This window comes from Segatella hominis, from assembly GCF_004535825.1.
Taxonomy (GTDB): domain Bacteria; phylum Bacteroidota; class Bacteroidia; order Bacteroidales; family Bacteroidaceae; genus Prevotella; species Prevotella hominis.
Window position 1 is genome coordinate 1 of the sequence record NZ_SGVY01000003.1, and the last position, 57,671, is coordinate 57,671.

Annotated in this window: 33 protein-coding genes, 1 tRNA gene and 1 pseudogene (1 of these 35 running past the window's edge); 17 read left to right on the plus strand and 18 right to left on the minus strand. The window is 43.7% G+C overall.

All coding sequences use genetic code 11. The features are described from left to right. Positions 1–248 precede the first annotated feature (248 nt). Positions 249–1,748: a glycoside hydrolase family 30 protein gene (locus EXN75_RS01385; protein ID WP_134842506.1), complete on the minus strand. Its 1,500-nt coding sequence runs from the start codon at positions 1,746–1,748 to the stop codon at positions 249–251. Positions 1,749–2,433: 685 nt separating this feature from the next. Here EXN75_RS01385 and EXN75_RS01390 point away from each other — a divergent pair. Next, complete coding sequence (locus EXN75_RS01390; RefSeq protein ID WP_167639425.1) at positions 2,434–4,929, plus strand: two-component regulator propeller domain-containing protein; 2,496 nt, start codon at positions 2,434–2,436, stop codon at positions 4,927–4,929. Positions 4,930–4,953: 24 nt separating this feature from the next. After that, entirely contained in the window at positions 4,954–8,109 is a 3,156-nt protein-coding gene (locus EXN75_RS01395; RefSeq protein WP_134842508.1) for a glycoside hydrolase family 30 protein, read from the plus strand. Between the two features lie 103 nt (positions 8,110–8,212). On the opposite strand, the gene EXN75_RS01400 is transcribed toward EXN75_RS01395, so the two are convergent. The 4 genes from EXN75_RS01400 to EXN75_RS01415 form a co-directional block, all read right to left on the minus strand. After that, on the minus strand, positions 8,213–8,413 hold the full coding sequence (locus tag EXN75_RS01400; RefSeq protein ID WP_134842509.1) for a hypothetical protein: 201 nt from the start codon (positions 8,411–8,413) through the stop codon (positions 8,213–8,215). Between the two features lie 125 nt (positions 8,414–8,538). Then, a complete protein-coding gene (locus tag EXN75_RS01405) occupies positions 8,539–11,874 on the minus strand; it encodes a family 78 glycoside hydrolase catalytic domain (protein ID WP_134842510.1) in 3,336 nt (1,111 codons plus the stop codon). A 57-nt stretch (positions 11,875–11,931) separates the two neighbouring features. Then, positions 11,932–12,444 carry an RNA polymerase sigma factor gene (locus tag EXN75_RS01410; RefSeq protein ID WP_134842511.1) on the minus strand — a complete coding sequence of 171 codons (513 nt, stop codon included), beginning with the start codon at positions 12,442–12,444 and terminating at the stop codon, positions 11,932–11,934. A gap of 103 nt (positions 12,445–12,547) precedes the next feature. Beyond that, positions 12,548–16,393 (minus strand): hybrid sensor histidine kinase/response regulator transcription factor, encoded by a 3,846-nt coding sequence (locus tag EXN75_RS01415; RefSeq protein WP_134842512.1) that lies wholly within the window; start codon positions 16,391–16,393, stop codon positions 12,548–12,550. Between the two features lie 308 nt (positions 16,394–16,701). Between EXN75_RS01415 and EXN75_RS01420 the strand changes: the two genes are divergently transcribed. The 3 genes and pseudogenes from EXN75_RS01420 (at position 16,702) to EXN75_RS01430 (ending at position 23,270) form a co-directional block, all read left to right on the plus strand. Then, positions 16,702–20,424 carry a LamG domain-containing protein gene (locus tag EXN75_RS01420; RefSeq protein ID WP_134842513.1) on the plus strand — a complete coding sequence of 1,241 codons (3,723 nt, stop codon included), beginning with the start codon at positions 16,702–16,704 and terminating at the stop codon, positions 20,422–20,424. Between the two features lie 269 nt (positions 20,425–20,693). Continuing rightward, positions 20,694–21,710 (plus strand): annotated as a pseudogene (locus EXN75_RS01425) (glycoside hydrolase family 43 protein); the annotation flags it as partial. 141 nt (positions 21,711–21,851) lie between these two features. Beyond that, the gene (locus tag EXN75_RS01430) at positions 21,852–23,270 is read left to right on the plus strand and encodes a glycosyl hydrolase family 28 protein (protein ID WP_134842514.1); all 1,419 of its coding nucleotides are present in this window, start codon (positions 21,852–21,854) and stop codon (positions 23,268–23,270) included. 120 nt (positions 23,271–23,390) lie between these two features. Here the strand turns inward: EXN75_RS01430 and EXN75_RS01435 are convergent, their stop codons facing one another. Genes EXN75_RS01435 through EXN75_RS01445 form a run of 3 tightly spaced genes read right to left on the minus strand, consistent with a single transcriptional unit; the run spans position 23,391 to position 27,834 of the window. Further along, complete coding sequence (locus EXN75_RS01435; protein ID WP_134842515.1) at positions 23,391–24,239, minus strand: CPBP family intramembrane glutamic endopeptidase; 849 nt, start codon at positions 24,237–24,239, stop codon at positions 23,391–23,393. After that, positions 24,226–25,176: a bifunctional riboflavin kinase/FAD synthetase gene (locus EXN75_RS01440; RefSeq protein WP_134842516.1), complete on the minus strand. Its 951-nt coding sequence runs from the start codon at positions 25,174–25,176 to the stop codon at positions 24,226–24,228. Before EXN75_RS01440 ends, EXN75_RS01435 begins: the two co-directional genes overlap by 14 nt. An 18-nt stretch (positions 25,177–25,194) precedes the next feature. Continuing rightward, positions 25,195–27,834 carry a calcium-translocating P-type ATPase, PMCA-type gene (locus EXN75_RS01445; protein ID WP_134842517.1) on the minus strand — a complete coding sequence of 880 codons (2,640 nt, stop codon included), beginning with the start codon at positions 27,832–27,834 and terminating at the stop codon, positions 25,195–25,197. A gap of 172 nt (positions 27,835–28,006) precedes the next feature. On the opposite strand from EXN75_RS01445, the gene EXN75_RS01450 reads away from it, so the two are divergent. From EXN75_RS01450 to pafA, 3 genes are all read left to right on the plus strand, one after another. After that, positions 28,007–28,080 (plus strand) — tRNA-Ile (locus EXN75_RS01450). 192 nt (positions 28,081–28,272) lie between these two features. Continuing rightward, positions 28,273–29,856 (plus strand): ATP-binding protein, encoded by a 1,584-nt coding sequence (locus EXN75_RS01455; RefSeq protein WP_134842518.1) that lies wholly within the window; start codon positions 28,273–28,275, stop codon positions 29,854–29,856. A 653-nt stretch (positions 29,857–30,509) separates the two neighbouring features. Beyond that, positions 30,510–32,117, plus strand: a complete 1,608-nt coding sequence (gene pafA, locus EXN75_RS01460; protein WP_134842519.1) for an alkaline phosphatase PafA — start codon at positions 30,510–30,512, stop codon at positions 32,115–32,117. Positions 32,118–32,253: 136 nt separating this feature from the next. Here pafA and aat read toward each other — a convergent pair whose 3' ends face one another. The 5 genes from aat to EXN75_RS01485 form a co-directional block, all read right to left on the minus strand. Next, positions 32,254–32,919: a leucyl/phenylalanyl-tRNA--protein transferase gene (aat, locus tag EXN75_RS01465; protein ID WP_134842520.1), complete on the minus strand. Its 666-nt coding sequence runs from the start codon at positions 32,917–32,919 to the stop codon at positions 32,254–32,256. A gap of 24 nt (positions 32,920–32,943) precedes the next feature. Beyond that, on the minus strand, positions 32,944–35,202 hold the full coding sequence (locus tag EXN75_RS01470) for an AAA family ATPase (RefSeq protein WP_408005911.1): 2,259 nt from the start codon (positions 35,200–35,202) through the stop codon (positions 32,944–32,946). A 78-nt stretch (positions 35,203–35,280) separates the two neighbouring features. Continuing rightward, complete coding sequence (locus EXN75_RS01475) at positions 35,281–35,583, minus strand: ATP-dependent Clp protease adaptor ClpS (RefSeq protein WP_118119195.1); 303 nt, start codon at positions 35,581–35,583, stop codon at positions 35,281–35,283. Between the two features lie 14 nt (positions 35,584–35,597). Beyond that, positions 35,598–36,104: a flavin reductase family protein gene (locus tag EXN75_RS01480; protein WP_134842522.1), complete on the minus strand. Its 507-nt coding sequence runs from the start codon at positions 36,102–36,104 to the stop codon at positions 35,598–35,600. A 150-nt stretch (positions 36,105–36,254) separates the two neighbouring features. Further along, positions 36,255–37,595, minus strand: a complete 1,341-nt coding sequence (locus tag EXN75_RS01485; RefSeq protein WP_118119204.1) for an ATP-binding protein — start codon at positions 37,593–37,595, stop codon at positions 36,255–36,257. A 643-nt stretch (positions 37,596–38,238) separates the two neighbouring features. Here EXN75_RS01485 and EXN75_RS01490 point away from each other — a divergent pair. Both EXN75_RS01490 and EXN75_RS01495 read left to right on the plus strand, forming a co-directional pair. After that, entirely contained in the window at positions 38,239–41,274 is a 3,036-nt protein-coding gene (locus EXN75_RS01490) for a leucine-rich repeat domain-containing protein (RefSeq protein WP_118119188.1), read from the plus strand. A 517-nt stretch (positions 41,275–41,791) separates the two neighbouring features. After that, positions 41,792–43,840: a TonB-dependent receptor plug domain-containing protein gene (locus EXN75_RS01495; RefSeq protein ID WP_134842523.1), complete on the plus strand. Its 2,049-nt coding sequence runs from the start codon at positions 41,792–41,794 to the stop codon at positions 43,838–43,840. A gap of 91 nt (positions 43,841–43,931) precedes the next feature. Here EXN75_RS01495 and EXN75_RS01500 read toward each other — a convergent pair whose 3' ends face one another. Beyond that, positions 43,932–44,915 (minus strand): cation diffusion facilitator family transporter, encoded by a 984-nt coding sequence (locus EXN75_RS01500; RefSeq protein ID WP_408005910.1) that lies wholly within the window; start codon positions 44,913–44,915, stop codon positions 43,932–43,934. A 403-nt stretch (positions 44,916–45,318) separates the two neighbouring features. On the opposite strand from EXN75_RS01500, the gene EXN75_RS17555 reads away from it, so the two are divergent. Beyond that, a complete protein-coding gene (locus tag EXN75_RS17555) occupies positions 45,319–45,477 on the plus strand; it encodes a hypothetical protein (protein ID WP_167639426.1) in 159 nt (52 codons plus the stop codon). Between the two features lie 64 nt (positions 45,478–45,541). Here the strand turns inward: EXN75_RS17555 and EXN75_RS01505 are convergent, their stop codons facing one another. From EXN75_RS01505 to EXN75_RS01520, 4 genes are read right to left on the minus strand one after another with little or no spacing between them, the layout of a single operon-like run. After that, on the minus strand, positions 45,542–45,763 hold the full coding sequence (locus EXN75_RS01505) for a hypothetical protein (protein ID WP_134842524.1): 222 nt from the start codon (positions 45,761–45,763) through the stop codon (positions 45,542–45,544). A gap of 26 nt (positions 45,764–45,789) precedes the next feature. Beyond that, complete coding sequence (locus EXN75_RS01510) at positions 45,790–47,139, minus strand: hypothetical protein (RefSeq protein ID WP_134842525.1); 1,350 nt, start codon at positions 47,137–47,139, stop codon at positions 45,790–45,792. Between the two features lie 12 nt (positions 47,140–47,151). Continuing rightward, positions 47,152–48,162: a hypothetical protein gene (locus tag EXN75_RS18725; protein WP_134842526.1), complete on the minus strand. Its 1,011-nt coding sequence runs from the start codon at positions 48,160–48,162 to the stop codon at positions 47,152–47,154. 11 nt (positions 48,163–48,173) lie between these two features. After that, positions 48,174–48,779 (minus strand): hypothetical protein, encoded by a 606-nt coding sequence (locus EXN75_RS01520; protein ID WP_134842527.1) that lies wholly within the window; start codon positions 48,777–48,779, stop codon positions 48,174–48,176. Positions 48,780–49,531: 752 nt separating this feature from the next. On the opposite strand from EXN75_RS01520, the gene EXN75_RS01525 reads away from it, so the two are divergent. The 6 genes from EXN75_RS01525 to EXN75_RS01550 all read left to right on the plus strand — a co-directional run. After that, positions 49,532–50,761, plus strand: a complete 1,230-nt coding sequence (locus tag EXN75_RS01525; protein ID WP_089545119.1) for a nucleoside recognition domain-containing protein — start codon at positions 49,532–49,534, stop codon at positions 50,759–50,761. Positions 50,762–50,862: 101 nt separating this feature from the next. Continuing rightward, positions 50,863–52,326: an oligosaccharide flippase family protein gene (locus tag EXN75_RS01530; RefSeq protein WP_134842528.1), complete on the plus strand. Its 1,464-nt coding sequence runs from the start codon at positions 50,863–50,865 to the stop codon at positions 52,324–52,326. Positions 52,327–52,559: 233 nt separating this feature from the next. After that, the gene (gene rhuM / locus EXN75_RS01535; RefSeq protein ID WP_134842529.1) at positions 52,560–53,933 is read left to right on the plus strand and encodes a RhuM family protein; all 1,374 of its coding nucleotides are present in this window, start codon (positions 52,560–52,562) and stop codon (positions 53,931–53,933) included. A gap of 46 nt (positions 53,934–53,979) precedes the next feature. Further along, positions 53,980–54,519 (plus strand): hypothetical protein, encoded by a 540-nt coding sequence (locus EXN75_RS01540; RefSeq protein ID WP_134842530.1) that lies wholly within the window; start codon positions 53,980–53,982, stop codon positions 54,517–54,519. Positions 54,520–54,557: 38 nt separating this feature from the next. Further along, positions 54,558–55,721, plus strand: a complete 1,164-nt coding sequence (locus EXN75_RS01545; protein ID WP_134842531.1) for a Fic family protein — start codon at positions 54,558–54,560, stop codon at positions 55,719–55,721. 37 nt (positions 55,722–55,758) lie between these two features. Beyond that, positions 55,759–57,671, plus strand: the 5' portion of a protein-coding gene (locus EXN75_RS01550) for a S46 family peptidase (RefSeq protein WP_134842532.1). Its footprint extends 229 nt past the window's final position; only the first 1,913 of its 2,142 coding nucleotides appear in the window; its start codon is at positions 55,759–55,761; its stop codon lies off the right edge, out of view.

A 57,671-nucleotide genomic window follows, 5' to 3' on the forward strand; every position in this document is an offset into this window, starting at 1 on the left:
TGACTGATAATAGTCGCAAAGTAAAGACAATTTGTCTTCCTTACTGTAACTTTTGTACTTTTTACTCATTACTAAACACATTTTATTAATTAACCATAAATGTGTCTATCTATATCAGTATAAGTCAGTCTCTATTCCTAATTCCACTTGTCAATCTTCCACCTTATTTATTATTAGTATTGACATACTTTATTCTATTTCCTAATAGAAGTAGAATTTTGTTGGTATGTGGGTAATATATTCCCCAGCTACTTCCAAATATATGTATTGAAAGAATGAGGCTTAGCCTGTACATTCAAGTATTTCTTGCCAATTTTCACCGACAATGATGCCAGTTCATCAGTAAAATTACCTACAGTAACTATATACTGGCCCTTCTTATCCTTGAATACAACTACCGGAGTCTTGCTGTATTCACGACCAGCATACGCCAACATCTCAGTACCTTTCTGCACAAAATGACTGAAGTGCTTATAGGCATAATACTCTGCCGTGTAACGCATCTTGCGGGTCTTTCCATCCACCTGAATCAGCGCATTCTGGGTCCATCCCCATGGCGAGATGCCATTATCCTTCAAGATGAAGTTCCAGTTGTAATACTCATCACATCCATTTCCTAAGTTATCCGAGAGGAGGAAGAAGGTATGTTCTCCTGCCTTCCAGTCCATAGCACCATTTCCACATTCGCTCTCACTTACCATGAAACGATGGTTTGGATAGCGTTTTCGCATTTCAGGCAAATTGTTTCTGCATTCCCATTGGGTTCCGATACCCTTGATATTAGCCTGCAGAGTCTTGTTGTCTAATATCTTCTCCACATAGTCGAGTCGGTTGGTATTGAATGTACCTATCCACAAATCCACTTCCGGATGCTTCTTGGCAAGCGTTGGAACCAGATATTCGTTGTTGAATCTCAAGGTTCCCTCGGCCGTCCAGGCACATCCCGGATATGGAGTATAAGAGTAAGCCTCGTTCTGATACATCACCTTGGTGATAGGCAGGCCTTCCTCTTTGTATAAGTCGATGAACTTACAGAACATATCAGCATAACACTGCAGATAACGGGGATCCTGGATGAAAAAGTCCTGGGTGGCCAGGCGTCGTGGGAACACTCCATTACGGTCGCCCAGAAGTTTCATCTCGTCAGCATCCACCTGCTTGCCATCATCCATATAGAGCAGATAGCTCTGTCGAGGGTCCATCTTATTGGTCTTGCTCGGAGACACAGGATAATCGTGATTAATTTTCATCCATACTGGAGGACTCCAAGGTGACATAAAAAGCTGCAGATTTGGCTGATACTTCTGTGCCGCACGAGCCAAAGGGATGATATTACGCTTGTCGTGCTCAATATTAAAGTATCTGAGTGCGAAATCGCCATCCACATCATCACAGCTATACCAGGCACGCGCATAGTCGTTGGCATTCATGGAAACTCTTCCGTGCGTAAACTTCAGGTCTCCTTCTGGCGAAAACAGATTATACATCACTTCCTCCTGTTCATTACGGTTTAGCATATTGAAAGCATCCCAATCCAGTTCATTAAAAGTTGTACCAAAAGCAGAGAACTCTATTCCTTTCATCTGTGCATCAATTTCGGCCACCACCTTACCCTCTTTCTTAGAAGACAGTGAGCCCTTACTTTTCGCCCATTGTACCTGCTCTGTCGTGGTAAAGGATATCACAGTCTGGCTCCATGAACTTGCCATAGTCAATAAGCCATAGATTATTACAAATAATTTCTTCATGTTTATAATATTACTTTAAATGTTTATAATGCATTTTTCTGTCTGCGCCACAAAGGTACAACTATCCAATCACTGCACAAAGGATATTTGTCACTAATTCCACACAAAAACATAGAAGACACGTTTTGTTACGTTTGCAACCCTCGGAAGTTACAAAAAACGACCTTTACCATAGAGTTCACATATCAGTTTTTCATTGTTACATTTCTTTCCACGAAATCACTGATTCTTCCTTTAAATAAGCCATATATACATTTTATCAGCGGGAGAACACATGTAACAAACAATCTGTTTTTACATTCAATCATATAGATAGTGACAGATATTTTTGTCTTTATTGAAGAAATGTGATAATTTTGCTTCGGAAATTTGGAAAACAAGGAAAAATATCATAATTTTGTCCATCAATCATAATGAACAAGTAATCATGAAGAAAAAGACTTTATTTTTCCATTTACCAGTGCATCCTTGGATATGGATCCTGCTGTTGGCAGCGTTACTACCTAAAAGTGCTTATAGCATTTTTACGTCACGCACACTACCCACCCAAAGTCAATTGCCAGTAGCTACCATTCATTGCATTTTCCAAGACTCTGAAGGATTCATGTGGTATGGCATGACTGGCGGAGGGCTTTGCCGGGACAATGGATACCAAGTAGATATATTCCGCCCAAAGGGGCGAGCTATGTTTTTTTTAGCAAACAACAATGTGAATTGCATCACCGAAGATAACTTGGGAAGAATCTGGTTTGGTACCGAGAAAGGACTCTATCGGATAAACAAGAATACCTTCTCGCTGACAGAGATTCTGACAAGTAGAAACATGGGCATCACCGCCTTGTATCAAGACTCCAAGCATCACATCTGGGTGGCATCATCGAAAGGTGTCTATTGCATAGACCCTACCCATGACAGGATTTTGATTCATGACAAGAATCAAGCCATCTGTTCTGCATCTCAGATTACAGAGGACCACCTGAATCGCATTTGGATAGCAACTAGGGATGGGGGACCTTACATTTATCTTAAGGAAAAGAAAAAAATCAAAAAAGCACCCTGGTCAATCACATCTGGGGCTATCCGGATGATAGAAGACAAACAACAAAGTGGTTTTTGGATTGCCACTTGGGGAGACGGAATCGTGTTTTATGACACCAACTCTGGGGAAATAACCCGGAATCCACAAACAGCCGTCACTCAAGACATATCGTGCTGTATCGACATGCTGATAGACAAAACGCAGGGATTAGTTTGGGTTACTACCATGAACAATCTCTACCTATATCAACGCGAAGGGAAAAAACTCATTCCACTCAACACCGATGAGTTTCTATCTCCTGGATACAAGATATTAGATGGGTTATGTGAAGACCGGTTCGGGAACATCTGGGTAGCAGGTTTTACACCACATACTTTTATTGTTTCCTACTCGGCTCAGTCTATCATCAGAGAAACCGTACCCGCCATGAACCAACTTACTGGTTTTCCTTTGTTACCAGACAGAATGGTTGCCGATGGACATGGCTTCTGGATATGGCAAGGTCGCATGGGGTTAATGTACTACGACCCACGTATCTCGCACCTCTATGAAGCAGGAGGAATGCAGTTTTACCGATGTATATGCAAGACCAAAGGAAAGGAGGGAATCTGGGCTGCTGCAGGTAGAGTTCTGAAACATTTACAGGCTGAGGACAATAAAATAACGGAAAAACTTATCACAACCTTCACCACCCCTATCCAAACGATAGCTGACAATGGAAACGGAACCCTATTCATAGGAACACAGGACGCTCTTTACAGCTATTCGCTGATGGGCAACACGTTGAACAGATTGAGCAAAAGTTCGTCCAGAATAGAAAACATCGCAGCAGATTCTGAAGGAAATGTTTATTTCACAAATCAGTTGAGCCAACTCTTCCTCTGTGAAGTCAATGGACAAAAGAGACTGATCAGCCAACTCTCCAAGGAGAATATAACGGCATTGGCATTGGCCAGCGATGGTACTTTATGGTATACTACGCAACAAGGTTCCGTGTACCAGTGGAATGCGGTAAAAAAGCAGTTGCATTACGAACAGCAAATGAGCAATGCTAATGGAGATGCCATCATCGACATCAAGACCGACAGATCGGGGCATGTATGGTTGTTGTCCAATCAATATCTTCGGGAATACAACCCGCGAAATCACTCCTTTCGCACATTAAGAAATACGGACTCAGACATCAATGTCAGTTATTTCTATCATCTGGAAGAGGTCGATGACAATCAGATAGGAGTAGATGGTGCTGGAGCTTATTTGCAGATCAAGTCTTCCAAGATGTTAGACCAGCAAAATGCAGAAGGTTCACAACCATACATCACGGCCATACAGATGGGAGATTCCACCCATTTATTGGGGAAATCAAATGGCGAGGTGCAGATTCCTGCCCAAATTTCAAGTGTCATTCTACGATGCTCGACCTTTGACCCCATCCACGCGCAAAAAGTGACATTCGCCTACAAGATAGAAGGATGGAACAAGGAATGGATTTATCTACCTCAGGGAGTCAACTCGATCTACTTGACCCATCTGCCAACAGGCAAGTATAAACTGGCCATCAAGGCAACCGACAGATACGGATGCTGGTCGGAACATGAGACTATGTATATAGTTCACCGGCTACCTGCCTGGTGGCAAACCTGGTGGGCCTACTCCATCTATGGCTTGGGAATCATCCTACTGGGATATGGTATTTGGAATTTGAATAGACGTATAAGAATCTTACGCATTTTGCAACAAAGGCGTAATATACTGAAACTGACCGAGGTACAGTTAAGCGATGAGGAATCCAACAAAGACACAGCTCGTTCGGACGAATTTCTCAAACTTGTCATCAGTAAAATAGAAGAGCACCTTGCAGATACAAGTTACAATGTAGAACAACTTAGTTGCGATATGTGCATGAGCCGGATGAGTCTATACAGAAAGATGCAGACGGCCAGTGGTCTTTCACCCAACGAATTCATCAAAGATGTTCGTCTCAAAAAAGCTGCGGCACTTCTGAAACGTTATCCCAACATTACCATAGGGCAGTTGGCTGCGAAAGTAGGATTTGCTACGCCGAAATACTTATCGAAATGCTTTAAAACAAAATTTGGTGTTCTTCCATCGCAATATACACAGAACAGAGCACCAGATTAGGTCTAACCAATAATTTAAAATAAAATGAACAAGTTAACATTCTTAAGCATGGTCTTGCTGTCTGCATCAGAGATACAGGCACAAACCACCGCCTATCAGTTTAAGACAACTGATGGCAACTTCTGGAAGATGTCATCGCTGACACTTTCAGACAAAGTACCTGGCAAAGCGCAGGTGGTTATTCGTTCTTCCCAACCCCAACAAACATTCTTGGGATGGGGAACTTGTTTTAACGAATTACCTTGGGACGCCTACAACTTACTGAGCGATAATGACAAGCAACTGCTCGTCAAACGTATGTTCAACCCATACGGTGACCTGCGCTTGCAGAAAGGACGTCTGTCGGCAGGAGCCAACGACTATGCACGAGAATGGTATAGCTGTGATGAGATTGATGTCAACGAAACAGACTTTGAGATGGAACATTTCAATATTGACAGAGATCTGACTACTATTATTCCATCCATCAAACTGGCACTTGCAGAAAACCCGGAAATTGACTTCTTCTGTTCTCCCTGGAGTCCTCCTACCTGGATGAAAACCAACAAGCACTATGCACAGCGCAAGACCAATACCAATGGCTGTCCTTTCAACGTACCACCATATTTCAATGACCAATTCATTGATGATCCACGATACTACAAGGCATACTGTTTGTATTTCGACAAATTTATCAATGCATACAAGGAGCAAGGCATCAACATTACATCTTTAGCTTATCAGAATGAGGCATATAGCAATACTCCTTATCCTGGGTGTTCTTGGACTGCCAAGACTACAGGTAAGTTCTTGGCAGAATATCTCGGTCCTTATATGAGAGAGCACCAGCCAAACCTCAAACTAATTATAGGAACCATGAATACAGGATCATTGGATGTATATGAGCAAATTCTGAGCACCCCGAACATAGATAAATATATGGATGCCATCGGCTTCCAATGGGAAGGTGCCAATGCCATGAAAGAGATTCTCCGCCGCCATCCTCAGTATGAAGCAATTCAGACAGAGAATGAATGTGGAAGTGGAACCTTTGACTGGAATGCAGGAGCACATACCTTCCAATTAGCGAACCATTACCTTGCCAATAAAGTTACTACCTATTATTATTGGAATGCCATCTTGAAAGACAATGGTATCAGTCCATGGGGATGGATACAGAACGCAATGGTACAAGTCAACTCTGGCACTAAGACCCCACGCTACACGCCGGAATATTACGCTTACTGCCATTATACACACTTCATCCCTGCTGGTTCTAAGATTTTAACAACTGACGAAAGTCAGCTTGTGACAACGGCATTAACACCTGAAGGCAACATCGTGATTGTAGCAGGAAATGACGGAAGCAGCGAAAAGACTTTAACACTGGATATAGATGGCAAATATATGGTAGCTACACTGCCTGCTAAATCATTCAACACCTACGTAGTAGGGCAGAATGAGAAAGCACAATTAGAGTTCTTGCGCAAGGAAGCACAAGGATTGGTAGAAATCGAGACCGCCTCACTCTCAGAAACACAACTCACAAATCTGAAAGAAGCTCTCAGTAAAGCAAAACAGACAATTGCAGAGAGTGACAGTGCCCAGATTATACAATCTTTAGCCAATGCCGTCATAGATGTTCGCAAAGACACGAAGACGCAAGAACTGAGCAATGAGATTCAGAACCCTTCCTTTACAGATGGATCTACTCATTGGACAATAGCCAACAAAGCTGCTGGAGGAGATTTCAAAACTGCAACTATAGCAAGAAAGACTTGTTGGAACAACTGGTCTAACAATTTCACGTCAATGGATATCCATCAAGACTTAGGTAATCTAAAGCCTGGTGCCTATACTTTGTCTGCCATTTCCATGTGCGGTCCTGGTGAAATCACCGATCAGCATGCTTATGCCGAAGCTCAATCTGACAAGACGATTTCTCCAATAAAAGAAGTCGCTATATGGAATCAAACTACAGGTTGGGAAAAACAAACCACCGAGCCGATTGTTGTGGGAACAGATGGAACCCTGCGTATTGGCTATTCGTCAACCTCTGGAGGTGGCACGAAAGGCTGGTTCTGTGTCTCTGACTTCACATTAAATCAAATAGAAGATGATGCGGAACTGATACAAAATGCTATTGACGCTGCTATCAAAAAAGCAGAAGCACAGGAAGACAACTCATTAAGTGAACTGATTACTACAGCCAAGAATGCTGTAGGACGTGAGGCACAACTGGAAGCATTGACTCTATTACGTGAATCCTTAAAATCAGGCACTGACTTGACCGAGATTCTTGAGCAATATAAGGCACTGTCAGAAGAAGCTCATAACATCGCTAAAGATGAGAAATATGCAGACCAAGCACGTCAAGAGTTAGAAACACAGACCGAGCTGTATGATCAATGGATAGAAGCAGGAAAACAAGTCTCAGAACCATCCATCAAGGATGTCATCCGTGCTTTGAAGGAAATGATCAACAAAACTCGCTTATCACAAGTTCCGAGTCCATCTACAGACTTTACCTATTACATCAAGAATGCGGATGCTGAAGACTCAGAAGGATGGGATATCAATGTAACCAATGGTGACGGAAGCAGAAAGAGCGGGCAACACTATAGCGGCAATACTACCAATATGTATTTTGACTCTTTCAATAAAACAGCAGGCAGCCTTTGGTTTACTGGTCACCAGACTTTGACAGACCTACCAAATGGAGTTTACACGCTTAAAGCCTGCGCCCGCACTGATGGTGAAGCCGTATTCCTGACAGCTCAGACAGAATCAGACTGGTATCAGCAAGAAATTGAAAACTCTGGCAATACTCAAGGTAAATTAGGCAAAGGATGGAATCCTTGCGAAATACAGAACATCATCGTAAGAAATCATACCTTGACCATAGGATATACCAACGATTTCTATTTGACGGGCAAGAAGTTTACTGGAACATGGATGTCATTCGATGATTTCCAACTCTATTATGTTTCAGATAATGTTTCTACAAGCATTGGCTTGCCTTCCTCATCTACCCCAATCCCAAATATCAAGGGAGGAAAAGGGTGTATTATCGTTACTTCTGATGTTCCTGTCAAAGTATATAATCTGAACGGTATGTTAATGGGAAGAACTCAGAATCTACCTGCTGGCATATATGCCGTAATCATGGGTAATATCTGCACTAAAGTAATCGTCCAATAGGAAGTTCTTTCAGAAAGCAAATATCATAGAAAATATGAAAGGTCCTCAAAACAAGTTTCATGTTTTGAGGACCTTTTTATATCATCAGACCTGACGCTACGCATCAATCATCCCAGGATGTATATTCTGTCCATCCATCCCAAGTAGAAGAACTCGGATTCTTTTTGGCATCAACCTCAATTGTGGGATCATTATTTACGCCACCATATTCAGGGTCGTCCGATGGGAGTCCTTTCGTGATAGATCCTGCCCCCATCAAGAACATTGCAGCAGTCAACAATAATGTAAGCTTTTTAGTTTTCATAAAAAATTATTTTTGTTTCTGTCGTTTTATACTTATACAAAACAGACTTACAATATACTTTAAAAAAACAGGTTTGTATTGCTTTTTTGTACAATACAAACCTGTTCTTTCTACAAAGCAATTCTTTAGAGAACAACTTTTTTCCGATTCCAAATAAAAATTCCTTTCTGAGAAGGTCTCACTTTGCCATGATTTCGCCCTTCCAAGTCATAATAGACATCATTTAGCCGTGCCCTTGAGATGTTTACCTCTTGGATTCCTGTGGCTTCTTTTTTTTTAATCTGCAAAGTATAGTTTCCAGATCCCATTTTCAAATAAGCCTTTCCATCTTTGTATTCTACAGATACGACACCATTCTCGCCACTTTTCACATCTTTTCCATTTTCAAATACACTTTGGTGATTCAAGCAAGGCAGAACGATATTTGCCTGACTATTTGCAGGAATCGCAAAAGTATAATTCATCTCGTCATCAGCCCCACGTTCATAATGGCAACGAATATTTCCATAGATGCTGCGTGTCGTTACATCCAAATGATTCATATCTTCAGGAATCCATGGTTCGATACGAACTATATCAAAACCATTACCATCATTCCGAATGCCACCCAACTGAGAGAAGAACCATTCCTCGATATGATCCATCATACAGTGATTCTGGGAGAAAGCTCCAACATCCCAATATTCAGGAGTGGTAGTGTAACCCTGTTTTACCCAATATCCATAGCTTGGACAATCGGTCTGATTTGCCATCTGATAAACAATATCATTATATCCATACTTCGCTAAAGACATAAACAAAGGTTTCAAACCGATTTCACCAGTCTTGATCTTATAGTTGTCTTTCTTCACACGCTCAGCCAACTTAGCAGCTACCAACTCTTCATTTTCCTGATCTACGAGTCCGTAATAGAGAGGCATGGCAAATTCAGATTGCTGTCCGTATTCATAAACTCCATCCTTATAAAAGCGTTCATTGAAAGCTTTCTTCGTATTCTGAGCCTGAGTGAGGAATCCCTTTGCATCTACATCCTTACCAAGGAAAGAAGCAATCTCCGCCATCGCATTCAACATATAATAATAGGTGGTGGTAATGGTAAACTCACCAGGAACCATTGGATTGACTCCTGCCGTTTCCTGTCCCCAGTCACTTAACACACTATAATTGCTTCCAGGCATGATATGATTCACCGTCTTGGAAGTATAATAATCCATCAGTTTTTTCATCTGAGGATAGAACTTGGTCATAGTTGTCATATCACCATAGGTTTTCCAATTGCGATAAGGTACCAAGATGGCAGCTCCACCCCAGTTTGGATCATCATCATATACCGACATAAAGTGGGGAACGGTACTTGGAACCCTTCCGTTACTGTACTGTGCATCAAAACAATCCTGTACTACTTTCTTGAAGAAATTTTCCATGTCATAATTATAGACCAAGGAATTGTACATCTCATTAGGAACATCCAGCCATCCCAATTTTTCTCGATGAGGACAATCGGTGATACTATTATACAACTGACTCTGGATGGCATCACGGCAGATAACATGAATATCATTGAGCAAGGAGTTGTTAGTTTCGAAAGTACCTGCCAAGTCCATATCACTACGCAAACGCAAAGCCGTAAAATCTTCCGGCTTGGGAGCCTCATCCAGACCTATAATCTGAAGATAACGGAAGCCATGGTACATAAACTCAGGTCCCCATTCCTCGCCATTTTCCTTGCCTGCAAAAGTATAAGTTTCATACGTATCTGCAGGACCTGTATAGTAATTCTCCATGAAGATAGATCCATCAGCATTCAGACTTTCTCCCTCACGAAGAGTGATAACCTGTCCGCTCTTACCTTTCAGTTTAAAACGGTACTGCCCAGCAAAGTTTCTTCCGAAATCAACGACATAGAGATGGTAGCCGCCACTATATACACTCTTCACACCTACCGCTTTCCATTCTTCCACTACTCGAACCGGTTCATGCTGGCGAGCTTTCAGGACGCCCAATCCACTGGCCTGACTACTTCTGAAAGAAGGAGAGGCTACCACTTCTACAGGATTCCAAGTACTTACATCATAGAAAGCCTGGCCAATACCAGCTATTTCTTTACGGGCATCATAGTCTTCACCGCCCCACCAGTTACTTCCCAATGTAGGCGAAGGTGTACTTGTCCACTGCTCATCAGTCAGAATCACATCAGATGTTCCATCCTCATAATCAATATGCAATTCAGCCTTCAAAGCCTTGTCACCAGTATTCACCACTTCTCCTTTGGAGAATCTTCCATTCAGCTTATCAACATGAAAGATGCCACCCGCAACGCGAGCTATCAGCGTATTGGCACCTTGCAAAACCATAGAAGTAACATCGTATGTAGAATAAAGTATCGTCTTTTCATACTCGCTCTCTCCTGGTTCCAGTTTGTTTTCGGTAACTGGTTTCCCATTTAAAGTCATATCAAATACTCCCAATGCCGAAGCATAGATTCTTGCCCGCTTGACATTCTTTCCACTCGCAACAGTAAAGTTTCTGCCAAGATAAGGAATTACCTGAGATGTATTGATGAAACTTGGAGCAACTCCATCAACCACTTTATGCTTTACAGAATATTTCTTGTTATCATCTGATGTCTGGATGGTATAAGAACTTGGGAAGTTAGCTGCTTCTGTACCGCTCGCAGCCTTATCATCCTGTCGTGGATAAAGCACAATACGATTGATGTCCATTACCTTACCTAAGTCGGCAATGACATACACATGCTGGCTATTATTACCTTTTTGTGTTGTAGTATATCCTAAAGTTGTCCCCAGAACAACTCCATCATTAAGATAGTTTAAGTTCCAGTTACCAATCGTCCAGGTATCGCTCGCACTGAAGGTAGCCTTACGGGCCACATTTTCTTCTCCGCTATAGATTTCCATTTCTGCCAACTGTAAGAAATAGAACTTGGAATCTGTGGAAGCTGGAAGTCCCAACTTGGTGACATCAAGTTTGACATACCTGCATGAAGTCTGGAGCGGAATTTCCACCTTTGCATTGCAGGTTTTGGCAGGTTGTATCCATTGCGCTTTCCACTCATTGGCATTGAGGAAAGCAGTTTCGAAAGTGCCCTTTGAGGCTACTGATGCTTTACCATTCTTATCATAGACTGTAACCGTCCAAGAATAAGGGGAACATGACACAAGGGGACTTCCTGCGTATGTAATCTGATTTTGCAAAGCAGACTCAACCTTTCCTGATTTCCAAACTTCTGCTCCAGAAGCAGACCTTACAACTAATTCGTATGCAGACTGCAGGAAACCTCTCTCGTCACTTTCCGTCTGCCAACTGAAAGTTGGATTTGAAGTATCTATCCCTACAGGATTAGACAATCCATTTACTTTCAGGTTAACAGGCAAGAAGTTGGCCTGACACACTTGGCAAACAGCCAAAAAACACAATATAAACAGTTTTGATTTCATCATATAAACTAAAAGTTAAACAGGGTTCGTTATATATAAAGTTATAGGTTTAATTACACATTATATCGCCTGAAGCATCATTCTGACTTTCTTGCGGGAAGTGAGCAACTGGGATTCGACGGTACGCTTAGAAACATTCAATTCCTTTGCAATCTCTCCTGCGCATTTGCCATCAAAGAGAGTCAAACGATAAACCTTGGCACAGGAAGGAGTCAGTTGATCCACACAATAATTGACCATACGCAGCGTATCATGATACTCTACGACACGCTCTACGGCACAATGCTGCAATTCCTGCTCATACGCCACATTCTCTTCCACCTTGTGACGACATGCTCTACGGCGCAGGATATTCATGACTTCATGATTGGTTATGGTGAAGACAAATGACCGGATGGTTGTCTTATTGATGATGCCGTCATAGGTCATCAACTTGACAAACACATCCTGCACCAAGTCTTCAGCTTCCTGCCAATTGCCCAAGCGAGCTACAGCAAAGTTGACAAGCTTTACTTGATATTCCTTATAAAAGTCAGCAATCATCTGTTGCTGGGTTACAGTTGTTGGTTTCATGTTGTACGTTGGTTTAGTTTACGGCTGCAAAATTAGAGAATAATCCCATATGCCTATGTGTGAACCGTAACAAAAACACATATCAAACGTAACAACACCCTTTTTACCCCCTATATTGGGAAGGAACAACGCCAAACATGTCCTTAAAATGCTTGGTAAAGTTCTGCGGAGTGGCAAAACCTGTAAGATAGCAGACTTCAGAAACATTGCGCTGTCCGCTCTTCAAAAGTTCAGCCGCAGCCTTCAAACGTACCGTTCTGATAAAGTCGGAAGGAGTTTGTCCTGTCAAAGCTTTCATCTTACGATATAGGCTCATTCTCGACATCGCCATATCAGCGGCAAGCGAATCTGTAGTATAATCAGAATCCGTGATATTCTTTTCTATCAAAGAGATGATTTCTTTCAGGAACTTCTCATCAGGAGCCGAGTCGGCAATGTTTTTGACATCCAGCGAAGCACTATGTGAGAAATCATGTATTCTCTTTTCCTGCTTCTCCAGGAGATTACTGATGCGAGCAAGGAGTACATCCATATCAAACGGCTTGGCGATATAGGCATCAGCTCCCACCTTGTAGCCTTCCGCCCGCCCCTCATCCGTACTCCATGCCGTAAGAAGAATGACCGGAATATGGGAAGTCTGCAGATTTTCCTTGATGCGACGACACATTTCGGTGCCACTCATCCGCGGCATCATCACATCGGTAATGATGAGGTCTGGATTGTGTTCTTCTGCCATCATGGCACCCTGCAAACCATCTTCCGCCATCAATACCTTATTATATATATGAGACAGTTCCTTGACCAGATACTGACGGAAACCATCATTATCCTCTACCACCAATATCCTCTTATCGATAAACTGATGATTTCCCAATTGATGCCCCAAAGGAGCAACCGCCTGACGATTAGCAGCAGACTGCTGTTTAGAAGAATCATCCGTCTGGCGATTCAAAGAAGCCTCATGAGTTTCTGCTTTTAGATCGGCAGGTAATTCTACAATAAATCGGGAGCCTTCGCCTTCTTTACTTTCCAAAGAGATTTTGCCCTGGTGCAACTTCACATACTCTGCCACCATGTTCAAGCCGATGCCAGATCCCACATTCGTAGTTTTCTGGTCGGCAGAACGGAAGAATCGGTCGAACACACGTTTCTGGTCTTCAGGAGAGATGCCGCAACCCGTATCCACCACCTCCATGCGCACAAAACGGCGGTCATCACAGGCAGTCTGACTTAACTCAACCCTAACCTTTCCTCCCGAAGGAGTATATTTGAAGGCATTAGACAAGAGATTATTCAGGATTTTAGCCACTTTGTCACGATCAAAGCACATAAAGATACCGTCTGAATGGTCATTTACATCCAGACTCACCTGCTTTTGCTCAGCCAAAGATTGAAACTTCATGGTAGTATATTCCACGAATTCACCGAAGATTCCGCTCCGTAAGTTAAGGCTTTCTCCATTCGTTTCCATCTTACGAAAATCGAGCAACTGGTTGACCAACTGCAACAGTTCGCCTGCATTCTTGCTCACACCCTTCAACTGTTGGCGAGTTTCCTCATCAGCAGTACGCTTCAGCACACTACCCACAGGAGTGATAATGAGCGTAAGGAGCGTACGGAATTCATGGGTGATATTGGTGAAGAAACGGTATTTCATTTCCTCCAGTTCCTTGTTTTTTTCCACCTCCATTCGCTGGCGATCCCGCTTCATCTTCCTGCTGATGATCCAGAAGATAGCACCGCCGATAAGCAGCAAGTAACACAACTTAGCCCACCAGGTGGCCCAGAAAGGAGGTTGTATGACAATCAGAAGTCTGATGGACTGTTGACTCCATTGCTTATCAAAGCCAGCAGAAAATACCTCGAGTTCATACTCGCCAGGAGCCAGATTGGTATAGCTCACCTTGCCAATACCATCCTGCGGACTACTTTCCACCCAATCAGCATTGACTCCTTTCAACCTATATTTATAATAGGTATGGCGAGGCATGTCAAAATTCAGGCCAGAGAAATAAACCGTGATAAAGTTCTCATCATATCGCAACACGACCCTTCTTGTAGAAGACAGGGCTTTCTCCAACAAGACTCTTCCGTTCAGTTCTTTACCCGGCAATACCTCCTGTTCATTCACAAAGAGGGAAGTGAAAACTGGGTGGCCTGAATATTTCAAATTCTGAATATTAGAAGGATCCACTACATAAAAACCATTCTGGCTGCCAAAAAGGAGTTTACCTCCAGCAAGATGGGTCGTTGTCATCCAGTTGAAGCTACAATCGCCCAACTTATTCTGTTCATCAAAGACTGCTAATCTGAAGTTCTGCTCATCCAAACGAGAAAAGCGGCACAAGCCATTGGCAGTAGTCACCCATACATTTCCAAACTGATCCTCGATGATTCCATTGATCATCTCATTGGGCATTCCATTTTTCAAACCGTAATGGAATACCTTTCTGCTATTCGGGTTCAAGACAAACACACCGTTCAGAGAACCTATCCATATCCAACCCTGACTGTCAACCAGCAAGGCCTTGCAGGGTCCACTGAGCAGATTCTGCATCTCCACATCATCCACGAGATTCTGAGGAGACAGAAACTTCTTATCTTTCAGAAAATAAGCAAAGAATCCCTGCGAAGTGGCTGCCCAGATAACGTCATTCTTATCTATCCGGAACTCATTGACCACCTTATATTTTTCCAGATGCTTATCTTTCAGAGGATGGATGCGGCAATTCTCATCCAAGACACCTATGCCACCATGAAAGCTTACCCAAATGCGATGATGCGCATCTTCCTGAAACTCTCTTACGATATTGTAGTTAATATCTTTCTGCGGAATACTACCCTGCATGAAATGGTGAGTTGTCAGACCATCCCACATATAAAATCCCTGCTTAAAGGTTCCTACCCAAACACGATTACGGCTATCCACCATACTGCGGATGAAATCAGTGCCACTCACAGGCAATGGCTTCAATTGCATCTGAGGCATCAGGAGCTGATACACATGATGAGAAGTCACGGCCAAAGGTTTTCCTCCCTTTCCGTCATTGAGGCGAACACTGCCATCAGACAAGCCAAGTTGCTGATAGATGACGTAAGGGAAACGCTGCATATTGGAATTATAAAAGAATATACCATGGTTTGCCATTCCGATCATCAGATTACCATCCCGGTAAGCAATCGTCTGCACACCATCTCTTATAACATCTCCATTCATCATCTCATATTCTGACTGGAGCATCGTATTTCCATCTGCCGACAGAGCCAACAAGCCCGCATTGCGAAGTCCTACATAACAGATTTTCGGTGAAGCAGCACACAACGTGACCGCAACATCCTTATCATTCACATATCTGTATTGCCATTGATGGGTCAAAGAATGCCATGAAGCAACACCATGATTCCACATCACCCATAGTTGTTCTGAGTTTTGTGAAAACTGCACGAAATCACGCGCCAGCATTTCACCTTTCCACAGAAGTTGACTATGAAGAACCTTTGTCATCGCCGCATTCCAGCACATAATCTTTCCATCACAATAGACAAACCAATGATTACCTGCCCAATTAACCACATCCCGTAATCCCTTGGCACGCACACGCACGGCAACAGCCTTTCCTTTTGAATTTCCCTCCCGATGAAAGACTTTCCCTGAAACGGTCACAAACCAGAAATCTTTAGCTGAATCAATAAATAAATTACGGATACGTTCTTTGATGCCCATAGAAGCAAGCAATCCCCTGATATCGCCAACATATCTTTCTGTGGTCAAATCGAAAACCAACATCTGTCCTGATTCCTTAATCCAAACCCGCTGCTGACCATCCACATAAGCCGTTGGCAAGGCTGCCACATAATCCATAGGATACATCTCGCTTACCACAGGAGGAAAAGAGCGGAAGGTGCAACCATCAAAGAATGACAGACTGGATGAAGTACGGACACACAACCTTCCATCCGGAAGCCAAAGTTGCTACTTGATTTCATTGTCAGGCAAGCCGATAGAGGTGTTCAATAAGCGATAGATATAGTGGGCACTTATCGGCAGACAGCAAGTGCATATAAAAAGTATTATCAGGATTAGGTTCTTCATTTCTATGAGATATGATTTATATTTAAGTGCAAAAATAACAATAATAATCGAATTTTCACCATAAAACATCAAAAAAATCGTTTATAATAAGTAATCAGCATGTACTTATTTGTATAAGGAAACAAAGAATAAGAAAACAAAAATAAATTAAAAACATAAACTATATGAAAAAAAATCGATTACTCGTCGTTTTTGCAGCTTTGCTCAATGTCTTAGGAATGTGGGCAGATGGTGCAAATCTCAAGTTGCATTTCAACTTTGAAAATGCAACTGGCGGAAATGTCAAAGAAGTCATTTCCGGGGGAAACATTGTTGGCACTTTGATGAATAACGCCAAAGTGGAAACAATGGGAAAATATCATGTACTGAACCTGGGGTCGGAAAATGGATATTTTGACATGGGCGAAGGTACAGGAAAAGTATTGGCTGGATGCAGCGACTTCTCCATCAGTATGTATTATTACGTAAATGCGAACCAAGACATTACTGGCTTGGGTAACTTCCTATTTACTTTCAGTAATAATCCTGCATGTACCCAAACTGAAGGTTGCTACTATTTCTATACGCTCAATACCCAGCGAGTGGGTTCTTCAGCAGCAGGATATGGCAGCGAGAAAAGTGTCAATGCCACACAGGTTTCCCAAAAAGGAAATTGGGTAAACGTAGTCTATGTGCAAAAGGGCACAGAAGGAACACTCTATGTAAATGGTCAGAAGAAGGCGAGCGCAACAAGCAATAAGATATCAGAAATATTTGGTACAGAAGCGCCTAAATACAACTGGATAGGCCGCTCTCCTTTTGATAATGATGTATATTTAAAAAACACCAAGGTGGCAGATATCCGTATTTATGACGGAGCACTGACAGGAAGCGAAGTGACCCAATTGGCTTTAGCTGCTGATGACTACGATAACGAATTCCGTCACGGCACACAAGGCAATCTGACTACGCTGAACACAACTTTAAAAGAAGCTTCTACACTCATCAATGGTGATATCAGTATCTATACTGCTGATGCAGTAGCCATGCTTTCAGACACCTACGAACTCATTAAGGCTAAGAGCGAGAAAGAAACTCTGTCACAATTCGTGATAGACGAATATGTGGCAGACCTGAAGGCAGCTATCCAAAACGTGAAAGCTACACAAGGAATGATTTTCACAGATACTGAACTGATGCCAGCCTATGATTCAAGCCGTGGCTTCCGTCATCCAGGAGGACTACATACCAATGCTGACTTCGAACGCATCAAGGCACAACTGGCTGCCGGTAATGAGAAGGTGACCAAGGCTTATAACATCTTGAAGAATGCAGAATTTGCACAACCCACCTGTGCAACATGGCCAGTAGAAACCATCATCCGTGGCGGTAGCTCTGGTCAGAATTATATCAATGCTGCCCGTGGTGCAACCATCGCTTATCAGAATGCACTCCGTTGGAAGATAGAAGGAAATGAAGCGTGCGCCAAACATGCCGTTGATGTATTGATGGCTTGGGCCAACACCTGCAAAGGTATCGGTGGCGACAGTAACTTCGCTCTTGCAGGAGGTCTTTATGGATATGAATTTGCACAAGCTGCAGAATTGATGCGTGACTACGAAGGATGGAAAGCCAAGGATTTCGAGACATTCAAAAGATGGATGCTGGATCTCTGGTATCCCACTATCATGAGATTCCAGCGTTCCCGCAATGATACCTGGCGCAACTGGCGCTATGATGCAACTCATGGAGGTCAACGACCTGGCCATTACTGGAGCAACTGGGGACTTTGCAACACACTCGCCCTGATGTCTGTAGGTATTCTATGCGACGATGTCTTTATCTATAACCAGGCAATGTCTTACTACAAGTACGATCAGGCAGAGCTGGCTAAAGCCAACTATCCTTGGCCATGGGCACCTGAGAATACAGAGACAGACAAGTACAACGGAGGACTGAATGAATATATAGATAATCTCGTGCCTCATGTTGCAGAATATGCAGGAGAAACAGGTGCATACGGAAAGGTAGGTCAGATGCAGGAAACCGGTCGTGACCAAGGACATGCCCAAATGGCAGCAGGTCTTGCCGTTGATATCTGCCAGACGGCATGGAATCAAGGTGATGACCTCTACTCCTATCACGACAACCGAATCGCTGCTGGTATTGAATTCCAAGCGGCATACAACTTTGACGGAAGAGACGATCTGCCATGGGTCAACTACCATTATACAGACTGTCACTCTGCATGGCATCAAGCATGGGTACAAGGTGGACCTAATGGAGGTAGTCGCGGAGAGATGCGCCCATACTGGGCACGTGTCATCGGACATTACGAAGGAGTAAAGGGCGTAAAGATGCCTTTCTCGGAAATCGCATTAGAGAAGATGGGAATAGATGGTGGGCCGACAGGAGCAGTAAGCGGTCCTTACGACCACATGGGATACTCCGTTTTGACTTGTACTTACGATGGTATTGCCGACGAGCAGCACAGACCTACCTTATTGACTCCAAAGATGGAATATGATGGAAAGATTATCGATCATAATGAATTAGGTGGACTGGAAAACAATTACATCATCAATGTAAATACCGCCCTTCCAAAAGGCAAAACAGTCAAATTGATGCCTCAACTTCCTGAAGGTGTTGTGGATACTGGTAACTGGAGTTGGAATACAGGTGAGACAACCAAAGACATCACAGTCACTACAGACAAGAGTTTCATTTATCGTGCCACATATACCAATGAAAACGGCATTAAAAGCGAGCAGATGTTCTCTATTGCAGTAAATGCAGATTGTACTCCTACCACAATAAGCAGTTCTATCTACTGCAATGACACATGGGTCGGTGCTACAGAAGCTGTTGTACCTTGTGGAAGCAATGTTACTCTCAATGTCGCCGGCGCCAGCGGTTGGGGAGACGGCAAATGGAGCACAGGACAAACAGGTACTTCCATAACCCTTTCATCCTTAATCTCGGATAAAGAAATCAAGGGTCAGTTTATCAACCAGGGCGGATTGGCTCAGACGATTACTTTCCGCATCCATGTCAAAGGATTGCAGCCTTGTGCGCTGCTGAACAACCGTCTGGTTTCAGATTCTCTGGACCTGATTGTCAATCAGGGAGACGCTCTCGTACTCTATGCTAATGCACCAGAAAATATTGTCAATGTCAAATATACATGGAGCAATGGTACCGAAGGTAAATATCTGGATCTGACAGAAGGACTGACCAGCGGAGACTACACGCTGTACATCACAGGTGAGAACTTCGACCAGAAGCTGACCTATCATGTGATGGTCATGAACGAGAAGTATGTAGTTCTGGAAGCTGGTAAATATGCCATCTACGATGTGGAAAACGATGCCTATCTTACCTATAAGAATCAAGGTGAAACCATGCCATCATTTACTCCACTGGTAAAAGAAGACGGACGTTACGATGCTTCTCAGGTATGGATTGCTGAAGTAAAGGGAGCAACCACCAAGACTCCTAAGTATAATTTCTCTTGTCTGATAGGTGGTAACACTCCATATCTGAATGCGACCAAAATGGCTAAAAAAGCCTATTTCCCATACTACATCCGTGGTCTGATTGGTTCTGATCATGTTGCAGTCAGAACCCTTACCAAAGAAGAATACTGGAAAGCAAATGAGAATGGTGTTCTGGAAACAAAGGGAACAGCCGGTCTGACTCAATTCCCATTTGTATTCATACCGGTCAAGGATGAAGAACTCCCTACAGGTATTACAAACATAGGAGTATCAGAAAAGGGTGAAAACATTAATACACAATACTACACCGTATCTGGCGTACAGACCCATGGCAAAACTAAGGGTGTGTATATCCAGAAGTCAACTGACAATACAGGTAAGGTAATCATCAAAAAGGTGATAAAAAGATAGAATTTTAGATACTCAATACATGAAGTAAGCTTCGATCAGCTATGAAGCCTATTTCATCCAATGGCGAAGCCGGTTTCATTGACAGATGAAGCTGGCTTCATTTTTATGTAATTCACGGTCTTTTTACATAAAATCATAAAAAGAACACCCATGTTCGCGTGAAAAGTATTATCTTTGCAAAATAATTAAACCAACAAAATCAATAAACAACTATAATAATGAGAAATTACTTCAAACTTCCCCTGCTTGCCCTTGCATTAGCTATGCCAAGCACAGGCTTTGCCAAATCGTTTCCTAAAGAGAAAGACCTAACTGCCTACCTCATGGTTTTCCACCGTGATGATACCCATGGTTTGTACATGGCGATGAGTAGAGACGGTTACCACTTTACAGCTCTCAACGATGCCCACCCCGTCATTGCCGGCGATACCATCGCAACCCAGAAGGGTATCCGTGATCCTCACATCTACCGTGGGCCAGATAGAGCCTTCTATCTCGCCATGACCGACCTCCACATCTTCGCACAGAGAGAAGGAAAACGAGCTACGGAATGGGAACGAGACGGAAAGACCTACGGATGGGGAAACAATAAGGGACTCGTACTGATGAAGTCATGGGATCTGATACACTGGACCCACAAGATTGTCAACATCACCGACCTCTCTCCTAAGTTTGCAGAAATAGGTTGTGCCTGGGCACCGGAAACCATCTACGACCCTATAGCCAAGAAACTCATGATCTATCTCACCATGCGCTACAAGAACGAACGAAACCGTCTCTACTATATGTATGTGAACGATGATTTCGACAAGATAGAGACGGAGCCTCAACTCCTATTCGAATATCCTATCGAAAACAAGACAGCCATTGACGGCGACATCTGTTATGCGCAGGGCAAATACCATCTCTTCTACGTAGCCCACGACGGGACTCCAGGCATCAAGCAGGCAACCTCTGACAAGATTAACGCTGGCTGGCAATACAACCCTGCCTGGATAGACGAAGAACCTACAGCCTGCGAAGCTCCTACCGTATGGAAGCGAATCGGCGAAGATAAGTGGGTTCTGATGTACGACAACTATGGCAGAAAGGTACACAATTTCGGTTTCGAGGAGACCTCTGACTTCGAGCACTTCAAGCAGTTGGGACGTTTCAACGAGGGCGGCGTGATGTTCTCCACCAACTTCACCCAACCGAAGCATGGAGCCGTGGTTCACCTGACCAAGAAAGAAGCCAAGAAGCTTGCCAAGCAATGGGGACTAGACTACAACAAACTGGCAAAGTAAATCAAATAAACTTTGCCCTAAAAATGAGCAAGACATTTACTTGAAACAACTGATAAATCGCAATCTCTTTGCATTTTCCATCAGTATATTAAGTCTTATATTCGTATAATAATAAAGAATCATCAAAAACAAGATCATTTTATGAATAAGACATTAATAACATTAGCTCTCTGCATCATGACTCTCTCTGCCATCGCCAAGGACCGTCTGGTAGTGAGCAAGGCACCAGCAGGCATTGAACTAAAGAAAGACTTTCAAGTGCAAGCACGTGTCAATGGAGGAGATTGGAAAGACATCGATACCTACGCCTTCAAGGTGGATAGGGTGGCTGATGCCAAGCACAATGTAGAGGTCACATCCGTAGCTAAGTTTGAATTCGAAGGTAAAGTTGAAATTCAAGTAAAGAGTATTGTTCAGGATATCAAGAGTTTCAAGATCCGTCCGAATTCCTACGGAATAGAGGCTAAGCAGGAGGGCAACACGTTGACATTCTCTCTCAACCGTCCTCGCTACCTCTCCGTAGAAATCAACGGCAACATCTACCAGAATCTCCAAATCTTCGCAGACAACGTATTAGAAAAGCCTAAGGTAAAAAAGAAAAAAGATCTGATGTATTTCGGCCCGGGCGTTCACGATTTCAAGGGCGATTCTATTCACATTGCATCAGGCAAGACTGTCTTTATTGACAACGGAGCCGTCATCAAGGGGTGGTTATCCACCTATGGTTCAAAAGACGTCAAGATTCTCGGTCACGGCATCGTCATGCCAGGAAGACATGAGGGTATCATGGTGAGATATTCCAAGAATGTGTATATCGACGGACCTCTCACCACCCAGTTGCCTATCGGCGGCAGCGATTCCGTAACCGTGAAGAATGCCAAGGTGCTGAGCTGGTATGGTTGGGGCGACGGATTCAACATCTTTGCCAGCAACAACGTGTATCAGGAGCATCTCTTTGCACGTACAAGCGACGACTGTTCCACCATCTACTGCACCCGCAAGAACTATCATGGCGGTTGCAGGAACATTATCATCAAGGACTTTGTGATGTGGGCAGACGTGGCTCATCCTATCATGATAGGCTTGCACAGCGAGACTCCAGAAAACGAAGACATCACCAACGTGCTCTATGATAACATTGACATCCTGGAGCATGCCGAGAACCAGATAGACTATCAGGGCTGCATCGGCATCAACAATGGCGACAACATCCTGGTAATGGGCGTTACCTTCCAGAACTTCCGCATCGACAATATCCGCAAGGGTATGCTCTTCAACATGCGCGTATGCTTCAACAAGAAGTACTGTTCTGCCCCAGGACGTGGCATCGAGGACATCACCCTGCGCAACATCGCCTACACTGGAGAAGCTCCTAACATGAGCATCATCGCCGGTTACGACGAGAGCCGCAAAGTGAAGAACATTCGTTTCGAGAACTTCACCATCAACGGCAAGGTGATTTCGGATGACATGCCGGGGAAGCCAAAGTGGTACAAGACCGCAGATATGGCGAATATCTACGTAAACGACCACGTGGACAACATAAGTTTCAGCAAATAATTTTATCTTTTATAATACTGATTATTCAATAATCAAAAAAGGCTGCACCATTTTTGGAGCAGCCTTTTTCCTATATCGTATTTTATTGAAAACTTTCTATTTAGTTATGATTCCCTCTTTTCAGAATTTAGCAGGAACATTTTTCGGTTTCTGAAGCCTCAAGATCATCTGGATAAAACTTGGTATCATGATACAGAGCGAGAAACCTACAGCGTAATATACAGTCTTCTCATCGCCATGGAAGAGGTCGATGAGTTTACCATCGCTCTGTGGCATGAGATTATTCAAGACATAAGCCATCGTATTGTTCACCCAATGCATCAGAATGCCCGGAACAAGACTTTTGGTGCGATAATACATCCATCCCAAAAGCAAGCCCATCAGGAGGGCATTAATAAACTGCGCCTTATTGCCATGTATCAAGCCAAACGCAGCTGCAGAAATGAAGATGGCAACCCAATGATTCTTCTTGCTTACCATATCAAGCAAAGTACGGAGGATAGCGCCACGGAACACGATTTCCTCTGCCAGAGGTGCCAATATACCAATCGCTACATAGCCCCAAGGCTCCTTCATCAGCGAAGCAAACACCCGTTCGGTATCCGCATCCATCTCGACACCAATCTGCTCATAGACAAACTCCAATGGAATGATAGCGCCCAGAGTAAACAAAGCGACCCACAACAGACTGATCCAAGGCTTTGACTGCAGATAGTTACGGGTAAGGGGAGTCCATTTAGCCTTCAGGAAAATGATGAGGGTGATGACATTACTGAATACCGTAGTCAGCGCCGTCAGGATGGCATTATTTCCCGTACCCATAGCAAGAAGAGTTGCCTGATAACCTTCGCCCTTGACAGCAGCCCAAATGCCTGCTCCAGCATAAGTCAGAAATATCTGTACGACTATAAATATAATAATGTATAAAACTATGTCTGTCAGACCTTTTTTAAAATTAATCTTTGCCATTATCAATCTCCTTATTTAAAAATTCCACTACTGTTTTTTCATCTTCCTTCAACTGTTCTGCCAATTCCTCAGGACTATCAAATTTCTGTTCGCCACGGATTCGCTTGATGAAGCAGACAAGCAGCAGTTGGTCGTAGATATCACCCTCGAAATTGAAGATATGCGTTTCCAGCGTAATCTGCTTGCCATTAAAAGTTGGTCGGTTGCCCACATTCATCATGCCCTGTTTCCAAGTCATAGAGTTCTCCATACGAACCTTTACGGCATAAACTCCTGTGGCAGGAATCAACTGCCCGAAATGCGAGATGTCCAAATTGGCAGTCGGAAATCCGAGTTTTCTTCCCTCATGATAACCATTCACTACTTTACCGATAATGGTATAAGGATAACCCAGACACTGGTTGGCCATCTCTATTTCACCTTCTTTCAGGAAGGAACGGATGACAGAGGAAGAAATATTGATGTCATCTATCCGGAAGGCATCGTTTTTGATGACCTCAATACCCAGTTCTTTGCCGTAGCGCACGTAATCCTCGAAAGTCTCAGAACGGTTATGACCAAAACGATGATCATAACCGATGAACAGTTTCCTAACATGGAGATGGTCATTGAGTATCTTCTGCATAAACTCGCGCGCTGACATGGCAGCCATCGCCTTATCGAAATGCAAGACAACAGCATTATCCACCTCTGTTTTTGAAAGGAGGAGAAGTTTTGAATCGAGCGTACTCAACATCTCCGGCTGATAATCACTCTGCAGCACCTTACGGGGATGTTCATCGAAAGTAATGATGGTGGATTGCAAACCCTCCTGACTGGCGGTTTCTACAAGATGACGGATCAGGAACTGATGTCCACGATGCACCCCGTCGAAGAAACCGATAGTTGCCACGCAAGGCTGCAATTGTACAGTTTCGTTGTAATGTATAGTATTCATTCTATCTTAATCATTGGATTATCTTCTCTTAGCTATCATTCTCTTGAATGCTCTCCACAGCTCGCCCGCCCAAAGCACAACAGAGGTTGAACCGATAATGAGCAGCCACTCGTGAAGTGACAAAGGTGTAGTGCGGAACATTTCGCCACCGAAGGTTACGATGATCCACTGGCCCACTAAGACAAGAACAAGCACTAAGATCATTCCCTTATCCTTCAGGAAATGGCAGAATGCGGTGTGATGACTCATCAGCGCCTTGTCATTGAAGAGGTTCCAGAACTGGATCATCACGAAGGTGGTGAAGAACATGGTCAGCTCATGCACATCTACTCCACCCTTGCCTCTGCGCTCGCAGTAAACCAACAGGGCAAACATCACGAGGAAGAAGACGATGCCGCAGAACAGAATGCCGAAACCGATGCTCTTGTTGATGATGAAATCAGATGCCTTGCGTGGCTTCTCCTTCATCACCTCGTGAGATGGAGGCAATGAGGCGAGTGCCAGGGCTGCAAAGGTATCCATGATAAGGTTCACCCAGAGAATCTGGGTTACCGTCAACGGCATCTCGGTTCCGATGACAGAGCCGCCCAACACCAGCAGGAGGGCTGCCACGTTTACTACCAATTGGAAGAAGAGGAAGCGCTGCAGGTTGCGATAGAGCGAACGTCCCCACATCACGGCGTTGGCGATAGATTTGAAAGAATCATCAAGCAGGGTCATATCCGAAGCCTCTTTTGCCACGGAAGTACCCGAACCTAATGACAAACCCACATGGGCATAGTGAAGCGCCGGAGCATCGTTGGTACCGTCGCCTGTTACGGCAACCACCTCGCCACGCTTCTGGAGCATAGCCACCAGTCGCTGCTTATCGGTAGGACGGGCACGGCTCATCACGCGGATATCCTTCGCCCGTTCGTAAGCCTCATCATCAGAAAGAGCCTCCCACTCTTCGCCCGTAATCATCTGCTGGTCGAGCGAAGTCAGGGAGCCATCTGCTCCAATATTCTCAGGTTCATCTTCGAAGACACCTATCTGCTTACCGATCTCCAAGGCGGTGGCAGCCGTATCACCCGTAACCACCTTCACCTCGATACCCGCATGGCGGCACTCCTGCACGGCAGCAGGAACATCAGGACGGATAGGATCGGTAATGGCTGCAATGGCCTGCAGCTGAAGGTCGTTGGCATCGAGAAGTGCTATCACTTCGGCAGTAGAGGTTCTGGAAGTTCTCATGATAGAAGTTTCTACCTTCTTATAGGCGAACGCCAGGGTTCTCATAGCCTTATGCTGCCACTCATCGAGTTCTTCGGCTGACTGTCTCAGCATTCTATCTTCGATGATGCATTTCTTCATCACGATTTCAGGCGCACCCTTCACGAAGAGATAGGTCTCGCCATCAACTTCTGCCAAGGTTGCCATCATCTTTCTCTCGGTAGAGAAAGGCAACTGCTTGAGCACGTTTACCTGCCTGCGGAGTTCTTCATAATCCTTGCCCTGGGCATCGAGCCAAAGCAGGAGAGCCGACTCGGTAGGGTTTCCGATAGGTTTGCCGTCATTCAATTCGGCTGTAGAGTTGAGGGCGATGGCAGTATCGAGCAGCGCCTCATCGCCCAGCTTGAGTTCCAGGGCGCTCACCTGCATCTTGTTCTGGGTAAGCGTACCGGTTTTATCGGTACAGATTACGGTAACGGCACCCATGGTTTCGCAGGCATGGAGCTTGCGCACCAGATTGTTCGACTTCAGCATTCTTCGCATGTTGAGTGCCAGAGAAAGGGTAATCGCCATCGGCAATCCCTCAGGCACCGCCATCACAATCAGGGTAACAGCCATCATGAAGTATTTCAGCACGATTTCTGCCATATAGAAATAATCCTTACCGCCCCAGGCTGGATTGGTGAGAATATCATGAATCAGGAAGATGAAGAAGGCTGCCACAGATACCACGGAGCCTACCTTGGAAATCATCTTTGCCAACTTATCGAGCTGCATGTGAAGCGGTGTCTCTACCGAAGTCTGTTCGGTAGATTTCTTCGCCACCTTACCAATCTCGGTAGCATCGCCCACGGCAGTAACCACGAACTCGCCCCTACCATTCATCACCATGGTAGAACGGAGGATGACGTTGCGAGGATAGGCTCCATCACCACCGCCCTCCAGAGATTTTTCGGTAACGGGTTCGCCCGTAAGGGTAGATTCATTCATCTGCAGGTCGTTGCAGACGATGAGCTCGCCATCGGCAGGCACCTCGTCGCCCACTTCCACGAGCACCACATCTCCCACCACCACATCGTGACGGGGAATCTCCATCACCTTACCATTGCGGCGCACCTTCACCGGCTGTTCTTCGCTGAGCGCCGTAAGCAAATTAAACTTCTTTGCCGCATCACGCTCAAAATAGAAGCCTACGGTTGTGGCAAGAAAAACTGCCACGAAGATACCGATGGTCTCCATGTAATTCTTTTCGATAAAAGCAAGGATGAGGGATATGAACGCTGCCACAAGAAGTATTTGGATAATCGGGTCGCGATACTTATCCAAATACAATTTCCATAATGATGTACGTTGAGGAGGAGTAAGGACATTACGTCCATGTTGCTCCCTACTCTGTTTTACTTGTTCGTCGGTAAGACCGATTCTTTTGTTTTTGTCTATGTCCATTTCTAAATAGAAATTCTTCTTTGTATATATTGGTCATGCACATACACGTACGCACGCACATATTGGGTGCAAAGATACGTTATTTTTCTGATTCTAAGAAAATTTTTAAGATTTTATTTGGTTATTTGCTCAAATTCTATTATCTTTGCACTCGAATTTGAATAAAATTCCCGGACTTGTAGCTCAGTTGGTTAGAGCAACAGACTCATAATCTGGAGGTCCTAGGTTCAAGCCCTAGCTGGTCCACTCTGAAAATCAAGCAGTTAAGCAGAAATCGCTTAACTGCTTTTTTCGTTTTAGAAAACATGTTTGAAACTACGAATTCAAGCTTGCAGAAAGAATGCATCTTCAAAAAGCAACACCGTAATTCCTCTTTCAAAATTTGGTGGTTTCAATTATTTGCCGTATCTTTGCGCCATACAAATAGGAGAAAGGATTATGGCAAACAAGGAATACAGAAAGCTGCCTACAGGCATACAATCTTTCTATATCATCAGAGAGGAAGGGTATCTCTATGTTGATAAGACTGACATGGTTTGGAATTTGGCGAACAAAGGTCTAAAGTATAATTACTTGAGCCGCCCTCGCCGATTCGGAAAGTCTGTGCTCGTTGATACGCTCCAATATTACTTCGAAGGAAGAAAGGAACTCTTCGAAGGACTCAAAATCATGGACTTGGAGAAGGATTGGAAAGCATATCCTGTGATTCGACTCGACATGAGCCGTGGAGGAGCCAATGTAGAAACCTTGCGTTCGTACCTGAATCTGCGATTCGGATACTACGAGGAGAAGTATGCCATCACTCCTGACCCTACCACCCAACTTGCCGACCGCTTTGATGCCATCATTACGACGGCATACAAACAGACGGGCTTGAAGGTTGCCATCCTCATCGACGAATATGATTCTCCACTCCAGCACTCTTGGAAAACACCGGAACACGAAGCATGCACCGAGGTATATCGTGAAGTCTTTGCCATTTTAAAGGCAGATGATGAATACGAGCGTCTGGTCTTTATCACGGGCATCACCAAGTTTACGCAGATTTCCCTTTTCTCCGTGCTCAACAATTTAACCAACATCAGTTTCCTACCAGAATATGCAGCCATCTGCGGCATTACTGAGGAGGAGATAAAAGAGAACTTCAAGCCTGAACTTGAAAAAATGGCAGAGGTGAACGGATGGACTTTGCAAGAAACCCACGACAAGCTGAAGGACTACTACGACGGTTACCATTTCAGTCGCCGAAACATGGTTGACATCTACAATCCTTTCAGCCTTATCAATGCGCTTGATACCCAGGATCTCAACAGTTATTGGGCATCATCGGGAGCCACATCCATGCTGACGAAGTTCATTAAGGATGCAGAGTTGCGCCTACCTGATTTTGAGGATTCCATGATTCTCCGCAACACCTTGGAAACTTCCGATGTTACTGGTGGAGGACCAGAACTCTTCTTATATCAATCAGGTTATCTCACCATCAAATCGTGCGTAGGAAATGTCTATCACTTAGGCTTCCCAAATGAAGAGGTAAAACAGGCGCTATACGAATGCGTACTGCCTGCATTGACCATGCGACAAGAGGCTGATACACAATCTCTGCAAGCGCAGTTGTACCAATATCTTGAATACAAAGAGTTAGACAAGGCGATGAAAGTGCTTAAAGCATTGGTTGCCGATGTGCCTTACAGCAACAAGAAGTTGGCATCCATGGATATGGAAGAGCGTTACCGACTGATCATCAGTACCATCTTGAATGCCATCGGTTTGAAGGTGGAAGTAGAGCACATGCTTTCTACTGGCAGAATCGACCTCGTTGTCAAAACAACTCATCACATCTATATAATAGAACTGAAGTTAAGAAACAATGGAGGCAAGGAAGCTGCCATTAAGCAAATTCAAGACCGCCAATACCTGGAGCCTTTCAAGGCCGACAAGCGAGAGGTAGTAGGCTTAGGCATAGAACTAAACGAAGAAGGCAAAGGCATTTTGGATTGGGAGATGGTAAATGAAGAATGAAGCAACAGCATAGTCATACTTAACAAGAGGGGTCACTGGGTTCTTGCTCAAAAGCTGCTTCTGCATAAGTTAAACAAATTTTAGTATAGCACATCCACACGCTTTTGCAAGTGACCCAAAAATTAAACATTTTTATTAACAAATATATATTTAAGTTCCATTTCCTCTAAAGAAGTGCAAGTACGAACTCTAACGATGCGCTTTATTAAGGTCTAATGATGCGCATCGTTAGGTGTTAATGATGCGCATCGTTAGGTACTAAACAAGCGCATCGTTAGATCATGTGGATTTTTTACCAGTTATATTACTGAAAATCAGTAAATTACACTCCATTTCAAGACTGCGAACTCTTGCCGCCAACAGGAAGAACAGAAATATAAAAGTTTGTTTCATCATTATATTGTATCATTAAACTATGCTATTGTAAAGTACAAAAACTTTTACAATAAATGAACTATCTTTTGCCCTCTGCTTGGGCAATTTTACACCCTATGCAAACAAAAACATCTCTATAGGCAGCCGATGTTCACTAACCTGCAGCGATGCGTCTCGAAACACGATTTTTCTCTGCTTTTCATGGTTTTGTAACAAATTAATCGTACCTTTGCAAGCGAATTTAAAACATATTACAATATTATCAAGTGAAGAAGATTATGAACAAATTCTTTAAACTTATCTTCGTGCTTTGCGCCTTCTGTGGCATCACACAAGCACAACCAGCACGACCAAAATTGGTTGTAGGACTGGTGGTTGACCAAATGCGTTGGGATTATCTCTATCGATACCAAGACCGTTATTGCGAGGGAGGCTTCAAGCGATTGCTGAACGAGGGATTCAGCTACGAGAACTGCCGCATCCCTTATATCCCTTCCGTCACCGCCATCGGTCATACCTCCATCTATACAGGTTCCGTACCTTCCCTCCACGGCATTGCCGGCAATAACTTCATGAAGGATGGCAAGAAGACATACTGCACTGAGGACAACTCCGTGAAGCCTGTAGGCTCCAATGGTAAGGCTGGCTTGGAGTCACCTCGCAACATGTGGTGTACCACCATCGGCGATGAGCTTCGCATCGCCACCAACGACCGCAGCAAGGTCATCGGCGTTGCCATCAAAGACCGTGCCGCCATCCTCCCTGCTGGTCATCATGCCAATGGTGCCTACTGGTACGACCCAGAGGTAGGCAAATTTATCACCAGCAGTTTCTACATGGACAAGTTGCCTGCATGGGTGAGCAACTTCAACAGACAGAACTTACCTAAGAAGTATCTCTCTGAAAAATGGAACACCCTCTATCCTATCGACACCTACAAGCAGAGCACTGCCGACGACACCAACTATGAAAGGGAAGTGAAGCCAGGCGTTAAGCCAGTGCTTCCACTCGACCTCCCTGCCTTATACAAGAAATATGGTTACGACATCCTCCGCAGCACTCCTTTCGGCAACAGCTACACTCTGGAAATGGCAAAGGCGGCGATCGCAGGCGAGAACCTTGGCGGTGGGAATGAGACCGACTTCCTTGCCGTGAGTTGTTCCTGCACCGATGTCATCGGTCATCAGGTAGGACCTAACGCCGTAGAGATAGAAGACACTTACATCCGCTTGGACAAAGACTTCGCAGATTTCTTCAACTATCTCGATCAAAAGGTGGGCAAAGGCAATTACACTGTGTTCCTCAGTGCCGACCATGGTGGCATGAACAATGCCCAGTTCTTGCTCGACCGCCGCATCCCTGCTGGCGACTGGAACACCAAGACAGCCCAGAAGGACTTGAACGAGATGCTCAAGGCAAAGTATCCTTCAGCAGGCAATCTCGTGACTTGGGTATCCAACTATCAGGTGTTCTTCGACACCCAGAAGATAGATTCCCTCTCCCTCGACTACAATGCCATCAAGCAAGAGGTGGTGAACCGACTGAAAAAAGACAAGCGAGTGCAGTATGCTTGCGATATGGAAAAAGCATCCATCGAGAGCATCCCTGAGGAAATCAAATATCGCATCATCAACGGCTACAACCGTGAGCGCAGCGGTGGCGTACAAGTTATCCTGAAGCCTGCCTACTACAGCAACGGAATGAAGGGAACCACCCACGGCGCATGGAATGGCTATGACACCCACATTCCTTTGGTATTCATGGGATGGGGCATCCAGCATGGAGCCAGTACCAAGCCATGCTACATGACCGACATCGCACCAACCGTATGTGCCCTGCTTCATATCCAGGCACCTAACGGCTGCATCGGCACACCGATATTCTAAATAAAAAGCAAAAAGCTGGATAATAAATAAAGGTTAGGTTCCCCAGAATCGGGAAGCTAACCTTTATTATTTTCTATTCAAAAGAGAAACTCTTTTATGCTTCATGCATGATTGTATTCTTTCATGCATGATTTCCCTAATCATCATTCATGATTTTCATATATTCCTCGTAGGAAATATATCTGCCACCCATCGACTTGAGATGAGCAGTTTCCAGCTGACAGTCTATCATTCTTCCTCCATGTTCTTTCATAAAGCGAGCTAAGAAGATGAGGGCAAGTTTGGAGGCTGACGGAACCTTTGAGAACATACTCTCACCAATGAAGACCTTTCCGATGGTTACTCCATAAAGACCACCTACCAGTTCATCAGTCTCCTTGTCCCAAACCTCTACACTTGCAGCAAACCCCTGTTCATGGAGATTGGTATAAGCCTGTATGATGTCCATGCCCAACCAGGCGCCATCCTCCTCGTTGCGGTGATTGCTTTTAGCGCATTCCATGATTACCTGATCGAAAGCCTCGTTGATGCCCACAGAATACCTGTTCTTATTCATGAGCGTCCGCATCGAATGGCTCACATGGATTTCATCGGGAAAGATGACAAATCTCTTCATCGGACAAAACCATAATGGCTCCTCCTGGTCTCTAAAACTGTACCAAGGGAAAATGCCATTGCTATAAGCTAACAGCAGGCGGTCTATACTCAAATCACCGCCCACAGCAAAGCATCCGTCTGATTCGCCAAGATGGGGATCTGGGAAGTAAATCTCATCAGCAGTATCATCTATCTGAAATATCATAACTCAAAACTATAGTCTTTAGCATTATTTCTTTAAAGGACGAACATCCTTGATGATGAGTTCCTTGCCGTCAAAGTCAACGATACCCTGACCGCCCTTCTTCAACTTACCGAAGAGCAAAGCCTTCACTAAAAGCGGTTTCAGACGATTTCCGATGACGCGGTCCATCTCACGGGCACCATACTCCTTGGTAAAGCCCCACTTCAGCATCTGCTCGAAAGCAGTATCCGTCAGACTAAGACTCACACCTTTGGCAGCCAACTTCTCATCAAGCTGACGCAGTTTCTTATGGAGAATCAACTCTGCCATGTGCTTATCCATATCATTGAACACCACCATATCAGACAGACGGTTGATAAACTCAGGCTTAAAGGTTTTCTTCACCTGTGCAAGCATCGCATCACCACGGGAAACATTACTGTTGAAACCTACATTTGACTGTGAAGCATACTGAGCTCCAGCATTTGAGGTCATGATGAGAATCACATTACGGAAATCAGCCTTCTGTCCCTTATTATCGGTTAATCGGGCATAATCCATCACCTGGAGCAGGATGTTATAGATATCGCTATGCGCCTTCTCTATCTCATCGAGCAGGAGTACACAGTTTGGCGTCTTGCGGATGGCATCGGTCAGGAGACCTCCATCTTCATAACCCACGTATCCGGCAGGCGAACCGATGAGTTTAGCCACGGTATGCTTCTCGGTATATTCACTCATATCAAAGCGTACCAACTCTATGCCGAGTTCCTTAGCCAACTGTCTTGCCACCTCGGTTTTTCCCACTCCGGTAGGTCCCACAAAGAGGAGCGAAGCCAATGGTTTGTCATCATCTATCAAGCCTGCCTTTGCCATCATCACAGCCTCAACCACCTTATCTACCGCCTTATCCTGACCATAAATCTTGTCGATCATACGCTGCTGGAGCGTTGCCAAAGCATCGTTGTCCTCATCCTTGATGGCAGCTGCGTCAATCTTACAAACCTTGGTAAGAATCTGTTGGATAATCGCCTTGGTAACGTAAGAACGCTGGCGATATTCCACAGGATGCACCTCCAGATAAGCACCCGCCTCGTCGATGAGGTCGATGGCCTTATCAGGCAGACAGCGGTTGCTGATGTATTTGGCACTGGCACGCACAGCATACTCTAATGCATCCTTGCGGTAAGTCACGCCATGATACTTATTATACTTATATTGCAATCCCTCCAATATCTTGATAGTCTCCTCCTCAGAAGGTTCCTTGATGTCTATCTGCTGGAATCTGCGGGTAATACTCTTGCTCTTAGACATATAGCGGTTGTACTCCTCGTAAGTAGTAGAGCCGATAAAGCGGATGTCACCAGCCTCCAGATACTGCTTGAGCATATTGGAAGCATCCAGACTGCCGTCAGAACCACGTCCGGCACCAATGATATTATGAATCTCATCAATATAGATGATGACATTACCTTCATTGGCTGCACCAGCCATGACCAGCTTGATGCGTTTCTCAAAATCACCACGATATTGGGCACCAGCCAACATCTGTCCGATGTCCATGCTGTAGATGCGGGCACCTTTCAGACGATCAGGCACCTTATCTTCATTGATAAGTTTGGCAAGCCCATAGACCAAAGCCGTCTTTCCTACTCCCGGTTCACCAATATGCAAAGGATTATTCTTCTCTGCACGGCAAAGCACCTGGATGGTACGATCCAGTTCCTGCTCTCTTCCGATGAGCGGATTATGTTCATCCACTTTTCTGGAGATACAAGTTACAAGCTGGTGCCAGTCATCCGGCATATTACGCCCTTCTTCGTCATAATCATCATCATACTCATCGTCCATTTCATCTGACATGATACCTGTATCAGAAGCATCACCCTCAAGAGGGTAAAAGCTATCTACGCTGGCAAGGAATTCTCCCTGTCTGTCGCCAATAGCCTTTCCCAACAGGAATGCTGCCTCTGAATTTTGCAGCCCTAACATCGCCTGCACGAAATGAGTCACGTGAACCAGTTTTCTATCTGCAGTCACCGCCAGGGCACAAGCTGTACCAAACATCGTCTTGAAAAGAGATGAAGGTTCTGGCAAATATTTAATTGTTGAAGGAACCCGCTCCTGTTTGGCAAGCCAATTCACCAAATCCTCATGCATTTTCAAACAGTCCACGTTTTCCTCCTGAAGAGCCTGACAGAAAGAGAACTGTCGCAAGAGTGCCAAGAGCAAGTGCTCCGGCATGATAAACTCATGGTCGAAGAATCGCGCTTGCTTGAGAGCATCATCCATCAAGGCACTCATATATCGGGTCAATCCCATACTATCCATCGTAATAACTTCCTTTCTTTTTAGGTGGGAATTTCCCACATTTTGTTTTACTTATTCTGGCATGTAAGTAAGCTTCAGCGGATACTTTTGTGAGCGAGACCGCTCCATGGCTTTCTCCACCTTGCTCTTGGCAATATCATAGCTATAAGTTCCCACCACGGCTTTTTCTTCATGATGTACCTTGAGCATGATTGTTTCTGCCTCTTCAGCCGACTTGAAGAAGATGGACTGAAGGATGTCCACCACAAAATCCATCGGTGTGAAGTCGTCATTAAACATCATCACCACATAACGTCTTGGTTCCTTTAATCGGGTCTTCTGACGTTCTCGAATTGCTGTTTGTTCTTGAGCCATTGTTTCGTTTATTGTTATTTAGTATAGGCATTTACGATTTCCACCACATAGACATCGTGGAATCCACCTTTCTCTCCATACCATTGCAAGAGACTCTTGTCGAGAAATTTCTCAGCAGTCATTGTATCCTTGAAGAGCTTACGGCACTCGAAGGTCATGCGAGCCTTCTCGAAAGCAATGCTTCCGTTGTCGGTTGCCACAGGTGTCAAACCAGTCTCCTTCGCCTTATCGAAGTCACGTCCACTCTTAGAACCACAGAAATTATAAATCTTGCGAGCCTCCTCGTTCTTACCGAGGAAAGAGAGTGTCAAGTATTCATTTTCCTCTATCAACCCATGAGTATAACGTTCTGGGCGAATAAAGATGACAGCCACAGGCTTGTTCCACAACCATCCGAGGCATCCCCAAGAAGCAGTCATCATATTAAACTTATCCTTGTTGCCTGCAGCCACCAAGATCCATTCCTTGCCGATAGTCTCGAACACGTTATCATTGAGCGTTTTAACATCAAACTTTTCCATTTGCTTATTCCTTTCTTATATACCTTGTTTAATTATAAATTATAGGGGTAGATGAGCAATATCCATGCCATTTTCCTCAGAAGTTAATGCAAAGATAGTATTTTTATCCGAAAGTCCATTGCTTTCTGAGGATTTTTTCTTCCTCTATATTTAGATAGGACTAAACTTAAATATCGGTTCCGCCAACATTTCGGGTTGAAGGTACATTAACATATAAATCGGATAATAGAGAATCCTGCCGACGACCTCAACATTGCCATTGGAGAACACGATAGCATGAGGAATATCATACTCCTCATTACCCATCACATTAGAAAGTGCATTATGTCGCTTATAATCCTTACCAGACTTGATTTCTATTGGCAGCACCTTTCCCTTATCCTCCACCACAAAATCCAGCTCACCTTGCTTTTTATTATTAAAGTAGTAAAGAGCATAACCATGAGCACGAAGTTCTTGGGCTGCAAAATTCTCATAGATGGAACCATAATTGATTTCTGACTTGCCAGTAAGCAAGTCAATGGCTATATTGGCAGCATATTGACTCGCCAACAACCCCACATCACTCAGAAATAACTTAAACAAATTTCTTTGCTCACCTAGCTTCAAAGGCAAGCGTGGTTCTTCTACATTATATGTAGGCAGAGCTACGCCAGCATCGGCAAGCCACAAGAAAGAGTTCTTGTAACGTTCAAACTTTGCCTTTTCATTCAATGCTTTCAAGATAAACCGTTTATTCTTGGCATTCAACTCCGAAGGAATCAAGTCAAAGATGTCTTTGATATACAACTTGTTCTTAGGGTCATACTTAGCGATGTCCTTTCCATAAAGATGCAAGATAGCTCTTTGCGCCTCTCTAACCACTTGCAAATTGTTGGTTACAATATATTTCTGAACGGCCTCAGGCATTCCGCCAATGATAAGATAGAGCCTAACGAGGTCATTCATTTTGTCATGCACCACCTCATCCACCACTTTGCGTTGTTCATAACACTCTTTCACATATTTCATCACATCAGCACTCATCCCCACAGCCTCGGCAAACTCCTCAAAGTCAAGCGGAAACATTTCTTTCTCTGCCATATAGCCAACTGGCACACTTCGAATATCTTTCAACTCTACCCCTAATAATGAGCCACTCATCACATAGCGATAACTGCCCTCATCCACCAAAAACTTAATGGCCGTCACCATCTCAGGGCATTCTTGTACTTCATCAAAAAAGATAAGCGTGTTCCCGGGAACAAGTTTCTTCTCAGTCAGAGCCGAGAGACGCAATAGAATTTCCTTTGCGTCCGTAGGTGTCTTGAAAGCTTTCCTACACTCAGGACTATTAAGGAAATTCACTTCCACGACATCTGCAAAACATTCTTTTCCAACCTTGCGGATAGCGAATGTCTTGCCAACTTGACGAGCACCAGAAATAAGAAGAGCCTTCTTCTCCGTCTCGAAGAAATTACGTAAATAACAGTATATCTTTCTATTAAGCATATTCTTGTTACTTTTTCCAACCATTATCTGGCAGAATTATGGAGCTTTTCCAACCATATTTCGAGCAAATTCTGCCACTTTTCCAACTTTAACACGCTGCAAAGATAGTATTTTTATCCGAAAATCCATTGCTTTCCGAGAGATATTTTCAACATTTTTCCATGGTTTATGCCGAAAAGTTTGGAAGTATAGAATATTTTTCTTAATTTTGCCAATGATAAGGGGCTTGTGGCACCTCAACAAATAAAGGAGCAAAGCCTAAGTAATAACCAAAACGTGAAGTAAGAAACAGAAAGAAAAGAATAACGACGCAGCATCGGGTTTGCTACCCTATCCCCAATTTGTATGGCGGATGATAGTCTTATGGCTTATCCACATACAGCAAATTCAGGGGATACAGATAACAATAAAATTAACCAAAGCGTCGCCGTTCGATATATTTTTTTAAGATATTGAGCTTTTAGCTCTTGTTCTCCGAACTTCGAATACCGCCAATTTTCGCACGTGAGAGCAAGCAGATAGAAGGTTCATGCCTCTTTTGGCGTGGGCCGTTCTGTGCTTGTGTACGTGCGAGGTCACTTGGCGGTAACCTGAAGTTCGAACAAGCCACGAACGGCTACACGCCATTTTTTATTCATAGAAAATGAAACAGATTATACTAACATTATTTGCCATCCTTTGTTTTAGTCTTGGCACATACGCTATAGAAGCAGATGGCATAAATTATGATTTGACAAGTGCTTATGATGAAAATGACAAGTATATTGGAGAAGTTGCCTATGTTGCCGAAGGAGAGTATTCTGGCGATATAACAATTCCTGCAGAAATCCAATATTACGACGAGTGGGAAAAGAAAACTTACACTTATAAGGTTTGTAAGATAGCTGATAATGCTTTTAAAGATAACAACAACATAACAAGCCTCAACATACAAGCAGCAGTCAAGGAAGTTAATGTCAACTCTTGTGTCAATCTTAAGAGCCTCACTCTTCCTAACTCTGTCGAAACCATAGATTGTGATTACTGCAAATCCCTTACAAGTATAACCATCCCAACAAGCATGACATGTATTCATTCTTTGAAAGGATGCAGTAGCATCACATCTCTTACCATTCCTAAAAATATTACAACAATTGACGATTACGCCTTCAACGGAATGGAGAATCTGAAAAGCATTACAATAGAAGATTGTGATGACATACTAAACTTCGAAGGAGATCCTTTTGGAAGCGAGAGTAATATTGAGTTACTTTATCTTGGACGTAATATCAACAACACATCTTGGTTTAAGTCATTGAAAAGCATAGAGTTGGGGGTAAAGTTTACTAAAATATATGACGAAATGTTTATATATTGCTCCAATCTGACAACTTTCACAGCAAGAGGACCTATCACTACTGTCGGCAAGAGTGCCTTTTTGGGTTGTTCTTCTTTGACAACGATAAATCTCCCACAAAGCATTACCACGATTGAAGAATATGCGTTTGACGCTACAGGACTAAAGACAGTCAATCTTCCTCAATCTTTAACTTACATAGGTAACCATGCCTTTTCGTATTCGGCCTTAACGTCAATTGTCATACCTGAAAATGTGACTTCTATTGGCGAAAGTGCCTTTAATGGTTGTTCTGCACTGACTGACATTCAACTACAAAATGGCATCAAGACTATAGAGGACAACTCATTCGAAGAATGTACAAGTCTTACCTCCATAGTCATACCCAACTCCATTACCTCTTTGGGTAAATCTGCTTTCAAGCATTGCGAAAGTCTTACATCTGTCACATTTAGCGACAATCTAAAGGTCATTCCTGCCTATGCCTTTTATGAATGCACAAAATTGCTTTCCATCAATTTGCCAGAAGGCTTGGAACGCATTGAGAAGTTTGCATTCATGAACGACAGCAAGGTTACTAATGTCAAATTACCAGCTTCTCTCAAATACATTGGTCCTGCAGCTTTCAGCGAGTTCAACAAGTTGGAGGAACTGCATTACGAAGGTCAACTTAGCGACTGGGTAAAAATAACTTTTAATGACTACGACATAAACGAAGAAGGTGACGGCGGCTCTTATTACCCACTTGATACCAACCCCATTTCTTATACCAAGAACTTCTACCTCCGCAATGGAATGCAATTGAAAGACATTGTATTCACAGCAGACATGGATTCCATTTCCCCTATGGCATTCTATGGTTATAAAGGCACTATCGACAACGTTACGGTAGCTTCAGGCATCAAGCACTTGCGCATTGGCAAAAATGCGTTTACTGGCGTAACGGCTACCAATCTTATTATCGGCACAGACTTGCAAAAGATTACGGGTGCTCTTCCACAAGGCAAAAATGTAAAATATGCAGGAAGCATGAAGCAATGGTGCAACTTGGAACTTACAGCAAGTCCTATTGCTGCAGACGGAACAATCAATATAGATGGACAAGACTTGGGTACTCACTTGGAAATTCCAGAAGGCATCACTCGCATACCTAGCAATCATTTCTGCAAGTTAGGTTTTTCAACCATTTCCTTACCTTCCACATTGACAGAAATTGCTGATAATGCTTTCAATAATTGTGGAAATGTAAAAGAAATCATATTACCAGCTCAGATTACAAGCATAGGAGCAAGTGCTTTTTATGGATGTGATATTCTAAAGAGTGTTTCAAGAATGGAGCCAAAGGCAAAGAGTGCGAATACTTTATCTATTGGGAATGATGCTTTTGCATATTGTTGGTATCTCGAAGACATCAACCTTGGCAACATAGATTATGTTGGTAACGGAGCCTTCGATGCAACAAAATGGTATCAAAACCAACCTGACGGGTTGATGACGATTGGCAATACCATCTATAAATATAAAGGCGAGAACTGTATGCCAGCGAACACAATCATCAATGTACCAGAAGGCATCAAGTACATTTCTTATGAGGCATTTAAAGACCAAACAAACCTTATTGGTGTAACGCTTCCCTCTACTCTTCAATCAATAGGAAAATATGCTTTCTATCATTGCTCGCTCAATGAGGTAAGTCTCCCTGCCAACATTACAGAAATCAGCGAGAATGCTTTTTATTGGAACAACATCAGTAAGTTGACCATTCCATCTACTGTAAACAAATTGCAGAGTCACGCTTTTGGTAACAATCCGATAGAAGAACTAACTATTGACGACAGCGAGCAAGTTTTGAGCATCGATGGTTATCAAGATTTTGGCACAAGTCTAAAAAGAGTTTACTTAGGTAGAAACCTTGAAGGTATGGTAAATTATGGTTTAAAATACAATGAAACCTTTTACAACAACTCAATAGAAAAATTAACTCTTGGAAAGGATGTTACAGAATTTTATCAAGACTTGTTCACTTGTTATGACTTGAAACAAATAACTTGTCTGTCTATAGTTCCTCCTATAGTTGATAAAGAAAATTACTTGGTATTCAGAGATACACATTACCAAAATTGCACTCTTTACGTTCCTGCCGAAAGTTTGGATGCCTATAAGAATGCACAAGTTTGGAAAGATTTCTTGAATATTTCGGGCACTGCTACTGGCATCAATGGTGTTATCACAGATGACAAGGATGCAGACATCATCTACTACGACCTTGAGGGTAGAAAGATTCAGAACCCTGTAAAGGGACATCTTTACATCACCAACAAGGGTAAAAAGGTAGTGTTCTAAGATTCATGAAGTCATAGCCGTCAGGTTATGCACCATACATCCATCCCTCTCAAACAAGGGCTTTCCGGCTCTTGATTTGGGAGGGATTTCTCTTTCTCCCCTAAGAATGTTTATTAAAAGCTGGCTAACTGGGTCAACACGTATTAACAATAACGCTAAAAGTAGTCAACTAAAATCGTTAAACCACCCAGAATTGTTCACATTCCCCTATATATTTTATGTTCAGCAACGTTGAACATAAGTTCAACAATGCCGAACACAAGTTCAACGTCGACGAACATAAACTTCTTGTAGGTATAAGATAATAGTATTACGGAAGAGTGAATCATATAACCTATCTAATCTAAACACATCATACAAGGGACAGTAAACACATCCATGCAAAGGACCGTTTTGCAAAAAAATCGAATTTTATTTGGTCAGGTCTGTTATTATCAGTACCTTTGCACCCCGAAAGCCAGCGGCAAAGCGTACCGATGGCTTCCATTTATTATTTATTTTTAAACATTTTAATTTAATGTACAAAACAATTTTCAACAAGCGCAACAGCCTGAAGTTCAACCGCTTCTCCAACAAGGGCTACGCACTTTTCTCTGTTTTGGGAAGAGAGGTTCTTGTGGGTGCGCTCAGCGTTGCTACTCTGAGCCATGCAAAAGCAGAAGGAGTAAGCACCGAAGGAACTAAAGTAGATTCTACCCTTTATAAGGGCGGAAAGGCTTATGAGTTGGATGCGGTGAACGTTACCGGATCTCGTGCGCCGATGACTGTAGAGCAGTCACCTAAGATTGTGTCTGTCATTACCCGCGACGATATTCATCGTGCGGCTGCGCAGACTATCAACGATGTATTGAAATTAGCTACCGGCGTGGATGTCCGTCAGCGTGGTGGCTTTGGTGTTCAGACGGATATCTCCATCAATGGTGGAACCTTCGACCAGATTACCATTCTCCTGAATGGCGTCAACATTTCCAATCCTCAGACTGGTCATAATGCTTCTGATTTTCCTGTAGCTCTTGCCGACATCGATCACATCGAAGTGCTCGAGGGGGCAGCATCGCGCTTATTCGGAACTTCAGCCTTCAATGGTGCCATCAACATCGTGACCAAGAAGGCACAGAATGATGGAATATCTGCGAGTGTAGAAGGCGGAAGCTTTGGAAGTTTCGGAGCACAGGGACGTGTGCAGACGGCTTTTGAAACGGGCAAGTGGACTCATGCTTATTCTGTAAGCGGAGGTTACAAGCGCTCGGATGGTGGCACAGACAACAGCGACTTCGAGAAAGGACAGGGCTACGGCAATCTCTCTTTCTCTTACGACCAGCGTTTTGATATCATCGCCCAGTTGGGTATCGCTACCCAAAGCTACGGTGCTAACACTTTCTACAGCGCCAAATATAACAACCAATATGAGAAGACAGACCACGGTCTGGCTTCGCTCAATCTGAGTCTGCACAACCAGGAGAAGACCTGGGAGATTGCGCCTCAATTCTATTATAACAAATTCAAGGACCACTATCAGTTGATTCGTGGAACTCAGATAGGCGAAAACTATCACGACCTCGATGTTTATGGTGGTGGACTGAATGCCAACGTAGCTTGGGCTTTGGGTAAGACTGCTGTAGGTTTCGACATCAGCAAGGAGTGCATCTACTCTACTGCATTGGGTGCGGAGCTCGCAGAGAAAGACTACAAGGACATCTCGGGTTCTGACCGTCAATATACCCGAAAGGGTGAGCGCACCAATACCAACATCATGCTGGAGCACAACTTCATCTTCGGCGGTTTCACCTTGTCGGCAGGTGTCTTGGCTAACAAGAATACAGGTTTGGACAACGACTTCCGCTTCTATCCGGGTGTGGACATGAGTTATCGTCCTAACGACAACTGGAAGTTCTACGCTTCCTGGAACAAGGCTTTGAGAATGCCTACCTATACCGACTTATACATGAGTAATGCGGTACAGCAAGGCGACCTCACCCTGAACCCGGAGAAGAACTCAACCTTCAAGGTAGGAACACAATATCGTCAGACAGGATTTGCCGCAACCGTAAGCGGATTCTATGCGCACGGCACCAACCTGATTGACTGGGTTCAGACTTCAGAAACAGAATTGGCAGACAGCAAGTATCACGTAATGAACATCGGAAAGCTCAACAACATGGGCTACAACGTGGATGCTACTATCTACATGAGAGAATTGGTACCAAACAGTTTCATTACCCGCATCAAGTTGGGTTATGCTTACATCTATCAGGATCATAAGACCGAGACCAACATCCTGAAATCACTCTACGCATTGGAGTATCTGAAGCACAAGGCAGTATTCGGGCTGGATCATCAGATCTGGAACAAGCTTTCAGCATCGTGGAGCGTAAGATGGCAGCAGAGAATGAATGGTTATCATCCATACACCAAGGTGGATTGCAAGTTGATGTGGGACGAGAAGAAATACAATATCTTCGTAAAGGCCGACAATATCACTTGCCACCGCTACTACGACCTCACAGCTGTTAAGCAGCCAGGTTTGTGGATTATGGCAGGAGCCTGCGTAAATCTCGGCTGGTAATATAATAAAACGAGCCTTGATGGAGGTTTCTTCCTTCCGTCAAGGCTCGTTTCCTTTTATTCCTTATTCCGGCTATTTCCTTTTATTTCAGTTATTCCGGTTTCTGATATTTTCCGTTCACTTTTACCGGTTCGAGATGGATTCCCACATGGGTATCTGCACCGAAGTGCTGCTTCAATCTTGTTTCAATATGAGTAGCATGCTCATGCGCCTCATAAAGCGAAAGAGAACCCGGCATGCGGACGTGCATTTCTATGGCAATCTTGTTTCCGATGCGACGGGTACGCAGGTTATGAATCTCTCCTACTCCCTGCTCTTCGTTCGCAATCTTCAGAATTTCATCTTCCTCCGTTTCCGGAAGACTGGCATCCGTCAGTTCTTTCACAGATTGCATCACCAGCCCCCAGGCAGCCTTGATGATGAAGATACTTACAACGATGGCTGCCAGCGGATCGAGAACCGCCCATTTCTCTCCCAAGATAATAGCACCGCCGATACCGAACATCGTTCCGATACTCGACAAAGCATCGCTGCGATGATGCCAGGCATTCGCCACTACAGCCTCGGAATGATATTTCTTTCCGGCTTTTACCGTAAACTGATAAGCCCATTCCTTCATCACGATACTTACGATGGCAGCAATCAAGGCTACAACGCCCGGCTGCTGGAGTGTCTCGCCGCAGATGGCACGATAAGTCTTGGTTACGCCAGAATAACAGATCATCACACCCACCACGAAGAGCGAAATACCGATGATGGCTGTGGCAAGCGTCTCGTATTTGCCATGACCATAATCATGGTCCTTATCCTTCGGTTTATTACCTAACTTAACGAATACCAGTACCACCACATCGGTAGCGAAATCGGTAAGCGAGTGGATGGCATCCGCTATCATGGCTGCCGAATGTCCGAGAATACCTGCAGCAAACTTCAGCACGAGCAGCACCACATTGATGATGCTTCCCGCAATCGTCACCTTATATACTTCCTTTACTCTATCCGCATCAGCGGAATGATCCTTATTCTTATCTGCAGCCATCTCTTGCACGCTATTTACTTTCTCATTCTTTTCCATTTTATAAAATCCAATGGAAGTCCTTTGCTTCCTCTTATCATGTTTTTGTATCATCCAATCCTTTATCTTGTCTTTCATGAATTGAGTCGCAAAAGTACATCTTTTTTCTGAAAGCGGATAAAAAGGGAGATTAAAAAAGTATAACGAATAGGGAATAATGTGATAGCGAAGAGAGAAAAGCATGGAATTTTGTGATAAAGTTGTATCTTTTTCTTGAAAACAGAGAAAAGAATAAGAAGAAAAACTATGGAATTCGACAAATCACCGAACTTAAAATATCAAGACGTAACCGTTAATTCTGCGAAAGAAAACTGCGGAAATCCGCAAAAATTCTACATAGAATTAATAAAAGTATTATTTTTGCAAAAGAAAAATGCGGAAATCCGCAAAAATCTTTTCTGTTATGATTGTAAATAGAGACAAATATCTACCTTTGCTACGTATAGACGATAGTTTTATGAAGTATGTGATAACAGGCGACCTCATCAAGAAATACCAAAACGATGACGGCATCGTATTTATGGACGTATTTGATTTCTTGTTGGATAAAGATTCTATATGAAAACTTAAATAAAATAAAAAGGAGGGTGTGTCATAAGTTAATGATTCACCCTCTTTTCTAAATATCAGTCTAATTGCTTAAATTCAAAATCAAACTTGCTGCAGCAACTCTTCTTGTAGTCGAACTGGTACATACGCATGTACTGCTCTTGTATCTCCTTCGCCCCATTATAAAAAGGGTCAGAAGTATATTGTTGAGTTGTAACAGTAATCTCCATCTCAGGAGTCAACACTTGCCCATTCGTTCTCTTGATACGCTTAGGGCGTACAGCAAAAACTCTTCCCATAATCTTAACTTTTTAAATTGTTCAACTTATTGTTTTTTAGAAATCTTACCTATCCATTCGTTTAATTCCTTACCAACCATTTCTGGCTCTAAAGAATTTATTGTTGCCAATGTCACATAGCAATCCGCTTTATCAATCTTATCGATTTTCTCAGGACATCCGATACGTTCCAATGTTTTCTTGAGCATTTCTACATTGTTGGCTCTATTACCTAACTGTACAATGACCTTAGATTTATCATTCTCATCAGGCATGGTATCCATATATACCTTGCCCTCTTCGTCATTTTGGTACTCACAAGCTAAGGTTGACCAATACCACGTAAAGAGATTCCAATCCTTATGCTCGCCAACTGCATTCATCCATTGTATAGTACGATGCTCCTTTTGGAGAACTCCCATCAGATAATCTACTCTCTTGATAATATATTGCTGAAGTTCAGGAGAAGATTTGAATCTACTGATAAAGCTACCTCTTGGCACATCCATTGCCAAAGGAGGATACTCCCACCAAAATTCACGTTGTCTTCTTCCACCATTATCCCATTTCAAGCACTTTGAGAAGTTCCAATCCCCTTCATAACGAGCCTGAATATAATAATGATTATCATAGAATCCCATGTCTATCATTCCTGGATTTCCATCATTACGAGTAATCTGTAATGGGCAATCCTCGCTTTCCATCGATTTAACTATCCAGCCAGCATCCTGCCACTTTTTAACCGCTTGTTCCCATGTTTCAAGAGGCTCCACTTCATCAGAATCAGCCGTTTCTTTATATGCTTCCTTGAAGTTCTTTATTGTCTTGTCCTTGATTTCTGAGCTAAACAACATCTTGTTTAAATCATCATCGTTCTTCTCTGCATCTTTTTCTTTATCTACGCCGTAAAGGTCTATTCTCAAAGCTTCCACTACACTCAACAAACTTTCCAAGAGTGGGATGTTTCCTTGGCTTTTCTGCTTTTCCTTTTCGTTAGACGGACAGAAAGAGGATATTACATTTCGAACAGCTGCGCTTACCAAGTTCAAGCTCTTGGGTTTACAATGCATTGCGACCAAAGATGTCTGGAACTCAAGCTGGAGTTTTTCCTCTTCTGTCAATTTTCTGTCTTTAACAACATCATAAAGAGTAGAGAGAAAGTTTTGATAAATCTTCAGCTTTTCCTCAAAAACCTTGGAATTACGCTTTGCTGTCTGCTCCTTCTTGGATTGTCCATCGAGCAAGACAACTGTGATGGTTGCAGTGATTACCACACCAAGTATTGCTGCCATCAGACGTGCAGGAAAATCTTGATAGGTAAATACGATGATGGCACATACCATAACAAGAGCCATGCAGCCAACAATCTTCAATACATATTGATTTGACTTTTTCATATTTCGTTCTTGTTATTGTAATTGATTCCAAACATGATTAGCACCTTCACGACAAGCTCCCATTTGAGGAGTCTCATCCGTCTGAAGCTGAATGCCACATTTTTGGCATTGATAAATATAAGCTGTTCCTACTTTACACAAACGTACCCAACGACTTCCAACAAAGAAATTTGGGTAACATTTTCCTGCGTCTGGCTTGCTGTCAGACTTGAGTACCCTATAGCAATATTGACATTGCCAGTAATAGGTAGGGTTCAGTTTTGCTATGATCTCTTGGTAATAATTATCAAGCTCAGACGTGCCAAAAGCTGACACTGGAATTTCAGAACCTGCAACATTTACACAGTCTGCAGTTCCACTAATTTTTCCATGAGTATCCATTTGGGCCTCATAAGAACATTGCGCAAAAACCAACTCCTCAGGCAAACTTCCAGGCATACCAAGCAAATAATCACGACATTGTCCTTCATAAACCAGATGAAATCCTTGTTTCATTTCTTGAACCATAGAAGGTTCACTTGTAAAAGTTTCCAGTTTCTTATTCAAAAAGAGAACTATTGTCTGTTTATTTGCAGGAATAAGAACATAATCTTTATCATGACATTTCAAATCCGAGAGTTTTAGCGTCTTAGCTTGCTCATAAATATACCCATCAAAGATTGATATTTGTTTGTTAACAATATCCGTCTTAATAGTCCAATCTGCACCTTGACTTGGAATACGTTTAACAATAAACTTTCCGCTGTCAAAATCAAGATAAGGTGCATAAAAATAAGTTTCAACATTTCCCAAAGGGTACACCTGTAAAGAATCACCCAATGTATCTACTACTATTTTATCTACATCAACATAAACGATATAGTGTTCTTTACCCACAGAGTCATTATATTGATTAAGAATGTACTTACCCTCCTTAGTCAACTCAGCAACACGCTCTTGAAACAAAGCGTTATAGTCTTTTCCGCAGGATACGGTCAGTATCAAGGAAAGAAACATTAGGAATATTGTCAATTTACTTTTCATACCATTCACTTTTAGTCATTAAACATATCTTGATACACCTTACCCCATTCTCCCCAAGAATAAGATCGAGATGGATGATGTTGACGAATCATTAGAGCCTTGTCTTCACCACCGGTAGAAAACCAACGGGTATAAACCTTATCACCATTGGTAAGAGACATTTCTTCTCCATCCGTTTCCCCAAGACCATAAAGTCTATCAAAAAGGCCATAGCCCCAAACAATGATAACATCAGGCTTCAACTCTTCAATAACCTCCTTGAAGGCAGGAATAGAATCGTTAAATTGTTCATCGGTCTCTTTCACACCAGGAGCCTCAAGATTGAACTGAATGAAATTATAGAATGCTACTTGATTCCATACATATCCTCTATCATCAACAGAAATCTCTCGATTCAACAAAGCTTTGGTTTGACTAGTGAAGCCTTTATAATAAGCTCCATCTTCTCCACTCAAGAATCCGTCCATCATATCTATTGTAAAACTATGATGGCAAGGACATCCTGCACTATCTGCATCATAGTGGCTATGCCCTAATATCAAGACTTTCTTACCACTATTCAAGAATCCTTTCTCGTAATCCTTACCAACAAAAGGATAAGCATTTACATGTTTCATATGCTATTCTATTTTAAAGTTATTAAATGTCGGGGACAAAGATAGTGATTCTACTTGACACTATCAAGTCCATAATGGTTCATAAGCGAAAATTCTCGATTTAGGCTTTACAAAAGTAGTAAAAATCGTTCTGTTTCATTGGTATATTATCATTTTGCCAGGTGTTCCCGAGACTTGGCGGGTTAAGATTTCGGTTTCGGCAAAATAAAAAAGCGTGGGAACTTACCAGTCACTCGTCCCACGGATTGAGGCCTTCGCATTGCCCTGCATTGTTGAACGAGCAACGTCGAAGCCCACGCCGATATGTATACACTTTCCCCAATACGGATATAGACCTATCGCCTTGACGCAATAAGCCATACCAGTAAAGGGATGTGAATTAACACATCCCGAGAGCACCTACCGTTGCTATGTTCTGACAATGCATGAAGTTTGCGAAGTTTCAATCCGTCAAGAACAAAGCGCTAAGTATGCGCCTTTTCCATTATGTCGCGATCCTTTTCAGAATCGCTGACAAATATACAAATAATGCTTGAAAGGACAAAGAAAAAATGGCAAAAATCCCTCAATGAGGGATAAAATTCATCAAAATCCTCCCTCAATGAGGGATTTTCTATATAAAACGAACCCTAAACAAGTTTTTTGTTGTAATTTTGCAGCCGTGCTTGAAAAAACGACAAACAGGCTCTCTAACTTTCTACCACGTGGTAGAAAGTTAGAAACTATAGTAAATTGAAGAAATATACAAATAAATGGTTTTAAATTACATTTGGATAGCATTTTTCGTGATTGCGTTCATCTTCGCACTCATCGGATTGGCAATGGGAGATACGACTATCTTCCAGAAGATTGTAGATTCCACCTTCGACTCATCCAAGAATGCCTTCGAGATTTCTCTCGGACTGACGGGCGTGCTCGCCCTCTGGCTTGGCATCATGAAGATAGGAGAGAAGGCGGGAGTAGTGAATGTGTTGGCGAGAGCGCTCAGTCCAGTCTTCACCCGACTCTTCCCTGATATTCCAAAGAACCATCCGGTAATGGGAAGCATCTTCATGAATATCGCTTCGAATATGCTGGGACTCGATAATGCGGCGACACCTACAGGATTGAAGGCGATGCAGCAGATGCAGGAACTCAACACGAAGAAGGATACGGCAACGAACCCGATGATTATGTTCCTGGTTCTGAACACCTCAGGACTCACCATCATCCCTACCACCATCCTTGCCTTCCGTGCCTCCTATGGTGCAGCCCAGCCTACGGATGTCTTCATCCCTATCCTGATGGCTACGCTCGTGGCTACGCTTGCCGGAATCATCATCACTTCGCTCTGGCAGCGCATCAACATCCTGCAGCCGGTATTGCTCGCTACCCTGCTGGGAATGTGCGCCTTCGTAGGCATCATCATCTGGGGATTCGGGCAGATGGACAAGGACACAATGAATACGGTCACCACCTTGGCTTCTAACATGATTCTCCTGGGCATCATCCTCTGTTTTATCCTGGCTGGTTTCTGGAAGAAAGTGAATGTTTATGATGCATTTATCGAGGGAGCGAAGGAAGGTTTTACTACTGCGGTAAAGATTATTCCTTATCTCGTAGCTATCCTCGTGGGCATCGGCGTGTTCCGTGCTTCTGGAGCGATGGATATGGTGATTCAAGGCATTTCGTGGTCGGTAGAACAATGCGGCTTGAATGCCGATTTCGTAGGCGCCCTGCCTACCGCCATCATGAAACCACTGTCGGGAAGTGGCGCACGAGGCATGATGCTGGAGGCGATGAAGAACTATGGTCCTGATTCGTTTGTGGGCAGATTGAGTTGCATCTTCCAGGGTTCCACCGATACCACCTTCTATATATTGGCAGTATATTTCGGAAGCGTAAGCATCAGGAATACCCGTCACGCCGTAGCTTGCGGCTTGCTCGCCGATTTGGCAGGAGTCATCGCAGCAATCGCAATAGCATATTTATTCTTCGGATAAGAGTCTCCCACAGATTTCACAGATTTACACAGATAATCTTTGAATGACGGCGCAAGCCCAATTTAACATTCAACACTTTACATTCAACATTAAGAAAGATAATGGCAAGTTTAAAATCACTCGCAAAGGATACCGCCATCTATGGTTTGAGCAGTATCATCGGCAGATTCCTCAACTATCTGCTTGTACCACTCTATACGGCTAAGATCAGCGCCGCCAGTGGTGGTTATGGTGTCATCACCAACATGTACGCCTATACGGCGTTACTCCTCGTTATCCTGACCTACGGAATGGAGACCACCTTCTTCCGTTTTGTCAACAAGGAGGGAGAGAATTCTGAGAAAGTTTATCACACGGTATTGAGCATGGTGGGCTTCACCTCCCTACTCTTCATCGCCTTAGTATTCCTCTTCATCACGCCTTTGAGCGATGCGATGGGCTACGCCGACCATCCGGCTTACGTATGGACCATGTTCGTAACCGTGGCTATTGATGCTTTCCAGTGCATTCCTTTCGCTTATCTCAGATACAAGAAGCGTCCGCTGAAGTTTGCAGCCTTCAAGTTGCTCTTCATCGGTCTGAACATTGCGCTCAACCTGGTTTACTACGTCATCATGGATGGTCACGATGTGGGTTATGCTTTCTACATCAACCTGGTTTGTACCGCCTCCATCACCTTCTGTTTCTATAAAGAACTGAAGGAAGGATTCATGGGCGAGAAATGTTCCTGGAGCGAGTGCAAGGTGCTCGTCAGGAAGATGCTGGGCTACAGCTGGCCTATCCTCGTGCTCGGTATTGCCGGTATTCTGAACCAGACTGCCGATAAGATTCTCTTCCCTTACATCTATGAGAAGGGCGATGCTCATGCGCAGCTCGGAATCTACGGAGCAGCCAGCAAGATTGCGATGATCATGGCGATGATTACCCAGGCTTTCCGCTATGCTTACGAGCCATTCGTATTCGGCAAGGCAAAGGATAAGGACAACCGACAGACTTACGCTTCGGCGATGAAGTATTTCGTCATCTTCACCCTGCTTGCCTTCCTGGTAGTGGTAGGTTATCTGGATGTATTGCGCCACATCATCGGTCGCGACTACTGGGATGGTTTGAAGGTAGTGCCTATCGTAATGGCTGCCGAAATCATGATGGGAGTATATTTCAACCTCAGTTTCTGGTACAAGCTCATCGACAAGACCATCTGGGGTGCTTACTTCTCAGGCATCGGTTGTGCGGTATTGATTGCCATCAACGTTATCTTCGTACCTATCTATGGTTACATTGCCTGTGCCTGGGCTGGTTTCGCAGGATATGGAACAGCCATGCTTCTCTCCTACTTCGTGGGTCAGAAGAAGTATCCTATCAACTATCCGGTGAAGGAGATGATGATCTATGTGGTTCTCGCCCTCATCCTCTTCGCAGGAATGACCGAGGCTAATAAGTTCTTCTCCAGTGGAATTGCCTGCCTCATCAACACAGTACTCATCCTCATCTTCGCCGCTTATCTCGTGAAGAAGGATTTCCCATTGAAGAGCCTGCCGGTGATAGGAAAGTACTTTAGGAAATAGGCAAGTACAGAAGCACTTTGCCTAAGAAAACTAAGAATAAAAAGGTCTTCGAGATATATAGAAGAAAGCTGTCGGAACATATAGTAGATGTTCCCGATATATATATAAGATCAGAAAACGCCCAACAGCTGATGTGCAATCGTTGTTCAGTTGTTGGGCGGATTTTAGACAAATAACACAAGGCTTTGTTATGCTTACCTTTGTCGCATATAAACATAAAAGGAACCATCATAATGCAAGATACAAACAACAATAACAAAGAATTGCAATCTCCTTTCGAGCAACTGCGAGAGGTAGATGCCGATGGCAAGGAATGGTGGAACTCCAGAAAGCTGGCTCGTGTAATGGGCTATGGCAAATACTGGAACTTCGAACGCGTCATCGCCAAGGCACAGGCTTGGACATCACAGAAAGGTTACCCTCTCGGAGAGCATTTCGTAGAAATCACTGAGATGGCAGAACTGGGAAGTGGTGCCATCAGAGAGGTGAGGAGCATTCGCCTCTCTCGTGCCGCCAGTATGGCTGTGACTATGAACGCCGATGCCAAAAAGGAGATGGTGAAGTTGGCTCGCCAATATTTTAGTTCGACAATCACACCTGATGTAGCCGCCAAAAGCATGGAGTCATCCATCCTTATGTATAGAGGAGGACATAGAAAGGTGCAAGTGCAAGTTGTATTCGACGCCAATACATTCTGGCTTTCACAACAGAGAATGGCGGAATTGTTTGGGGTAACTGTTCCGACCATCAACTATCATCTTGAACAGATAAACGAAAGTGGCGAAATCCATTTGTCCGATGCTATTAGAAAAATTCGAATACCTTCGGACAAATGGTCAGGAGAAGTCATGATGTACAACCTCGATGTGGTCATAGCGGTAGGCTATCGTGTAAACAGCTACGAGGCTACACAGTTCCGCATTTGGGCAACAGGAATTCTCAAAGAGTACCTCACCAAAGGTTTCGTACTGGATGACGAACGCCTGAAAGGGAAAAATGTATTCGGGGCTGATTACTTCGATGAATTGCTCGACCGCATACGTGAAATACGTATAAGCGAACGTCGTTACTATCAGAAGATAACGGACATCTACTGCGAGTGCAGTTCTGACTATAACAAAGACTCCGAAGAAACCCGAGTTTTCTTCAAGACGGTACAAAACATAATGCACTATGCTGTAACCAAACAAACAGCAGCAGAAATCATCTATGACCGTGCTGACTCTGAGCGTCCTCACATGGGTTTGACCACTTGGAAGAACGCTCCCGACGGAAGAGTCATCAAGTCGGACGTGACCATCGCCAAGAACTATCTGAGCGAAAAAGAAGTAGAATCACTGAATCGATTAAGCAATGCCTTCATTGATATTGCCGAGCAAAATGCTGAAGACCATATCTTGATGACTATGGCGGACTGGTCAATACTCTTACAGAAGTACATGGACTTGAACAATCGTCCTATGCTTCTTGACACAGGACAAGTAACACATGAGCAAGCGATAGAAAAGGCTCTTACTGAATACGATAAATTCCGTGTCATCCAAGACCGTGAAATCATGTCGGATTTCGACAGACAGTTGAAATTGCTATTTGGGGACAAGGAATAATCCAGAGATTGTAAAATCCTTTGTACGTAGTATCAAAGAACATCTTATGAGAAATCAACTTAAAAACAGATTAAGTATAAACGATATTTATTCTCTTTGCCTTCAGACGCAAGGCAAAGAGAATAATTGTTTAAAGGAAGAGCTTTACCAGCTCACCTTTGATGAAAACGACCGGGTATCGTTCAATGCGCTTTGGGCTTTAGGCCATTTCGATGAAGCCAACAACCCGTGGCTTTTTCAGAAGCATGACGAACTGATAGATAGGGTTCTCGTAGAAAAGAATGAGACCAAGCGTCGCCTGATGCTTCAACTTCTTCTCCGTCAGCCTTTCGAGGAAGAATCACTCCGCTCCGATTTCATCGATTTCTGCATCGCCAAGATTACTGCCTGTTCCCAGCCCTACGCCATCCGCAGCTACTGCATGAAGCTCGCCTATGGGCAAATGAAGTATTATCCCGAGTTGCTTACCGAATTGAAGGCTGCCTTGGATATGTTAGAACAGGAAGCGCTTTCACCAGGATTGTTATCGGCAAAAAGGCAAATTATGAAGAAAATCAAGCGAAGCCTTGGGAAATTCGGGAAATAGTCGTAACTTTGCAAAGTTAAATATCAAGCATTACATCTATGAATAAAGATAATTTCAAGGACTTCGCATCCTTCGACGAGTATCTTCGACAAGGAGAACCTTCACAGAAGGAAAGTGCCGAGAACTGGAAGACGGCTATCGGATTGCAGGCTGTAGATGGGCTGCAACCATCGGCGTATCTCATAGATGTGGCAAAACGAAACATCGAAGGAGAAATCACTCTGGATGAAACCAGAAAACTGATTGACTCTTACTATCAGAGCAAGACGGTCCGTACACCTAAGGATAAAGACGAGGAAGAGGCAGATAAGGTTTCAGCCAACATCGCAAAGATTCTCGCCAGCAAGACCTTTGCCTTCAATACCAACGGATATGTTTCCCTGCATCGAAGAATATTCGAGGGAGTATTCAAGCACGCAGGAGAAATCCGCCAATACGATATTTCCAAGAAAGAATGGGTGCTCGAAGGAGATTCCGTAAACTACCTGAATTGGGAAGACTTGCGAAGAGCCTTGGATTGGGATATTGAGCAGGAGAAGAACTTCTCATATAAAGGTCTGACGGATGATGAGAAGATTGAGCATATTGCCAAATTCGTATCTGGTATCTGGCAAATCCACGCTTTCAGAGAGGGTAACACCCGAACCACGGCGATTTTCACCATCCAATATCTCCGTTCGTTAGGATATGAAGTGAACAACGAAATGTTCGCCAAGCATTCCTGGTATTTCCGCAATGCCCTGGTTCGTGCCAACTATCGCAATATTCAGAAAGGCATAGACTACTCTCCTATCTACCTGGTTCGTTTCTTCAGGAACTTACTCCTAAAAGATGGTTGGGTTCTCAAGAACAGATATTTGCATATCCAGCCGACTGATGAATGGAAGGTACAGCCAAGAATAGGTACCCCACAAGTACCCCGCAAGCTATCCTCAAGTACCCCACAAGTACCCCACAAGTTCAGTCAACATGTGGAGACTCTTATTCTATCCTTTAACGATGAATATATGACATCTGCGGAAATTATGGGTGCAATCGGACTAAAGGACAGAAAAAGTTTTAGTGAACTATATTTAAACGCTGCCCTCTCAGAAAAAGCTATTGAAAGGAAATATCCAAACACCCCAAGACATCCACGCCAGCAATATCGGATGACAGAGCTGGCAAAGACTTGGAAAGAATGGAACGAGAAAAAAGAATAAATAATATCATAATAAAAATAGAAAACAAAAACAAGTAATGAAGAAAAAAGCAACGGTCCTTATCGCCTCTATCATGGCGTTCTGCGGAATCAACACCGCGCACGCTGACGAGGGAATGTGGACGATTTACAACTTGCCTAACGCTGTGTATGAGATGATGCAGCGCGAAGGCTTCAGTATGACTTACGACCAGCTCTACAACGGCGAGAACGCCTTGAAGAATGCCGTAGTTAATTTCTCTGGCTATTGCTCAGGCGTAGTCGTTTCTCCAGACGGATTGGTCTTTACCAACCACCATTGCGGTTTCGAGGCTATCAGAAGCCACTCTACCGTGGAGCACGACTATATGCTCAACGGTTTCTTTGCTAAATCTTACGCAGAGGAATTGCCTAACGAGAATATGTTCGTCAGCTTTATGGTTGACCAGAAGGATGTAACCGATAAGGTGATGAGCCTCGGATACGAGAAACTCGACAACAAGAAACGCGATGAACTCATCGATTCTCTGGAGAACGAGATGACTAAAGAGGTGAAGAAGAACGATTCTACCCTCCATATCACCGTTCAGCCTTTCTACGAGGGCAACAAGTGGTACGCTACTACTTACCGCGACTTCACCGACCTGCGTCTGGTTTTCACCGTACCAAAGTCTATGGGTAAGTTCGGTGGTGACACAGATAACTGGATGTGGCCTCGCCAGACTTGCGATTTCTCTGTATTCCGTATCTATGCCGACCCTAAGACCAATGGTCCTGCTGCCTACAGCAAGGATAATGTGCCTTACAAGCCAAAGCGTTGGGCACAGGTTTCCCTCCAGGGTTACAAGGATGGCGACTATGCGATGACCATGGGTTATCCTGGTAGTACCGAACGATACCTCTCCAGCTATGGCATCCAGATGATGCGTGACGCAGAAAATGCTCCTCGTGCCCAGGTACGCGGCATCAAGCAGGAAGTAATGCAGAAGCACATGCGTGCCAACGAGGCTGTGCGCATCAAGTATGACAGCAAGTACGCCCAGAGCTCCAACTACTGGAAGAACTCCATCGGTATGAACAAGTGCATCGACTCCATCGGCATCGTTAACATGAAGCGTGAGTACGAGACTCGTCTCCGTGCTTGGCAAGATACAGCCAAAGCTGCAAACGACCTCGCCCACAAGGTGGATTTCGACAAACTCGCCCAGCTCTACAAGGAGAGCGCTGACGTAACTTATGCATGGACCAACTTTGCAGAGTCATTCACTCGCCGTAGCAACGTAGAGTTCTCTACCCGTGCTTTCAAACTTCAGAATGGCATGGAGGTAAAGGGTTCCGAGAAGAATAAGAAGAAGCAATATCATGAGTTTGAGGACAACTCAGATGAATGGGATATGGCACTCGACAAAGAGGTGCTCGCTACCCTTCTGAAAAACTACAAGGAGCACGTTGATGCGAAGTGGTTGCCTAAGTTCTACAACATCATCGACACTCAGTTTGGAGGTGATTATACGAAATATGTAGATTATCTCTGGGAGAAGTCACTCCTCATGAAGAAGGGTGCTAAGCTCTACTTCAACAAGAAGGGATATGAGAAAGACCCAGGTGTAAATTACAGTATGGATCTGAATGACATTTACGCCGACTTCGTAGAGAAGATGGGAGCCGTATCTGATTCTATCGCCGAGCAGGAGAAGTATCTCTGTGCTGCCAAACTGCGCATGGAGGAAGACATGCCTCACTATAGCGACGCCAACTTCACCATGCGATTGAGCTACGGACAGGTGGGCGGTTTCGACCTCGGCGGCAAGCCATCAGGCTACTATACTACAGCTGAGAGCATCGTAGAGAAGATGAAGCAGGGCGATAAAGTCATCGATTATTTCGCTGAGCCTATCATGCACGAACTCCTCTCTGAGAAAGACTTCGGCAAGTATCAGGACAAGACTACAGGCAAGATGCAGCTTTGCTT

Bases quoted from the DNA above. Each gene is read 5' to 3' on its own strand.
- EXN75_RS01400 (WP_134842509.1), bottom strand. From the start codon at position 8,413: ATGAAAACTAAAAAGCTTACATTATTGTTGACTGCTGCAATGTTCTTG.
- EXN75_RS01485 (WP_118119204.1), bottom strand. From the start codon at position 37,595: ATGCTTAATAGAAAGATATACTGTTATTTACGTAATTTCTTCGAGACG.
- EXN75_RS01490 (WP_118119188.1), top strand. From the start codon at position 38,239: ATGAAACAGATTATACTAACATTATTTGCCATCCTTTGTTTTAGTCTT.
- EXN75_RS01420 (WP_134842513.1), top strand. From the start codon at position 16,702: ATGAAAAAAAATCGATTACTCGTCGTTTTTGCAGCTTTGCTCAATGTC.
- EXN75_RS01445 (WP_134842517.1), bottom strand. From the start codon at position 27,834: ATGGACATAGACAAAAACAAAAGAATCGGTCTTACCGACGAACAAGTA.
- EXN75_RS01475 (WP_118119195.1), bottom strand. From the start codon at position 35,583: ATGGCTCAAGAACAAACAGCAATTCGAGAACGTCAGAAGACCCGATTA.
- EXN75_RS01510 (WP_134842525.1), bottom strand. From the start codon at position 47,139: ATGAAAAAGTCAAATCAATATGTATTGAAGATTGTTGGCTGCATGGCT.
- EXN75_RS01385 (WP_134842506.1), bottom strand. From the start codon at position 1,748: ATGAAGAAATTATTTGTAATAATCTATGGCTTATTGACTATGGCAAGT.
- aat (WP_134842520.1), bottom strand. From the start codon at position 32,919: ATGATATTTCAGATAGATGATACTGCTGATGAGATTTACTTCCCAGAT.
- EXN75_RS01495 (WP_134842523.1), top strand. From the start codon at position 41,792: ATGTACAAAACAATTTTCAACAAGCGCAACAGCCTGAAGTTCAACCGC.
- EXN75_RS01405 (WP_134842510.1), bottom strand. From the start codon at position 11,874: ATGATGAAATCAAAACTGTTTATATTGTGTTTTTTGGCTGTTTGCCAA.
- EXN75_RS01545 (WP_134842531.1), top strand. From the start codon at position 54,558: ATGAATAAAGATAATTTCAAGGACTTCGCATCCTTCGACGAGTATCTT.
- EXN75_RS18725 (WP_134842526.1), bottom strand. From the start codon at position 48,162: ATGAAAAGTAAATTGACAATATTCCTAATGTTTCTTTCCTTGATACTG.
- EXN75_RS01520 (WP_134842527.1), bottom strand. From the start codon at position 48,779: ATGAAACATGTAAATGCTTATCCTTTTGTTGGTAAGGATTACGAGAAA.
- EXN75_RS01540 (WP_134842530.1), top strand. From the start codon at position 53,980: ATGAGAAATCAACTTAAAAACAGATTAAGTATAAACGATATTTATTCT.
- EXN75_RS01440 (WP_134842516.1), bottom strand. From the start codon at position 25,176: ATGAATACTATACATTACAACGAAACTGTACAATTGCAGCCTTGCGTG.
- EXN75_RS01455 (WP_134842518.1), top strand. From the start codon at position 28,273: ATGGCAAACAAGGAATACAGAAAGCTGCCTACAGGCATACAATCTTTC.
- EXN75_RS01410 (WP_134842511.1), bottom strand. From the start codon at position 12,444: ATGAAACCAACAACTGTAACCCAGCAACAGATGATTGCTGACTTTTAT.
- EXN75_RS01390 (WP_167639425.1), top strand. From the start codon at position 2,434: ATGTTTTTTTTAGCAAACAACAATGTGAATTGCATCACCGAAGATAAC.
- pafA (WP_134842519.1), top strand. From the start codon at position 30,510: ATGAACAAATTCTTTAAACTTATCTTCGTGCTTTGCGCCTTCTGTGGC.
- EXN75_RS01525 (WP_089545119.1), top strand. From the start codon at position 49,532: ATGGTTTTAAATTACATTTGGATAGCATTTTTCGTGATTGCGTTCATC.
- EXN75_RS01430 (WP_134842514.1), top strand. From the start codon at position 21,852: ATGAATAAGACATTAATAACATTAGCTCTCTGCATCATGACTCTCTCT.
- EXN75_RS01500 (WP_408005910.1), bottom strand. From the start codon at position 44,915: ATGGAAAAGAATGAGAAAGTAAATAGCGTGCAAGAGATGGCTGCAGAT.
- EXN75_RS01505 (WP_134842524.1), bottom strand. From the start codon at position 45,763: ATGGGAAGAGTTTTTGCTGTACGCCCTAAGCGTATCAAGAGAACGAAT.
- EXN75_RS01395 (WP_134842508.1), top strand. From the start codon at position 4,954: ATGAACAAGTTAACATTCTTAAGCATGGTCTTGCTGTCTGCATCAGAG.
- EXN75_RS17555 (WP_167639426.1), top strand. From the start codon at position 45,319: ATGATTGTAAATAGAGACAAATATCTACCTTTGCTACGTATAGACGAT.
- rhuM (WP_134842529.1), top strand. From the start codon at position 52,560: ATGCAAGATACAAACAACAATAACAAAGAATTGCAATCTCCTTTCGAG.
- EXN75_RS01435 (WP_134842515.1), bottom strand. From the start codon at position 24,239: ATGGCAAAGATTAATTTTAAAAAAGGTCTGACAGACATAGTTTTATAC.
- EXN75_RS01470 (WP_408005911.1), bottom strand. From the start codon at position 35,202: ATGAGTGCCTTGATGGATGATGCTCTCAAGCAAGCGCGATTCTTCGAC.
- EXN75_RS01530 (WP_134842528.1), top strand. From the start codon at position 50,863: ATGGCAAGTTTAAAATCACTCGCAAAGGATACCGCCATCTATGGTTTG.
- EXN75_RS01480 (WP_134842522.1), bottom strand. From the start codon at position 36,104: ATGGAAAAGTTTGATGTTAAAACGCTCAATGATAACGTGTTCGAGACT.